The sequence below is a fragment of the Erwinia amylovora genome, from assembly GCF_017161565.1.
Taxonomy (GTDB): Bacteria; Pseudomonadota; Gammaproteobacteria; order Enterobacterales; family Enterobacteriaceae; genus Erwinia; species Erwinia amylovora.
In genome coordinates this window covers 458102-515341 of the sequence record NZ_CP066796.1, presented here as the reverse complement: position 1 = coordinate 515341, position 57240 = coordinate 458102, and the positions used below count along the sequence as shown (strand labels likewise).

Sequence of the window (57240 nt, the reverse complement as noted above, 5' to 3'; positions counted from 1 at the left end):
ATCACTTTGCAGCGCGTTGTGACGGATTTGCTCAACCACCTGCATCAGCATCCTGACATCGAACTGGCCGACGTTGCCTACACCTTGCAGCGCGGTCGGCAACACTGGCCGGTGCGTAAGGCTATCGTCGCCGGGTCTCTGGCCGACTTGATATCCGGCTTACGCCAACCGCAAGGTGTTGTACCCGGCAGCAGCAGTGCGGCGGTAGTCACCGCGCTGGCTACGTCCTGGCAGCAGGGTGACACACTGGACTGGACGAGGTTTTACCCGCAAGAGCAGCGCCGCCGGCTGGCACTGCCGTCTTACCCCCTGGCAGCAACACTGATTTGAACAGGTCATCTAATCATTCATGGAGCGAGAGATGGATAAAAGCAATTTACACGACACAGAGCAAGTTCTGACGGACTTGTTCAGCAAGGTATTCGAACTGCCACCCGAGGCGTTAGGACGAGATACCCAGCTGGCGGAACTGGGAGCGGATTCATTGCTCCTGTTTGAAGTGCTTACGCCGATTCAGAAAGCTTTTGGCGTGAAGCTATCAGTAAGACAATTCTTTTCGGAGTTACAGACGGTCGCCAAACTGGCGGCCTATATACATGCCCACAGCCAGATAAGTGAGGGACCTGCTGACGCCAGGCCCGCGCAAGGCCGGCCGTTTCAGTGGATGAACCGCAGTAACGCGCCTGTCGAGTCGGCTGCGCGCCAGCAATATCTGGACGAGTTCATTCCCCGTTACAACGCCAGAACAAAAAAGTCCAAGGCACATGCCGTGGAGGTGCGCAATCTGATTGCGGACAGTCGTTCGGGTATTGGCTTTAAACCATCAATCAAGGAGCTGCTCTATCCGCTGGTCTGTCGCGAATTCAACGGCGCGACGCTACGCGACCTGGACGGCAACGATTACATCGATATGACGATGGGGTTTGGTTCCCATCTTTTTGGTCACCTGCCCGCATTCGTGAGTAGCGCTCTTAAGGAGCAGGTTGAAGAGGGGTTTGGGCTGGGTACCCGCCACGAACTGGCTCTGGAGGTCGCCAGGCTGGTCTGTGAAATAACCGGCATGCACCGGGTCGCATTTGTTAATAGTGGTACGGAAGCGATCATGAATGCCGTTCGCGCGGCAAGAGCGGCGACAGGACGCAACCATATTGTTCTGTTTTCCAGCAGTTACCACGGCCACTGGGATGCGGTTTTGGCAACCGCCGACCGCTTTGACGCTGGGGCGAAAACCAGGCCTGTTTCGGTGGGTATCCCGGTAAATATGGTGGCAGATGTCTCGGTGTTCGAGTTTGGTTCGTCGGAAGCACTGAAATTCATTGCCAGCCATGGCAGCAAAATTGCCGCCGTTTTGATTGAGCCGGTGCCAACCCGCGATCCGGGGCTGGCCGATCCTGTCTACCTGCAGCAGCTGCGTGAGGCGACCTCCCTGGTTGGCACCCTGCTGATCTTTGACGAAATTGTAACTGGTTTTCGTGTACACCCCGCGGGGATACAGGGCCTGTACGGGATCGAGGCTGACATCGTTACCTATGGCAAAACCATCGGGGGAGGCATGCCGATGGGGCTGATAGCAGGCCGTGGGCATACGCTTGATGCCATCGATGGCGGCAACTGGAATTACGGCGATAACAGCTTTCCGGGCGTTGAGCCGACATTCTTCGGCGGCACATTTTTCCAGCACCCGCTGGCGATGAAAACCGCCCGGGCTACCTTGCTGGAAATAAAGCGGGGCGGCGTGGCATTTACACAGGCCCTGAGTCAAAAAACAGCGGCGTTTACCTCACGCCTGAACGATCTGTTTCAGTCGCGGGGTATCGATATTGAAGCGCGAGTGTTCAGCTCATTCTTTCGTCTTATTCACAAAGAAAACATGGACTTACTTTATTACAACTTGCTTATCCGCGGTGTGTATATCTGGGAGTGGCGTTGCTGGTTCCTGTCCGCAGCGCATGAAAACTCTCACCTGGATGCCGTTTTCGAGGCATTCGTCCACAGCATGGACGAATTGCAAGCGCAAGCCCTGACAGCGATACGCAAATAATCAGGCCAGTTAATGCAATTTAATCAATATCTCAGGAGTTTCACATGGCGTTGCGTAATCGAAAGATATTTATTGGTGGCCCTATTCAGTTTGCCATTGAACATGAAGTTTTTAATCAGGAACTTAAACAGACGTTAGAACTCGCCATTCAGGCGGTTATTCAACTTAATGGGCAAGTGCTTTCAGCCCATAAAACTGAGCGATTCGGTATAGATACGCCGGTGTTCACGCCGGAAATGGTGTCCAGACGTGATTTTGCCTGGATGCAGGAGTGTGATGTATTTATGCCGATATTACCCACGCTGGGGGACAAGGAGTTATTGCGTACGGATGGCACCCATATTGAGCTGGGTTGGGCGTGTGCGCTAAAGCGACCGGTGTTACTGGTGACACCACTGCCGATCGTCGAGGGTGGCAGTCATTTGCTTAAAGGCATGGAGCATGTTTGTAAATTATCCAAGCTCGACCTGCATGAATTTCGCAGAAAACCCTCACAAATATCTGAAATAATTGAAGATTTACTGATTACCTGATCGCCCGGTGCGGGGTATCAAACAGGATAATTGATGTCATCAATACATGGAGCGGGTGATGAAAAGTGAATATGAAGCAGCGGGTTATAACATGCTCGGCCTGAAGTTGAAGTCTCCTGTCATTGTGGGTTCGGGATTAATATCAGATCAGGCGAAAAACATCCGGCAGCTGTTAATGTGCGGTGCGGGAGCGGTGGTGACGAAAACCATCTATCCGCTATCTGTGAAAACTCACACCGAGCGTGTTTATCCCATCGGAACTGGACTGTTAAACAATACGCATTATTCGAAGAGGACAGTCGATAATTGGCTGGATCTGTTGGGCCAGTTTCATCAGCAACAACTTCCGATCATTGCTTCCGTACATGCGCCCTCCCCCGGTGAGACAGGATTGCTTGTGGCGGCCATTCGTCATATCAGCGACTGCCCTTTGGAGCTGGGGATATCTTGCCTGCATGCAGATGATTTTACTGAGGACAACCCTGAGCGAGTCTATGCCTATGCCAATGCAGTTCGTCAGCAGACTGACGCAAAATTTTCAGTCAAGCTATCGTTAGGCCAGTACCTTCACGAGCGAGTGCAAGCTGCCTGTGAGGGGGGCGCGAGCGCGATTACGCTCAGTGATACCATTCCCGGCATAGCCTTCGATCTGGTTGAAGGAAAAGCAGTGCTTGGCGGCGTGTGCGGATATTCCGGCCCTGGCATCAAGCCCCTTGTTCTGGCCGCTATCTGTGAGCTTCGCCAGCGGGGGGTAAGCGTTCCGATTATGGGCAGCGGAGGAGTACAAAGTGGCCAGGATGTACATGAATACATGTTGGCAGGTGCCGAAACGGTTCAGGTGTATTCCGCGCTGCATCAGGGCATGTTCACCACGCTTGAGCGTATTTTAGAACAATATCAGTCCTTCTGCGCTCGCGCGCAGCTGACGGAGGTATCGCAATGAGATCTGATAGCCTGGAATACTTCGCCGAATTTTCAAGTGAATCAATTTGTTCAAACGTAGAAGGTCGGACTTTGATCTGGGCCATTGGCGGCATAGAACAACATGGGCCTCACCTGCCATTGAATGTGGACACCCTAATTCCCGAAGCCTTCGCTAAGGCTTTAGCCCTTGACTGCCAGGGCATTATGCTGCCGGTACAACCCTTATCCGTTCGCTTTTTACCACAAAGCGGCGGCGGGCTTCAGTTTCCCGGTACGCTGTTCGTTGATGGCAGCACCTTTATCGACTATCTGGCTGATACGCTGAAAAGTCTGTGTTCATTACCCTTTCGTCAAATAGTGATCATCAACGGTCATTATGAAAATGAGGGGTTCATTTTCGAGGCACTGGACAGGGTACGCAGCACGGGGGCCTTCGCCGAACGCTCCGCCCTGGCATTCAGCTGGTGGAGCATGGTCAGCAGCAGCTGGGTTGTCGAAAACTTACCCGGTTTTCCCGGCTGGCACGCTGAGCACGCCGGCATGACCGAAACCAGTTTAATGATGTATCTCAAACCCGAACTGGTCTCTTGCGAACGCCCGGATCATGAACATCCGCCGCGTTGTGGGGTATATCAATTACCGATCACAGCTCAGGCCTCTACCCGTGGTGTATTATCAAAAACCTCTGGATCGAGTGCGCTTACAGGCAAATTGATTTTCGAACATGTACGGCAGGAAATAAAAAATATGGTTGAAGGCGTAATATAGTTCCCTGCTATTTCTCATAACGCCTTTTACAAGATATTCACGATCTCTGAATCGGGTTGAATGATTTACCGTCCTCTCGCATCGCGATAGCCCGGGCGGTATTTATCAAGGATGACATGATGAAAAATGAAAACTTAATTTGGCTGGTGAAACCGCTTGGCTACCAGTCAATAACAAAGCGCTGCCCTGCTTGCGAAATAAAAAAGCTTTTCTATCCTTCTGGTTGTTTCCGCGTTAATGCACAGAAAAAAACGCTGGACGTATGGAATATCTACAAATGTGAGAAATGTGACTACACATGGAATATAGACATATATACACGCATCAGCAATACGAAACTCCCCCCCGAAGTACTTGAATATTTCTTACAGAATAATATCGAGCAAGTCAGGCGCTATTCATATGATTACTCCGTTTTAAAGAAAAACAGCGCCAAGACTGGCCCCACCCCGGAATTTATTATTGAAGGCGCGGATCCTTGTGAACTGGACTCTACAGCCGTTGTGCAAATTCAAATATTATTTGAATTTGCCATTCCTGTACGGCTGATCCACATACTCTCGCGTAAGTTATTGCTTTCGCGCAACGACGTCATGCGGCTTATTGAGCAACAGGTAATATTAGATATCCCCCCCAGCGGACTCAACAAAAAGCTAAAACAACCGCTGGCTTTCCGCTTTGACCTGCAACGTTTTCACCAGCTTGCTCCGTCCAAAACGCCGCCAGCTGCGCAGCCTTTGGTCAATTAATGAAACCCTTAGTCTGGTTTTAATCGATAAACTGGTTTGTTACGGAAGATGCCAAAAATGCTGCTCACCACTCAACCTTCACCAGACAAGTACAATCTGATCTGTTTTCCCTATGCGGGGGGAAATTCACATTTTTACCTGCGCTGGCGTCAACTGCTGGGTCACGACATAGCGATACATCCCGTGCACCTGCCTGGACGTGGTAACTATATAAAAACGCCGTCGCTGAATGATATGGACTCTTTGGTCAATATCATGGCAAGGGAGCTGACCCTTTTTCGGGGTATGCGCTTTGCCTTTGTGGGAACCAGTATGGGAGGCTGGATTGCCTGCCATCTGACGCAAAAACTTTTGCGGCTGAACGTTAATCTGCTGCCCGAGTGTTTAGTCCTTTGTTCTACGGCTTCTCCCGAACACCGCTTTCTTCTTCCTGACCTCGATGGTGTCGATATGCGTACAGCGCTGGCGCGGATCAGAGACTTTAATCCGGCGTGCATGAGAACACTGCGTCACCCTGAACTGGCGTCACTATTTCTACCTGTCCTGCAAGCCGACTTCAAACTTTGTCGCGAGTGGCGCTTTGCAAACACGCCGCGCCTGAATTGCCCTGTTCTCGCATTCCATGGTGAACAGGACAGTCTGGTTTCTGAGGAAATGATGTACCACTGGCAAACACTGACCGATCGCTCTTTTGAGTTGATGCAGGTCAGGGGCGATCACTTTTTTAGCGAAACCCCGTCTGAGGAATTCTGCGGGATACTCAAGGATAAACTCAACAAACTCTCTGACTTAAGGCGCCCCGTGGTCAGGTAGTGATAAACACCATGCCACCGCACAGTCAGCGCCCGGACGGGCGCTGACTGTGCTTATCTGCGAAGAAGACCATCCTGTATTTATCCGCTGCCGGTTGCCGATTGATGGCCGCCGGAACGCTTATGTAACCCTGTTCAAGCCCGCTTAACCTGAACTACGGCTCTTTACTCTATATTAGCCAGGACAGCTGGTTGAACCCGGCATGAGAACAGTTTTACACCTCGATTTCGGCGCTGTCGCCTTTTTCCTGCAGCCAGTTACGACGGTCTTCGGAGCGTTTCTTCGCCAACAGCATATCCATCACTGCCAGCGTTTGATTGACATCCTCATCGCTTATCGTTAACTGCACCAGACGGCGGGTATTGGGGTCAAGCGTGGTTTCACGCAGCTGCAACGGGTTCATTTCGCCCAGCCCTTTAAAGCGCTGCACGCCTGGCTTGCCCTTTTTACGCTTCAGCTGCTCAAGAATACCGGCTTTCTCTTCCTCGTCCAGCGCGTAATAGACCTCTTTACCCAGGTCGATACGGTAGAGCGGCGGCATCGCCACATAGACGTGACCATTTTTAACCAGCGTGCGGAAATGACGCACAAACAGCGCGCACAGCAGGGTGGCGATATGCAAACCATCGGAGTCCGCATCGGCAAGAATACAGATTTTACCGTAACGCAGCTGGCTGAGATCTTCGCTGTCAGGATCGATGCCAATCGCCACCGAAATATCGTGCACTTCCTGCGAAGCCAGCACCTCATCAGAGGAGACTTCCCAGGTATTGAGAATTTTCCCCTTCAGCGGCATGATCGCCTGATATTCACGATCGCGCGCCTGCTTGGCGGAGCCGCCCGCCGAATCCCCTTCCACCAGGAACAGTTCGGTGCGACTCAAATCTTGCGCGCTACAATCAGCCAGTTTACCCGGCAGCGCCGGGCCGCTGGTGAGCTTTTTACGCACCACTTTTTTCGCCGCACGCATACGGCGCTGGGCGCTGGAGATTGCCAGCTCGGCCAGCATTTCTGCTGCCTGTACATTCTGGTTAAGCCACAGGCTGAAAGCATCTTTGACTACGCCCGACACAAAAGCGGCGCACTGGCGTGATGACAGGCGCTCTTTTGTCTGACCGGCGAACTGCGGATCCTGCATTTTTACCGACAGCACGTAAGCACAGCGATCCCAGATATCTTCCGCCGACAGCTTCACCCCGCGCGGTAGAATATTGCGGTATTCACAGAACTCGCGCATCGCATCCAGCAGCCCCTGGCGCAAGCCGTTAACATGAGTACCGCCCTGCATGGTAGGGATCAGGTTAACGTAGCTTTCGGTCAGCAGTTCGCCGCCCTCCGGCAGCCACAACAGCGCCCAGTCTACCGCTTCAACATCGCCGGAGAACGCCCCGACAAAGGGTTTTTCAGGCAGCAGCGGCAGGCCGTTAACCGCCTCCATCAGATAGTCTGTCAGCCCATCGGCGTAGCACCAGCTCTGTTCGGTTTTGTTCAGCTGGTCTTTAAAAACGATTTCCACGCCCGGACACAGCACCGCTTTGGCTTTCAGCAGGTGGCTTAAGCGCGATACCGAGAAGCGCGGGCTGTCAAAGAAGGACTCATCCGGCCAGAACTGCACGCGAGTGCCGGTGTTACGCTTAGCAACCGTCCCGGTCACCGTGAGATCCTGCACTTTGTCGCCGTTCTCAAACGCCATTTCATATACTTCGGCGTTACGACGTACGGTAACTTCTACACGTTTTGACAGAGCGTTAACCACCGAGATCCCCACGCCGTGCAAGCCGCCGGAAAATTGATAGTTTTTATTAGAGAATTTGCCTCCGGCATGCAGGCGGCAAAAAATCAGCTCGACCGCCGGTACGCCCTCTTCGGGATGGATATCCACCGGCATGCCGCGCCCGTCATCAATCACTTCCAGCGACTGATCGGGATGCAGAATCACTTCCACACGTTTCGCGTGGCCGGCCAGCGCTTCATCCACGCTGTTGTCGATCACTTCCTGGCCTAAATGGTTAGGACGCGCGGTATCGGTGTACATACCCGGGCGGCGACGCACGGGTTCAAGTCCGCTGAGAACCTCAATGGAATCAGCGTTGTAACTGGATTGAGTCATCGTAACAATCTGATTAGTGGTGGCTTAAAATGCGTGGCCATGCCCCGGCTCATCTCAATCCTTAACGTTAAGGAAGTCGAGGATGGCGGAAAAATGGCGTTCGAATCCGATAAAAGCGTGATTTCCGCCCTCTTCTACCGTCTGTCGACAGGCGCTGTAATAATCGAGAGCCTGGCGGTAGTCGAGCACTTCATCGCCCGTTTGTTGCAGTAACCAGAGCAAATCCGGCGAATCTAACGGGTCAATCTGCATCACTTTTAGATCGTAAATATGGCGTGACTCTAACACATATTGCTGGCCGGTGTACGGGTTCTCGTTTTCACCGAGGTAATCAACCAGCAGCTCAAATGGGCGCACAGCAGGATTGACAATCACCGCTGGCAGCATAAAGCACTGCGACAGCCAGGTGGCATAATAGCCGCCCAATGAAGAGCCGATTATCCCCAACGGCTCGCCGGCCGACTGCATCACGAAATCTTCCAGCAGCTGCGCGGCTTCACCGGGGTAAGCCGGCAGTTGGGGAACGCAAAGGCGAATATCAGGGTGGTACTGCGTCAGCCACTGCCTGAACTGCGTGGCCTTAGCCGACTGTGGCGAACTGTTAAAACCATGCAAATAAAGCAGCGTAGCCATCAGTCAGTATCCTTCTGAGTCGAGATCCGGATTAAACATGCGGGTGTTCAGACGCTTAACCTCTGTCTCCAGATGGCCGTCTGCTGCAAGATCCAACCAGCGCCAGCCCGGCGCTTCAGCATCAATGGTGAAATTGGTACAGTGCGGCTTGAACTGCACGCAGGTTGACGGGGTTGCCAATACGCGACGCCCATGCCAGTTAAGGTCCAGCTCCTGATGAATATGGCCGCAAAGCAGCGTTTTCGCCCGCGGGTAGCGTTGCAAGACAGCATCAAGCATATGCGGATTACGCAAGCTGTGCTGGTCAAGCCAGGAGCAGCCGGAAGGCAAAGGATGGTGATGCAATAGTATCAGCGTGTGACGCTGTGGTTCAGCGGCCATCGCACGATCCAGCCACTCCAGCTGGTACTCACTCAGTTCGCCGTGTGGCACGCCGAATACCTGGCTATCCAGCAGCATGGCTTGCCAGTGGTCTCCTATCAGCACCTGCTTTTGGTCGGCAATGCTGGATGCCCCCAGCGTGCTAAACATCGTGGGTTGATAGTCGTGATTGCCGGGTAGCCAAACGCATGGCGCAGACAAGCGAGCAATGCCCTCAGCAAAATGCTGATAGGCCTCTACCGAGTGGTCCTGTGCCAGATCGCCCGTGGCGACGATCAGATCATAGTGACGTTGTTCTGCAGCGACAGCTTCCAGCACTGCGTCAAAACTGGCCCACGTGTTCACCCCCAGCAGCGTTTCATCTTTACCTGCAAAAAGGTGCGTATCCGTTATCTGTAAAATCCTGACTCTGGACCCACTCGCCACAGGAAGTTTTAACAGGCTATCCAATCAAAGTCCTTACGGTTAGATCTGTACCAGTCATACTAAAAAGCTGCAGGTGAGTTGGCTGCAACCCGAATCATTCGATTATAAAAAGGTTTACCGCTGGCTTAACACACCGGGACGGCCATTGCGCCGTGGGACAAGCAGTAGCGCAACCAGTCAGCCAGGAATTGATTAATCTGATGCTTTTCGTCACGCTGATGCAGCTTTTTGTTTGGGTAATCATAGCGTGCTTTAAAGCGATAGATCTGCTGCGTAGAACACACTTCTGCCACCATCGCGTCGTGATACAAGCGTACCGACATGGAGGGCAAGCTCCAGTAGCTTACCGCCGGTGCAGTTTGCCTGATATCCACCAGTGTCGTATAGCGGGTCGACTCCTGAATAGAAATCTGATAACTGGCCCCGTTAACCTGATATGCCACAGATTCGCCTGCCCGGTCTTCTTTCGGCAGTAAACGGCGCAGCTGCGCAAAATTGGTTTCGCAAACGCGCATCATTTCAGGGAAGTCGGGGACATAGCGTTTCATGATTCGTTTTTCCACTCCTGGCGTAACTGTTTATGGTGCAGCTCCAGCCATTGCAAAGCAATAACGGCAGCGGCATTATCAATTCTCCCCTGTTCCACCCATTGATAAGCCTGACTGCGGCTCACCACATGCACAAGAATATCCTCATGCTCTTCCTCCAGACCGTGGTTTCCCTGCGCCACGCTGGCATCCACTTCACCGACAAACACCGCCAGCCGTTCTGTCGTTCCCCCCGCACTGGAGAGATAATTTATGATGGGTTTAATCCGTCCGGCGGTCAGTCCTGCCTCTTCTTCCGCCTCGCGGCGCGCCACGTCTTCCGGCGTTTCACCCGCTTCGATCATTCCTGCCACCAGCTCAAGCACCCAGGGGGTGGGGCTGGTATCGTAAGTAGCGATACGGATTTGCTCGATCAGCACAACTTCATCACGCCGGGGATCATAGGGTAGCAGCACTGCGGCGTGACCGCGCTCGAAAATTTCTCTGGTAATTTCACCACTCATTCCCCCGTCAAATAAACGGTGGCGAAAGCGGTAGCGTTGCAACGAAAAAAAACCTTGGTACAAGGTCTCGCGTGCAATGATTTCTACATCATTTTTGGTAAAAATTACCGGATAATTGGTCACTGCGGTCATCACTGTATCTCCTGAAATAATGGCGAAAACGTTTAGTTCAATAGTAATCAGCCGGATGTCTGGTTCTTGATGAAGTATTTAAGTAAATTAAAAGGAGGATGGCACTTTCAGCCAACTTACCTGATCCGGAGTCTCTGCTATCATCGGCGACAATTTTTGGTCTGCGTCAACGCTACCATAACAATTTTGCTGCACTACAAGGAATGCAAATGAACAAACTGCTCCCTTTACTCATCGGCCTGAGCCTGGGCGGCTTCAGTGTTGCCAGCCAGGCTGAAAACCTGCTGCAGGTATATCAGCAGGCGCGTTTATCAAATCCTGACCTTCGTAGCTCAGCAGCCGACCGCGATGCGGCATTTGAGAAAATTAATGAAGCTCGCAGCCCGCTGTTACCGCAGCTTGGCCTTGGAGCTGACTATACGTACACCAACGGCTACCGTGATAGCAGTGGCTCTAACAGCAACACTAAAAGTGCCTCACTGCAACTGACTCAGACCATTTTTGACATGTCAAAATGGCGTGCGCTTACCGTGCAGGAAAAGACCGCCGGAATTCAGGACGTCACCTGGCAAACCGCCCAGCAGACGCTGATTCTGAATACCGCTACCGCCTATTTTAATGTACTGAATGCCATCGATACCCTGTCATATACCGAGGCACAAAAACAGTCCATCTATCGCCAGCTTGATCAAACCACCCAGCGTTTCAACGTGGGCCTGGTTGCCATTACCGACGTGCAAAACGCTCGCTCGCAGTACGATACCGTGTTGGCAAGCGAAGTGGCCGCGCGTAATGCGCTAGACAATGCGGTTGAAGCCCTGCGCCAGGTAACCGGCAACTACTATTCGAGCCTGGCTTCACTCAACGTGGACACTTTCAAAACGGATAAACCGCAGCCGGTCAGCACTCTGCTAAAAGAAGCAGAAAACCGCAATCTGAGCCTGTTATCAGCACGCCTTTCTCAGGATCTGGCTCGTGAGCAAATTCGATCCTCCGAAACTGGCCATATGCCAACGCTGGATCTGACCGCGTCTACCGGTTTATCCAATAATCGTTACGGCGGTAGCCGTGCTAACCAGTCAGCCAGCAACCAGGACAATATCAGCGGCAGTAACCAGGTGGGTTTGAGCTTCAACCTGCCGCTGTACAGCGGTGGCTCAGTCAGCTCACAGGTTAAGCAGGCACAGTACGCCTTTGTTGCCGCAAGTGAACAGCTCGAAGGCGCTCACCGTTCTGCCGTCCAGACCGTGCGTTCTTCGTTTAACAACGTGAATGCCTCAATCAGTAGTATTGCTGCCTACAAACAGGCCGTGGTTTCAGCACAAAGCTCGCTGGATGCCATGGAAGCCGGTTATTCCGTGGGTACCCGCACCATTGTCGACGTGCTGGATGCCACCACTACGCTGTTTAATGCAAAACAGCAGCTGTCTAATGCGCGCTACAGCTATATGATTAATCAGCTGAATATCAAGTCTGCGTTGGGCACGCTTAACGAACAGGACCTGCAGACATTGAACGGCCAGCTTGGTAAAGATGTGGTTACCGCGCCAGATTTTGTGGCTCCGGAAAACCCGCAGCAGGTCGCCAGCGCCGATGGCGCTGCTCACGAGGTACAGAGTAGCAAAACCCCAGCGGCTAGCCGAACCAGCGGTAATCCCTTTAGTCACTGAACCGTTCTGGGGCAGCAAAAGCTGCCCCTTTTTACAGGGCTACCGGCTCCTTCACGATCTAACGTATAGTCTGGTAAAGATCTCACGCCGGCCCGGCGCCATCGCTTCATTTTTCTCCGCCGTTCCCCTATTCTGTACGCTACCTTTGGGCACAGGACAAAATTGATGAAACGGACGAAACAAATTAATCACGCCTCCTTTCGTAAAAGCTGGAGCGCCCGCCATTTAACGCCGGTAGCGCTGGCGGTGAGTGCGGTATTTATGCTGGCAGCTTGTGAACAGGCCGACGAAACCGTATCAATGTATCAAAACGCTGACGACTGTTCGGCGGCTAACCCCGGCAAAAGCGCGCAGTGCACCACGGCGTTCAACAGCGCCAAAGAAGAAGCGGCCAAAACTGCGCCGAAATACGCCAGCCGCGAAGACTGCGTGGCTGAATTTGGCGAAGGTCAGTGCCAGCAGGCACCGGCTCAGGCTGGCGTTGGCAATACCAATGCGCAATCGCAGTCCAGCGGAAGCTTCTGGATGCCACTGATGGCCGGTTATATGATGGGCCGACTGATGGGCGGCGGTATGGGCGGTCAGCAACAGCCGCTGTTCAGTTCAAAATCTCCGACCAGCCCGGCCAACGGTCAGTTTGTTGATGCCAGCGGGAAAAGTTACGGAGCCGCCACACCGGGCCGTACCATGACGGTGCCGAAAAGTGCACTGGCACCTAAGCCTGCCACCACCAGCACCGTCACGCGCGGCGGTTTTGGTGACAGCGTCGCCAAACAAAACACCATGCAGCGTAACAACAGTCCTGCCAGCACCAGCAACCACAGCATGGGGGGCTAATCGCTAATGAAGCGTATTGCCATTGCAGAACGCCCGGGCTGGCGCGAAAAAGCGACGGAATATGGTTTTCGTTTTCACACCATGCACGGCGAGCCGTACTGGTGTGAAGATGCCTACTACCAGTTCAGTTTGCAGCAAATTGAGTCGCTGGAAGACGTCACCAGCGAACTGCACCAGATGTGTCTGCAGGCGGTGGAGCTGGTTACCGGTAGCGAAGAGCTGCTGGCTAAATTCCGCATTCCAAAACATACCTGGGACTTCGTGCGCGGATCCTGGAAAAGCGGCCAGCCGTCGCTCTATTCGCGACTGGATCTCGCCTGGGATGGCCATTCGCCGGCCAAACTACTGGAAAACAATGCCGATACGCCGACTTCACTGTATGAAGCCGCCTTCTTCCAGTGGCTTTGGCTGGAAGACCAGCTGAATGCGGGCCAGCTTCCCACCGGCAGCGACCAGTTCAACAGCCTGCAGGAAAAGCTGATTGAACGCTTTAGCGAGCTGCATCAGCAGCATGGTTTCAGCTGGCTGCACCTTGCCTGCTGCCGCGATTCTGAAGAAGATCGTGGCACCGTTCAGTATTTGCAGGACTGCGCGACGGAAGCCGGGCTACCGACTGATTTCCTTTATATGGATGAAATCGGCTTGGGTGAGAAAGGGCAATTTACCGATATCCACGACCAGGTGATTGGTAACCTGTTCAAGCTCTATCCGTGGGAATTTATGCTGCGCGAAACTTTCTCCACCAAACTGGCCGATGCCGGGGTGCGCTGGCTGGAACCGGGCTGGAAGAGTGTTCTTTCTAATAAAGCACTGCTGCCGCTGCTGTGGAAAATGTTCCCTGACCATCCCAACCTGCTACCGGCTTACTTCGCAGAAGATAACGTGCCCCACATGGATAAATACGTGGTTAAGCCGTTGTTTTCCCGCGAGGGCGCGAATATCCGCATTGTGGAAAACGGCCAGGAGATTGCACGTGTCGATGGGCCATACGGTGAAGAAGGGATGATTGTGCAACAGTTCCATCCGCTACCGAAATTTGGTGACAGCTATACGCTAATTGGCAGCTGGTTGATCAACGATCGGCCGGCCGGCATCGGCCTGCGCGAAGATCGCGATCTGATCACCCAGGATCTGTCGCGCTTCTATCCGCACGCGTTTATTGAATGATCCTTCGGTAAAGGGCGAGCACTGTCTCGCCCTTGCGTGACGCGGTTACAGCAACCCGTGACCCGTTACCGTGCGACAGATGCGGCTGTTTATCTACCCTTTGAGCGAACAAGCACGTTATCCTACCTGCACGGACAGCATACTGATTGACCCCATCACTATCCCATCCACCGGGATCGACACCGCTTCGCCCGGTGCGCGTGCACCGAGCACGTACAGCAGCGGCAGATAATGCTCCGGCGTCGGGTTGGACAATGCCGCTCCCTCGTGCTGCATAACGTTCACCAGCGGATGCTGTGCAGCTTCCCCTTCCCAACCCAGATTATCGCGAACGTATTGATTAAAGGATCCAGCCCAGGGCCAGGCTTCCGCCTCATCCTGCCAACGCATCCTGCTCAGGTTGTGTACAACGTTACCGCTGGCGACGATCATAATCCCCTGTTCACGCAGCGCAGCAAGCTTACGTCCCATTGCGAAGTGACAGGCCGCGGGTTTGCTGACGTCCACGCTCAGCTGCACCAGCGGGATATCCGCCTCAGGATACATCTTAATGAGCACTCCCCACGAACCGTGGTCGAATCCCCACTCCTGGTCAAGCTCTACGGCAAACGGGGCCAACGCATCAGCCACCTGTTGTGCCAGCGCCGGGGATCCTGGAGCCGGGTAATGAGTGTCAAATAATGCCTGCGGAAAACCACCGAAATCATGGATCGTGCGCGGTTTTTCCAGCGCCGTTACCGCCGTACCGCGAGTACACCAGTGGGCGGACACCGCAATAATCGCTTTCGGCCTTGGTAGGGTATCCCCTAATTTACGCCAGGTTTGTGTGTAGATATTCTCTTCCAGAACGTTCATCGGGCTGCCGTGACCGAGGAACAGCGCGGGCATAGTTTGCTGACTCATAAAGTGACCCCAGGCAAGACGTTGCTTAATGAGTATCACATTACGCCCTTTCACTGGCGGATGAACCTGGATAACCCTGAAGAAGATATTCAGTAAATTTGAATGCCATAGCGGCATGGGGCGAAGTGTATCAGCCTGAAGTTGTTACCGTCTCAGGCTGATACCAGCGAGCCGGAGGAACCGGCCCGCAGCAGGATTAACTGGCCTGTAGCGTTTCTTGACTGTGGCGATAAGACACCAGATCTTCGATAGTGACGACCGGCATATCGTGCTGACGTGCAAACACGATAACTTCCGGCGCATGGGCCATTGAACCATCATCGTTAGTCAGTTCACAAAGAACGCCCGCCGGCTTGAAACCGGCCAGGGTGACTAAATCGATAGTGGCTTCAGTATGGCCACCACGGGTCAACACGCCACCGGCACGGGCACGCAGCGGAAATACGTGGCCAGGACGGTTTAAATCACTCGGCTTCGCCTCATCAGCAATAGCAGTACGGATGGTGGTCAGCCGGTCGGTGGCGGAAACGCCGGTCGTAACGCCCTGTGCCGCTTCGATAGTGACGGTAAAGCCGGTGCCGTAAGCGCTGGTGTTGTTCTGCACCATCATGGGCAGATCAAGCTGTTCCAGACGTTCTTCGTTCAGACACAGACAGACAATTCCGCTGCCGTGGCGGATAGTCAGCGCCATCTGCGCAACGGTCATGGTTTCGGCGGCGAAGATCATATCACCTTCGTTTTCACGATCTTCATCGTCCAACACCATCACACCGCGGCCTGCACGCAGCGCCTCGATGGCACGGGTGACACGCTGTTCAGGCGTGCCAAATTCAGAAAGTAGCGACTGATTCATGGTAAATAAACCTTAATAAATGTATGGGTTACCAGAACCAGGGCATGCTTAGGAGTGTTATGCGGTGACAACAAATAACGCGTGGCGAGCATCAGCCCGTCAAGAATCGTTACTCTCTCCCATCCGGACTTTAACCGTCGGCCCCGGAATTACACCGGATCTGCTGACCTTCAGAAGTGATCTGAAGCGCTCGCGGGCTTTCAGCGTCAGCTGATTTACCGCCGGTGGGGAATTTCGCCCCGCCCTGAGAATAAGCGAAAATATCATAGCGCTGAAAAAGTGACAGGGCAATGAACAAAACCTGCTATCAGCTATCCATTTTTTGACTAAGACATTTTAAAGTTTGTTGCTGGCGGCTTAGCGATTACACTAGATCCAAACTCGCTGCTATCAGGAAACCTGCCATGATTGATGCAAAAAAAATCGAACAACTGGCCCGTCAGGTCCATGACGCCATGCCGAAAGGTATTCGTGATTTGGGTGATGATGTGGAAAAGAAAATCCGTCAGACTCTGCAATCACAGCTTACGCGGCTGGACCTGGTTAACCGTGAAGAGTTTGACGTGCAGACTCAGGTGCTGCTGCGCACCCGCGAGAAGCTGGCCGCGCTGGAACAGCGTCTGGCCGAGCTGGAGAACCGTGCGGCGCCACAACGGCCTGCGCAAACCGCCGAAAAGCCTGCGGAGTAAGCAATGCCGGATTACGGCTGCCCGTTGCGGGCAGCCGTAATCCGTCAGTTTTGCCCGGTTCCGGAGAGGATCGTTTTGATAATATTACTGGTAGAAATGCCGTCTTCGAAATTGAGTACCCGCACGTCACCGCCGTTCTGCCAAACCTCCTTGCTCCCGGCAATATCTTCAGGTTTATAGTCACCGCCCTTCACCAGCAGGTCCGGCAGTATTTCAGCAATCACCCGCTGCGGCGTGTCTTCTTCAAAACCGATCACCCAGTCCACGGCCTCAAGCGCACCCAGCACCATCATACGATTAACCAGCGGATTGACCGGGCGTGTTTCACCTTTCAGACGCCGGGTGGAAGCATCGCTATTTACCGCCACGATCAGGCGATCTCCCAGCTTACGCGCGTTGGAGAGGTAGGAAACATGGCCGGCATGCAAAATGTCAAACACGCCGTTGGTCATCACCACTTTTTCGCCACGCTGGCGGGCTTTGTTCACTTCAGCAATCAGCTGCGCTTCATTCATCACGCCAAACCCCGACTCCGGCCTGGCGCGAATGGCATTTTCCAGTTCCACTGGCGAAACGGTTGAAGTACCGAGCATGCCGACCACCACGCCTGCCGCCACATTAGCCAGATAACAACTCTCTTCCAGCGTATTACCAGCGGCCAGAGCGGCGGCCAGCACGCCGATTACCGTATCCCCTGCACCGGTCACATCAAAGACCTCCTGCGCCTGAGTGGGCATATGGAAGGGTTCTTTGCCCGGCTGCAGCAGCGTCATACCGTGCTCGGAACGGGTGACCAGAAGCGCAGAGAGTGCATGCTGCTGCATCAATGCCGTGCCACGTTTAACAATGTCGGCCTCGCTTTTGCACTTACCGACCACCGCTTCGAATTCCGACAGGTTTGGCGTCAGAAGGGTTGCGCCGTGGTAACGAGAGAAGTCGGTTCCCTTTGGATCCACCAGCACCGGGACGCCCGCTTTTCGCGCCAGAGCGATCATGGTCTCAACGCTGGCCAGCGCACCTTTGGCATAGTCAGACAGCACCAGCGCCCCGATACCCGGCAGTGACTGCTGAATAAGCTCATGCATTGGCGCGGGATCGACGCCTTCAAATCCTTCCTCAAAATCCAGCCGGATCAGCTGCTGGTTGCGCGACAGCACCCGCAGCTTAGTGATGGTGGGATGGGTCGCCACAGGGACAAAATCGCACTGTACGTTAACCCCGGACAGGGCTGCGCCCAGCGCACGCGCCGCGTCGTCAACCCCGGTCAGGCCGATTAAACGTGACCTGGCGCCAAGTGAAGCAATATTCATGGCAACGTTGGCCGCGCCGCCTGGGCGCTCTTCCACGCTATCAACTTTTACCACCGGTACCGGGGCTTCGGGAGAGATGCGGTTGGTTGGGCCGTGCCAGTAGCGATCCAACATCACATCGCCCACTACCAGCACGCCCGCGCGGGTAAAATCGGGCAGGGTAATTTTCATTCCAGAGACTCCAGACAGCAGTAAAAATGAATGCGCGCGATGATAGCATAATTGTTTGGCTGGCTAACCATCGCGTGCAACGGAGGATTCAGGCGCCTAACCACGCCTGCCAACATCTGTTTACCTCGGCTCTCTCCCGGAGAAAGGCGTGCTCTGAGACCTGTCCCGGCAGTTCCTGCAAAGCAAGATGATGAAGCGCATCGCGCAGAGTCACATAGGCATGGGTCAATGCCTGCGCCTGAGCAGGCGCCATTTTACCGCTGCGCGCCAGTCGCTCAAGAATGCGCACGTTGTCAGACCAGCGCGTCAGTTCAGGGTATTGTGAGGCATAGCGCAAAACCAGATATTGCGTAATAAATTCAATATCGATGATGCCGCCGGCGTCGGATTTGATATCCCACCGCCCCTTGTGCTTGTGGCCGTGGTGCGCACGCATTTTCTCACGCATCTCGCGCACTTCCGTTTGCAGCGCCTGAGCCTCACGCGGTAGCGCCAGAACGCTGCGCCGGATGCGGTCGAAGCGCTGACTCAGGGCGCTGTCGCCAAACACGATACGAGCCCGAACCAGCGCCTGATGCTCCCAGGTCCAGGCTTCGTTGCGCTGATATTCATCGAAAGCAGCCAACGTGCTGACTAACATCCCCGCCGCACCGGAGGGACGTAAGCGGGCATCCACCTCGTAAAGGATGCCTGATGAAGTGCGGGTACTGAACAGATGCATTACGCGCTGCGCCAGACGCAGATAGAACTGACGACCGTCAATAACGCGTTCGCCCAGCGTCACCGCGTCGGCCGGGCAGTCGTGCAGGAACACCAGATCGAGATCGGAACTGTAGCCCAGTTCCCATCCCCCCAACTTGCCGTAACCCACCACGGCAAACCCACGTTCGTTATCATTGACCAAATGCGAAGGACGGCCATAGCGCTGAACCATCATATTCCACGCCTGCTGAACCACGGATTCAGTTATCGCCTCCGCCAGCCAGGTCAGATGATCGCTGACCTTCATTACCGGTAGGGTTTTAGCGATATCGGCAGCGGCAATGCGCAGATGCTGCGCCTGTTTGAACTGACGTAGCGCCTCCAGCTGCTGTTCCTCATCCTCTTCAGGAATACGCAGCAGGTACTGGCGCAGTTCGTCACGATAGGCATCGGTGGCGGTGGGATGATACAGCGTGGCCGGGTCGAGCAGCTCATCCAACAGCAGCGGATAACGCGCCAGCTGGCTGGCCACCATCGGCGATGCGGCACACAGGCGGATCAGATGCTGCAGCGCACCGTGGTATTCGCTCAACAGTTCCAGGTAGGTGGAACGCGTCACCACGCCCAGCAGCAGCGGCGTCAGGCGCATCAGCGCCACCGGGGCATCATTACGCGGCACCACTTCGCTCAACAGGCGCGGCATCAGCTGGTCCAGCGCCTGACGCCCGCGTGGGCCGATAGTGCGCTTATCCAGGTCCTGGCGGAAATCATTGATGGTGCGCAACAGCTGCTGACGAGCATTACTGGCAAGATGCGGCACCAGCGGTTGCAGGTCAGTTTCTTCCAGCCGATCCTGCCACAGTGCGCCATATTCCCCGGCCTCGCGGGTATCCGCGCTGTCGGCCGTATCGTCGCCGATCAGATCGTTGAAAATGGTGCGCACATCGGCCATATGCAGATCGAGCTGCGCGTGTAACGCCGCCCAGTCAGCAAAGCCCATCGCCCAGGCAAGACGTGCGCGGTCCGGTTCGCTGTCCGGCAACGTCTGTGTTTGTTCATCATTGATGCTTTGCAGCAGATTTTCCAGCCGCCTCAGGAACAGGTAGGCCACTTGCAGCTGATCCACCCGATCTGAGGGTAACAAATGCAGCTCACCGATGGCAGCCAGCGTGGGCAGCAAGGAACGCTGCTGAAGCGAGCGCTCACGCCCCCCACGGATCAGCTGGAATACCTGCACGATAAACTCCGTTTCGCGGATGCCGCCAGCGCCAAGTTTGATGTTATCCGTCAGCCCGCGCCGTCGCACTTCACGGGCGATCATGCTTTTCATATTACGCAGCGACTGGATGACGCTGAAGTCAATGTAGCGGCGGAAGACGAAAGGCCGCAGCATCTGGTACAGCTCTGCGCTCCAGCGGTCGTCGCTATCGCCCATCAGGCGCGCTTTGACCATCGCGTAGCGTTCCCAGTCTCGCCCCTGCTCCTGGTAGTAATCTTCCAGCGCGGCGAAGCTCATTACCAGCGGACCGCTGTCGCCAAAGGGGCGCAAGCGCATATCAACACGATAAACGAACCCGTCGGCGGTCGTCTGGTCGAGCACTTTGATCAAGCGCTGTCCCAGCCGGGTAAAGAACTGCGCATTATCCAACTCGCGCCGGCCACCCTGCGTGGTGCCGTTTTCCGGCCAGGTAAAAATCAGGTCAATATCAGAGGAGAAGTTCAGCTCAACGCCGCCCAGTTTCCCCATGCCGAGGATCAGCAACGGCTGTGGCTCGCCTGCCGCATTCATCGGGGTGCCCAGTTCGGCACAGCAGGCGCGCCACAACCAGTCGCGAGCGGCGACAATCAATGTTTCCGCCAGCTCACTCAGCTGGCGCAAGCTCTGTTCTGTGGTGCTTTCTGCCAGGGTTTGCATCCAGGCGATACGCGTCAGCATATGGCGGCGAAACTGGCGCAGCTCGCGCATCAGCGCATTTTCATCCTGCACATCAGCAAGCTGTGTTTGCAGCCATTGCGGGTAATATTGCCACTCATCCACCAGCGGCGGCTGCTGTTGTAGCTGCTGCCACCAGCTGGGGAAATTAATCAGGCTGGTGCGGATAAAGTCACTGAAGACCAGCACCGCCTGCTGACGGGAAGATGCACCGTTGAACAACGGGTCAAGCCGCATGACCTGGTCAGCCAACAGCGCCGGCAAGGGCTGCATTAATAATGGCACCATAAGGTGAACACTCCCGTCACAATTGAACCTTGAACAACAGGTTAAGGGCTGCCGTTTTTCCAGAATGCAGGCTGTTTCAAAGCCTGGCGAAGATAACCGTCGAGCCAGGCATCCTGCTGCCTGACAATCGCCTGCCCCAGCTGCTGCCAGCTCTGGAGCCAGGCGTTGACCGCAGCGGCGTCATAAGACCCCGCCAGCAGGTGAACAGCCAGCAGCTGTCGATGCAGACGCGTCAGTTTGTCCTGATACTCGCCTGCATGGTTAACCTGAGCAAAGGTCTCTTTCAGGTCGGCAGCAATGCGGCCCAGCATAACATCGCTAAAACGCTTATATGAGCCTTGCAGTTTAGCGTCAGCCTTGCTGTCGACGAATTCCCGCCAGCGCGCGGTGACAAGCCAGTTAGTAAGCGCTAACTGGGGTTGCAGCCAGAGCGCGCTAAAGCACAGGGTTTCCGCCACGATGTCATCGTCCAGCATCGCCTCTTCCAGCAGGCTCAGTTTCTGGCGCAAGTCGCTACTGGCCTTACGCGGCACCAGTACACCAAATAGCGAGAAAGCCTGACGCAAGGTTTCCAGCGCATCTTTCACTTCGCGCAGCGCATCCGCATTACCGCGTAACCACAACTCTTCATGATATTGCCACTGGCTAAGCGCCAGAAGGAATGCCGCCTGCATCCCCTCTGCCACCGTGGCTTTCGGCCTGACGTTGAGTAAGGGCAGCGGGCGCAGCGAACCCGGCGGATTACCCTGCGCCAGCGCATAGCCGCGTGCGGCTTTAGTCAGGCTACCAAGGCGCAACCCGTCAAGCGTTGCCAGCTCGTCAGCAAAGGCCAGCAGGTCGTCACGATGGCCGCTTTTCAACTCCAGTTCGATCTCCATTAAGGGCTGGTTCAGTGCGCCTGCACTGACTGTTCCATTATCGAAAGCAACCTCGATCTCGCTTTGCAGATAAGTCACCACCCACTTTTCCCGCACAAAGTGGGAACTGAACAAGACGTTAAGCTGCTGCTGTAAAGCGGCAACATCGGTTCCAGCAGGCCAGATTTCGCCAGGTAACCGTTGGATATCCAGCTCAGGTTGGGTGAGCGGCACATTATACTCCGGCCGCTGGTGCAGCCCGCCGACGGTTTGTCCGGCGGTTTTCAGCGTCATCTCGTAGCGGTCACCAAAACCACGAATGCGCAGCCCCATATCCCAACGCCGCAGCTGGTTGTCGTTCGTCTCGAAGTAAATATTGGTCAATTTCTGGCCCGGCGTGTGCTGATGAGGCCACGCGGCCAGTCTGGCCGCCACTTTTGTCGCTGCTTCAGGCGCAGCAATGAACTTTAATTCGATTTCAATGGTCATAATGTCTTATCTACGTCGTTAGGGGCACGGTCAGATTGTCAGATTACGCCCGCGTTTGTCTTGCGCTAAATCGGGTGTGATACTGCCGCAAAGAGTAATGCACAACAGGCGGAGCTGTCTCTGCTTAAATTACGCCTTCGCGCGCGCTCAGCAGGATGAGATCAGGACAGTTCTCATTCAGGTTTCTGCGGGGCCGCTCCAGACTGTGCCATGAATTTTTCCAGCACTGATATAAAAGAGTTCGAATGAAAAAAACTCACCTCATTAGCCTGACTTTATTCGCTTTTAGCGCAACGGCGAACCTCCATGCCGCAGAAAAACGCTATATTTCTGATGACCTTTCTACCTGGGCGCGCAGCGGTCCGGGCAACGATTATCGGCTGGTTGGCACCTTGAACGCCGGCGAAGAAGTTGAATTGTTACAGAAAAACGACAACACCAAATACGGTCAGATCCGCGATAGCGAGGGAAAAACCACCTGGATCCCTCTGGCCCAGCTCAGTGAGCAACCCAGCCTGCGCACCCGCGTACCGCAGCTGGAACAGCAGGTAAAAGAGCTGTCGGCAAAGCTGGCCAATATCGATGGCAGCTGGAATCAACGCACGGCGGACATGCAAAAAAAAGTTGCCGGCAGTGATAATGCGATTAACAGCCTGAAAGCCGAGAACCAGCAGCTGAAGAATCAGCTGTTGGTGGCAAGGAAGAAGGTCGATGCTGCCAATGTCCAGCTTGACGATAAGCAGCGCACCATCATTATGCAATGGTTTATGTATGGCGGCGGGGTCGCGGGCATTGGCCTGCTGCTGGGGCTGCTGTTGCCAAGGATGATCCCACGCCGGAAACAAAATAATCGCTGGATGAATTAAGCCTTGGCGAAAATCTTAGGGGATCTGCGGATGCCCCTTTTGCCGTGTCTGCGATTTATCATTTCATCAAGGCGAATGGTATAGTGCGACGATTCATCATCGATTCATTTGATGGCACGCTTCTGGAGATGCTCAGTGAAAACATACCTTGTCGGCGGCGCAGTACGCGACGGACTGTTAGATTTGCCGCTGAAAGACAAAGACTGGGTGGTGGTGGGAGCCTCTCCCCGGCAGATGCTGCAGCTCGGTTATCAGCAGATCGGTCGTGATTTTCCGGTGTTCCTGCACCCGGACAGCCATGAAGAGTACGCACTTGCACGCACCGAACGCAAATCAGGCCAGGGCTACACCGGGTTTGTCTGCTATTCCGCGCCGGATGTTACCCTTGAACAGGACCTGGCGCGCCGCGATCTGACCATCAATGCCATTGCCCGGGACACTGACGGCAATTACTACGATCCGTACGGCGGGCGCAGCGATTTACAGCAGCGCCTGCTGCGCCATGTTTCTGCTGCCTTTAATGAAGATCCGCTGCGTGTATTGCGTGTAGCACGCTTTGCTGCCCGTTTCGCCGATCTTAATTTTCGCATTGCCGATGAAACACTGGCGCTGATGCAAACCATGACCGACAGCGGTGAACTGCAACATTTGACGGCGGAGCGGGTATGGAAAGAGACGGAAAGCGCCCTGCAAACGCCAAACCCTCAGGTGTTCTTTCAGGTGCTGCGTGACTGTGGCGCACTGGCGGTGCTGTTCCCGGAGCTGGATAAGCTGTACGGCGTTCCCGCTCCGGCAAAATGGCACCCGGAGATCGACACCGGCGTGCACACCCTGATGACGCTGGCGATGGCTGCCCGGCTTAGTCCGGAAATTGAAATTCGCTTTGCCGCCCTGTTCCACGACGTGGGTAAAGCCCTGACGCCCCCGGAAAAGTGGCCGAGCCATCACGGCCATGGTCCGGCAGGCGTACCGCTGGTTGCCGCATTATGCGAACGTCTGCGCGTGCCAAATGCGCTGCGTGACCTGGCGCTGCTGGTGACCGAGTTTCACGATCTGGTGCACACCATTCAGCACCAGCCACCGGTTCAGCTGGTAGCGCTGTTTGACCGGGTTGATGCCTGGCGCAAACCGCACCGCGTACAGCAGCTCGCGTTAACCAGCGAAGCCGATGCCCGAGGGCGCACCGGCTTTGAAAGTAATCCTTACCCACAGGGTGATTATCTGCGCGAAGCCTGGCTAATCGTGCAAAACGTCTCGACTAAAGAGGTAGTGGATGCGGGATTCAAAGGGATGGAAGTACGCGATGAACTGACGCGCCGCAGGATTGCCGCGCTGACAGCGTGGAAAAACACTCAACAATAAAGCAGCATGGCTTCTGCTCTTTGCGCTGACCTTATGCCTGCTAACCTCTCAGGGGCGATGGCGTATACCCTTCGCCCCGGTGGCCGGTGACTTACAGCACAAACAGCGCATAGACCGCCGCCGCTACGATAAAGCGATAGATGGCAAACGGAATAAACGAAATACGTTTAATGATGTGCAGAAAGCTTTTAATCGCAATCAGCGCCACGATAAAGGCCGAGACAAAACCGACGGCAAACATCGGGAAATCGGCCATGGTCAGGAAACCCATGCTCTTGTAGAGATCCAGCCCGGTCGCACCGACCATCATCGGGACCGCGAGAAGGAATGAGAACTCAGAAGCCGCATAACGGCTGACACCCATCAGCATCCCGCCCGAAATGGTGGCACCGGAACGCGAGAATCCCGGCCACAGCGCCAGGCACTGGAAGCAGCCAATTATAAACGCCTGACGGTACGTGATATCATCCACGCCGGGTGATTTGGGCTGCCTGGGCTTCAACAGTTCTGCCGCAATCAGCAGTACGCCGCCGACCACCAGCGCATACATCACGTTGACCGGGTTGAACAACATCTTGATGCGATCGTGCAACAGCAAACCAATCACTACCGCTGGCACCATGCCCAGCATAATATGAATTAACGACAGTCTGCCCTGTCCGATCCCTTCGTGTTTGACTTCACCGCAGTGAATGCCAATCAGGCCAAACAGACGACGCCAGAACATCACCACTACGGCCAAAATTGAGCCGAGCTGGATGACCACTTCAAAGGTTTCTGCCTTATTCCCCTCGAACCCCAGCAGATGGCCGACAAGGATCATGTGCCCGGTGGAAGATACCGGGAGAAATTCCGTCAGCCCCTCCACAAGCCCAAGTATTGCTGCTACCCAAAGCTGATGCATGTCTGCCATCAAATCTACCCCTGTTAAATACATGAAAAAGGCGGTCGCTTTACGCCACCGCCAAATTTTGCCCGTTTCGCATTAACGCAACACTGGGACAGAAGATAATGTGATTTGGTTTCATTGTGATGGCAATCACATTAAATTTATTTCGGAATAGTCCCGCGTTCGATAACCACACCCACCTGGCGCGCCTGAGCCACCGCCCCAGGCTTACTGAGCTTTATCCGCACCCACGGTGAGGCGAATCGAGCCATCAGCAAGGTTGCGACCTCTTCTGCAACCCGTTCAACTAACGCAAATTTGCCCTGACCGACATGATCAATGATCGCTTCTGCCACGTCGGCATAGCTCAGGCAATCGTTTACATCGTCGCTGACAGCGGCTTTACGATTGTCCCACGCCATTTCGACATCGAACACCAGCTTCTGCTGAATAGTCTGTTCCCAGTCATAAACGCCAATGGTGGTGATAACGGACAGTTGATCGATAAATACAATATCCATGATGCGGCTCTCTGTTTTTGTTATCGCCGGATACCATCCCCGGCAGTTTATGCGTATTATCCACGGATACCGACAACAAAACGACCCCCAACAAGACGGAACGGTGTTATGAGTATATTCGCGCCTGGCATGATCCTCTTCGCGTATCTGTGTGGCTCCCTCTCCAGTGCGATCCTGGTTTGTCGGCTGTTCGGATTACCGGATCCTCGTCACCACGGCTCGGGTAATCCGGGAGCAACAAACGTACTGCGCATTGGTGGCAAAGGTGTGGCCGCAACGGTGCTGGTGTTTGATGTATTCAAGGGGATGCTACCGGTCTGGCTGGCTTATCACTTAGGGGCGACGCCTTTTTATCTGGGGCTGACCGCGATTGCGGCCTGCCTCGGTCATATCTACCCGGTGTTTTTCCGCTTCAAAGGCGGTAAAGGCGTTGCCACAGCATTGGGGGCAATTGCGCCGATTGGCTGGGATTTAACAGGTTTGATGACCGGCACCTGGTTGCTTACCGTGCTGCTAAGCGGCTACTCCTCCCTTGGGGCGATAGTGAGCGCGTTAATTGCTCCCTTTTATGTCTGGTGGTTTAAGCCGCAGTTTACCTTTCCGGTGGCGATGCTTTCATGCCTGATCCTGTTACGTCATCATGACAATATTCAGCGCCTGTGGCGTGGGCAGGAAAATAAGATTCGGAAGAAAAAGCAGCAGCAGAAAGGGCCAGGAGAAACCTGACCCGCTGATTCAGATCGCAGGCAGGTCGGCCAGAGGCCAGCGTGGACGCACGGTAACACTGAGTTCAGCGTGCGCACCGCCTTTCAACCGCACCATGCCTGCATAAGCGATCATCGCCCCGTTGTCGGTACAGAACTCAGGGCGGGCATAAAACACCTCTCCACCACGTTTCTGCATCATCTCTGCCAGTTTAGCGCGCAGCGTACCGTTAGCGCTAACGCCCCCGGCAATCACCAGCCGTTTGAAACCACTTTGATCCAGCGCCCGACGACACTTGATCGCCAGCGTATCAACCACCGCGTCTTCAAAAGCACGGGCAATATCCGCACGCGTCTGGCTGCTGTCATCATTGTCCCGAATGGTGTTGGCTGCAAAGGTTTTCAGCCCGGAGAAACTGAAGTCCAGCCCCGGACGATCGGTCATAGGCCGTGGGAAAACAAAGCGTTTTTCCACTCCTTGCTGGGCCATTTTTGACAGCATGGGGCCGCCGGGATAGTCCAGCCCGAGCAGTTTGGCCGTTTTATCGAATGCTTCACCCGCCGCGTCGTCAACTGACTCCCCCATCAGGGTATATTCACCCATGCCGGTCACGCTGATGAGCTGCGTATGGCCACCGGAAACCAGCAGCGCAACAAACGGGAAGGCCGGTGGATTATCCTCCAGCATTGGCGCCAGCAGATGCCCTTCCATATGGTGCACGGCAATCGCCGGCACGTCCCAGGCAAATGCCAGCGAACGACCGATGGTAGCGCCCACCAGCAGTGCGCCGGCCAGCCCCGGCCCGGCGGTATAGGCGACCGCATCGATATCCTGCGCCTGCAGCCCGGCTTCCTGTAGCGCCGCCTGGATCAGCGGCACGGTTTTACGCACATGATCGCGCGAGGCCAGTTCCGGCACCACGCCACCGTAATCGGCATGGAGTTTGACCTGGCTGTAGAGTTGGTTAGCGAGCAAACCGTCAACATCATCATAAATGGCAATGCCGGTTTCATCGCAGGATGTTTCAATTCCGAGAACACGCATGGTTTTTTCACCTCATTCTTGCGGCGCGCAGTGTAGCATGATGGCACCATGGCGGGCGGCAAATTTACCCGTTGCGTGGTTAAGCCTTGTACAGTAAGGCGATTTTTTTTCCACCCGAAGCGTCTGATTCGTGTATAATCAGCCCCCTGAAAAAAACCGGCAGCCGCACAGGCGCATCTGTTGGTGACATTATGCTATGGTGCTTTACAACGCAGCCTGTGTTGGAGTAAAATTCCGCACCATTTTGAAATGAGCTGGCACCGATGCCAGCAGCAAAACCGATTTTATCGAGGTGAGAGTTACATGCCGGTAATTAAAGTACGTGAAAACGAGCCATTCGACGTTGCACTGCGTCGCTTCAAGCGTTCTTGTGAGAAAGCAGGCGTTCTGGCTGAAGTTCGTCGTCGTGAGTTTTATGAAAAACCGACAACCGAACGCAAGCGCGCTAAAGCGTCTGCAGTTAAACGCCACGCGAAGAAACTGGCTCGCGAAAACGCACGCCGCACTCGTCTGTACTAATATTCGGAAGGTTCGCCTTTACGCTTCACAGACAAGTTAGTAGTTTTCAGGCCGTGCTTCCGAAAGGAATGCGCGGCTTGTTGTCGTTTATGAACTATAAACAGTTGGAAGCAACAGGATAGCGAAAGCAGCCAACACCGCCAGACGCTGAAAGATGAAGGGGTAATCCCCAATAGCTTTCAGTGACTGGCAAGGCGGCAATTGAGCGCATCCCCGGGAGCTTACAAAAGTAAGTGACCGCGGTGAGCGAAAGCAGCCAACACCGTCAGATGCTGAAAGATGAAGGGGTAATCCCCAATAGCTTTCAGTGACTGGCAAGGCGGCAATTGAGCGCATCCCCGGGAGCTTACAAAAGTAAGTGACCGCGGTGAGCGAAAGCAGCCAACACCGCCAGACGCTGAAAGATGAAGGGGATTTATGGCAGGACGCATTCCGCGTGTATTTATCAACGACTTGCTGGCACGCACGGACATCGTGGACCTTATCGATGCTCGCGTTAAGCTAAAAAAGCAGGGCAAGAACTATCACGCGTGCTGTCCTTTTCATAATGAAAAAACCCCTTCTTTCACCGTCAACGGCGAAAAGCAGTTTTACCACTGTTTTGGCTGCGGCGCGCACGGTAACGCCATCGACTTTCTGATGAATTACGATCGTCTGGAGTTTGTCGAAAGTATTGAAGAGCTGGCGACCCTGTATGGCCTTGAAGTGCCGTATGAAAGTGGCAGCGGCCCCAGCCAGCTTGAGCGTCACCAGCGCCAGAGCCTCTACCAGTTGATGACCGGTTTACGCGATTTTTTTCAGCAGTCACTGACTCAGGGCCCGTCGGCCGGCGCACGCGACTACCTGGCGCAGCGTGGGCTGAGCGATGAGGTCGTTAAGCATTTTTCTATTGGCTTTGCCCCGGCGGGCTGGGACAACGCGTTAAAGCGTTTTGGCAGCAATCCCGACGATCGCCAGTCGCTGATCGATGCCGGTATGCTGGTGACAAACGACCAGGGGCGCAGTTACGATCGTTTCCGTGAACGGGTGATGTTTCCCATTCATGACAAGCGCGGCCGCGTGATCGGTTTTGGCGGACGGGTGCTGGGCGATGGGATGCCTAAATACCTTAATTCGCCGGAAACCGAGATTTTCCATAAGGGCCGCCAGCTGTATGGCCTGTATGAAGCGCTGAAAAATTACCCAGAACCAGGCAAATTGCTGGTGGTTGAGGGCTATATGGATGTGGTGGCGCTGGCCCAGTTCGGCGTAGATTATGCCGTGGCATCTCTTGGTACCTCCACCACCGCTGAGCATATCCAGCTGCTGTTCCGCTCGACCGATACGGTAATTTGCTGTTATGACGGCGACAGAGCGGGTCGTGAAGCTGCCTGGCGCGCGCTGGAAACCGCCTTACCTTACATGAATGATGGTCGTCAGCTACGCTTTATGTTTCTGCCTGACGGCGAAGACCCGGACACGCTGGTACGCAAAGAGGGTAAAGAGGCGTTTGAAGCGCGGATGGAGCAGGCGATGCCGCTCTCCACGTTTCTGTTTGACACGCTAATGCCGCAGGTGGACTTGCGCTCACCTGACGGTCGCGCACAGCTCAGTACTTTAGCATTACCGCTTATTAGTCAGGTACCCGGTGAAACCTTGCGTATCTATTTGCGGCAGGAACTGGGCAACAAACTTGGCATCCTTGACGACAGTCAGCTGGATAAGCTGCTGCCAAGGCAGGCGGAAAGTGCGAAAGCTGTTGCGCAACCTCAGCTAAAACGCACAACTATGCGTATACTTATTGGGCTGCTTATCCAAAATCCGCAGCTGGCGACGATAGTGCCGCCACTGGATGGGTTAGAGCAGTCGGAAACGCCGGGGTTCCCCCTGTTTGTTGAGTTAGTAAGCACTTGCGTTGCTCATCCTGGCCTGACCACCGGCCAGCTACTAGAGTTATATCGCGGCACAAAATTTAGCCAGAGCCTTGAAACACTGGCAACATGGAACCACATGATCGTAGATGACGAAGTGGAAACCATGTTTCAGGATGCGTTGGCCAGCATGTACAACAACGCGCTGGAGCGCCGGCTGGAAGAGCTGATTGCTCATGACCGCACGCACGGGCTAAATGCCGAAGAGCGCCGCGAGCTGTGGACACTAAGCCAGGCTCTGAAAAACATTAAAAGGGTGAACCCTTTTTGTTATTTCCCTACTTAACCAACGGAATTAAGAAACGTTATCGACGCGGCCCGTTTGATTGCTGCCAGCGCGTAGGACCTTAGCGTACTTGAAGTACCTCAGGGATCCCAGCACGGCCAGAGGTCAAAATGGCAAGTGAGATAGCTTCAACACAGAATACAGCGGCTTAAGTGCCGAATTAGCGTCAGGTAGATCCTGACAGCCGCCACGACGGGCAGCGGCAATAATCTCAACGCCCTCACTGTTATTGTTGGCACGTTAGCCGACCGACACCAATCTAATTTAACAGAAGTGTGGACACCGTCTTATGGAGCAAAACCCGCAGTCACAGCTGAAGCTACTTGTCACCCGTGGTAAGGAGCAAGGCTATCTGACCTATGCCGAGGTCAATGACCATCTGCCGGAAGATATCGTCGACTCCGATCAGATCGAAGACATCATCCAGATGATTAACGACATGGGCATCCAGGTCGTGGAAGAAGCGCCTGATGCCGACGATCTGATGCTGAATGAAAACAGCAGCGATACTGATGAAGACGCTGCCGAAGCGGCTGCTCAGGTGCTTTCCAGCGTTGAGTCTGAAATCGGGCGTACTACCGACCCGGTGCGTATGTACATGCGTGAAATGGGTACGGTTGAACTGTTGACGCGCGAAGGCGAGATCGATATCGCTAAACGCATCGAAGACGGCATCAACCAGGTTCAGTGTTCCGTTGCTGAATACCCGGAAGCGATTACTTATCTGCTTGAACAGTATGATCGTGTTGAAGCAGGTGAAGCGCGCCTGTCCGATCTGATCACCGGCTTCGTCGATCCTAACGCTGAAGAAGATATTGCCCCGACCGCTACGCACGTAGGTTCTGAGCTGTCTGCGGAAGAGCGTGACGACGACGAAGATGAAGACGAAGAATCTGACGACGACAGCTCGGATGATGACAACAGCATAGATCCTGAGCTGGCGCGTGAAAAGTTCAACGATTTGCGCATCCAGTACGAAACCACCCGTACGGTGATTAAAGCTAAAAGCCGCAGTCACGCTGATGCCATCGCAGAGATCCAGAATCTGTCCGACGTATTTAAACAGTTCCGCCTGGTGCCGAAGCAGTTCGACTTCCTGGTGAACAGCATGCGTGTCATGATGGATCGCGTTCGTACTCAGGAACGTATCATCATGAAGCTGTGTGTTGAATTGTGCAAAATGCCGAAGAAAAACTTCATCACGCTGTTTACCGGCAATGAGACCAGTGAAACCTGGTTCAAAGCCGCGCTGGCAATGAACAAACCGTGGTCGGAGAAGCTGAACGATGTTTCAGAAGATGTGAACCGCGGCCTGCAGAAGCTGCAGCAGATTGAAGAAGAAACCGGCCTGACCATCGAACAGGTTAAAGACATCAACCGCCGTATGTCTATCGGTGAAGCGAAAGCGCGTCGGGCGAAGAAAGAGATGGTTGAGGCAAACCTGCGTCTGGTTATCTCTATCGCCAAGAAATACACCAATCGTGGTCTGCAGTTCCTCGATCTGATTCAGGAAGGTAACATCGGTTTGATGAAAGCGGTAGATAAGTTTGAATACCGCCGTGGTTATAAGTTCTCAACTTACGCCACATGGTGGATCCGTCAGGCTATCACCCGCTCCATTGCCGACCAGGCCCGAACCATCCGTATTCCGGTGCATATGATTGAGACCATCAACAAGCTCAACCGCATTTCGCGCCAGATGTTGCAGGAGATGGGGCGCGAACCGACGCCAGAAGAGTTAGCCGAACGTATGCTGATGCCGGAAGATAAAATCCGTAAGGTGCTGAAAATCGCTAAAGAGCCGATCTCCATGGAGACGCCGATTGGTGATGATGAAGACTCACATCTGGGCGACTTTATCGAAGACACCACGCTGGAGCTGCCGCTGGATTCTGCGACCTCTGAAAGCCTGCGTTCAGCGACCCATGACGTGCTGGCGGGCCTGACCGCGCGTGAAGCAAAAGTTCTGCGCATGCGTTTTGGTATTGATATGAATACCGATCATACGCTGGAAGAAGTGGGCAAACAGTTTGACGTAACGCGTGAGCGTATCCGTCAAATCGAGGCGAAGGCACTGCGCAAACTGCGTCATCCAAGCCGCTCCGAAGTGCTGCGCAGCTTTCTCGACGATTAATCGATATTCTGCGATATAAAATGGCCCCCGCTCTGCGCGAGGGGCCATTTTTTTTGCCCAATACCCTGTCGCCAGGGACTTTTACCTGTTCAACATCCTTCCTGGCTTGTCACACTTCCAATCACCGCCCCTGCTGACTGAGCGCTTCATGCAGCTGCGCATAGGCCGCTGTCATTTCCTGCTGGGAAGCGCGGTTCAGTCCGCTGGGATTGGGCAGTACCCAGATTTCCGTCCCGCCCAGGGCCAGAGGCTGCCTGCCCCACTCCACCTTACTACGGCGAAACGCCTGCTGATAAGCCTGCTTGCCCAGCACCGCCAGCGCAGCGGGCTGAAAACGTTCAATCTTATCCACCAGCGCCTGTCCGCCACTGCGTAGTTCGCGGCTGGTCAGCTCGCTGGCCAGCACCGTTGGCCGCTCGACCAGCATGGTGATGCCACAACCGGTTTCCAGCAGCTGCTGCTCCTGCTCAGGCTTGAGCTGGGTCCGGGTGAAACCCGCCTGGAAAATGGTTTTCCAAAAGCGGTTGCCGGGGTGTGCAAAATGAAAGCCGGTATGGGCAGAGGACTTGCCGGGGTTAATACCGCAGAACAGCACCCGCAAACCAGGCTGGATGATATCGATAATACCCTGTGCTGCCATAGATTCTTCTCACTAACACTGCAGCCCTCAGATGATGCAAGAGCCAGCAAATTCACAAGGGGGCGATCCGCCGCTAATGACCAACAGGTGGTTCGCCTGCGACAGCAATGTTATGAAATCAGGCCGAAAAACACCAGTTGAGAAGAAGAGGTAGTTCCCCGACGTGACGCCGGGGAACGGGGGAAGCTTAGAAGTCGTAACGCAGACGAACCAGGTTCATATCACCCAGGTTGTCGGTACTGGAAGTAAAGACATGTTCGTAGTCAACACGGAAGCCGTAATCCAGCTTGAAGGACATCCCCACGCCGTTATCAATACGCTGGTAGTCACGGCCGGTTACGTATTGCATACGATCACCCATCACGTATGGCATCACCGACTTCAGGCCGTATTGATTGACCGCCACGGTGTAGCCGGCAAGGTACTCAATACCCCAGGCATCACCAGCGAAGTAGTGATTAACATCCGCGTTTTTGCTGGGAAGGAAGTTGTCGTACCAGCCGCCGCCGACGGTAAAGGTCCAGTTGTCCGGCGTCCAGCTCAGAGAGGTACCGAAGATGTTCTGATCCCAGGTTTTATCATTACCTTTAACCGGATCGCGCATCTCCGCCCGGGTGTAATTCCACGCGGTGCCCCAGGCCAGGTCTTTAGCAATGTGGTAGTCCACGCCCAGCGACCCGCCCCCTTCGCGCTTATAGCGCGGGCCTTTACCCGTCAGATATTCGTTATCGGCGAACAGATAAGAGGCGTAAACATCGGCATCACCGAAGGTATTTTTATATTTCAGCATCTTGCGCGAACGAAATGAGCCATCGTAGTCGCCTTTAATACCATTACCCGGTGCCTGCCCCAGCATGTCGTAATCCCAGAGATCGGTTTTTGCACCAACCACATCGTAATACACGCTGTTCTGCTGACCGAATGTCAGCTGCCCCCAGGTTTTGCTTTTCAGGCCGGTGTACAGCATACGGCGCGAGGTGTCATTAGCCCCGTCAGCATAGTGATGATCCCAGTCGAACAGCGCCGGGATATCTACCCCCAGCTCGTAGTAGCTGATCCAGCTGATGTCATCGAACAGATAGTAATCAGCAGCAAAGCGCAAACGACTGCCGCCATCAAAGCCGTTACGCTTGTAGGACCCTTTGTCACCGTCGCCGGTGAAATTATTGAACTGGGGGCGGATGCTGCCGCCAACGGTGAAGTTAAGACGGCTCAACGGATCGCCTGCCTGTGGGTTCTGCTTCAGAACGGTGATTTCGGCATTCGCCGCGAAAGAAGCACAGCTAACAGCCAGCCCCAGCCCCATGGCCTGGTTTAAAATAGATTTTCTAATTAACATCTTGTAGCCCTGTGTTGTCGTAAAAAAAAGATCAGCTGGCGAATACTATCCCCATGACCGTTCTTCAATAGCGCTAACAGAGCCGTTTTCGCTGCATTGATAACTGAATAGATTGGGCAAAGGCAGAATTTAATGGATTTTTCAACATAAACAGATAGTTAGAACCTGAGTGTTTTCATAAAGGTGGGTCGCAAGTTCAGAATAATCAGCATGGCGGCTGAAGCTTTATTTCTGTGAACAATCACGCATTTCTTAATCATTTTCTCACCAGCAGAAATATCAGGTACGTTTATCCTGTTAGCGCCCGACTTCAGGCTAAGTGCCTCTTTATCGCGGCCGGTAAGCAACCCAACGGAGGCGCGCAGCATTGCCTTTACGCCAGCGCAGCCGATTAAAACCAGTGAGGGGACAATGGATGGTTTTGCTGCCCGTAAACCGGGGATTGCTCCTGTCAGCCTGCGGGCCACTCCGCCCCCCTGACAGGCTCAATTTATCATCAGGAAAGGCTTGCAGTTAAAGTCAAAAAAACTACTATGGAGCGCCCATTCATTTACTGACAGGAACGGCCGCCCGTTGAAACCATCGCTCTGTGCTTTTTTGCTGCTTCCCGTGCTGGCACTGCCGTTGGCAGGCCAGGCGCGAACGGCTCCCGACCCGCTGCTGGCAGCAAAAACGGTTGAACGCTACGCTGATAACATCTTTTACAACACCAAAGCCAGCGCAATGGCGATAGTCGCTATTGATGCCAATCAACGGGTGTTTGCCAGCCGTGGTTCGGTACGTCCCGGTAGTCAGCGGCCGCCAGAAAAAGACTCGTTGATACGCGTGGCATCACTGAGCAAGCTGATGACCAGCCAGCTAATGATCAAGCTGGCCGAAGAAGGCCGTCTGCAGCTGGACGATCCGCTCAGCAAATATGCTCCTTCAGGCAGCAGGGTACCCAGCTTTAAGGGGCAACCGATCCGCCTGATTAATCTCGCTACGCATACCAGCGCCCTGCCACGGGAGCAGCCCGGTGGTAAGGCGGTGCGTACAGTGTTTACCTGGCCTACCTACAGTCAGCGCTGGAACTGGCTTGGCGCCGCGCAGCTGAAGTGGGCGCCCGGCGAACGTGCCGCATATTCTAACCTCGCCTTTGACCTGCTAGGTGATGCGCTGGCAAAGGCGGGCGGCAAGCCTTATGCCGCACTGTTTCGCGAGAAGATCACCCGTCCACTGGGGATGAAGGACACCACCTTTACCCCCTCACCCGATCAGTGTGGTCGCCTGATCGTACCGGCCAAAAACCCCAGCCCCTGTGATAATTCGCTGGCGGCCATCGGCAGCGGCGGCGTTTACTCCACCCCCGATGATATGGGGCGCTGGATGCAACAATTCCTTTCATCTGACTTACATACCCGCAGCCCACAGGCCGATCGCCTGCAAACGATGATTTATCAACGCGGTCAGTTAAGCAAAGTTGAAGGTATGGATGTGCCTGGCCGGGCAGATGCGCTGGGGATGGGTTGGGTATATATGGCTCCGCGCGAGGGGCGTCCGGGCATTATTGAAAAAACCGGCGGCGGCGGCGGTTTTATTACCTATATGGCGATGGTGCCGCAGTACAGCGTGGGGGTGTTTATCGTGGTAGCCCGGACGGCAGAAACCCGCTTTACGCCAATGAGCGATGGGGCGAATAATCTGCTGACCGAGCTTATCGGTAATACATCCGGCAGCGCTCAGTTAGCCGCGAGCATTATGGCTAACTAAGCGACACCACCAGCGAGGTTAAGCGATGCTGTCAGGCAATATAAAGATATTCTCCTCTGTTTCTGGCGCGTCAGCCGCTGGCGGGATGGCGCGTGAACGGCGCAACCGCTGCTCACGCGCCAGCAGCAGCCCCCGGCTATCATAATAGCGGCTGGGCCAGATCGCTGACGGGTGTAACCCCAGCGCGGCGGCAATAATAAACTCCCCTTTTGGCCACGGTCTTTTCAATGCATTAGCCAGCGTGCCTGAATTCAGACCGGCCTGACGCGATAATGCCGCCAGTGAAGTTTTGCGTTTTTTGAACGCAGCCAGGATATCGGCCGGGTGCATATCTCTTCTTTTCTTCATGCCTTCCTCTGCTCCTGATTTATGTCCGGTTACTCCTGCTACCCTTAAACGTTATCACTAAGCATTACTTAGTACAATTTACATGAGCAGCTAAGAGAATCCTGTTAATTGTTCAGAAGTCAGGATCGACATGCTGCCACATCGTTTGAAAGAAGCTCGCCTGAAAAAGGGCTTATCCCAGCAAAAGCTTGGGGTTTTAGCGGGAATTGATGAAGCCACCGCCAGCGCACGGATGAATCAGTACGAGCGCGGTATCCACGTTCCTGATTTTGAACTGGTATGCCGGCTGGCGGCCGTGCTGGATGTTCCTTCCTGCTACCTCTACACACTTGAAGATGACCTTGCGGCGCTGGTGCTGCTGTGGCATGCGCAACGCCATAACCCTTAAGCCCTGTCCTGCTTCCTGTTTTCCGCTTATTAATCATGCCTTTTTATCATAAGCCGCCTTATTGACTTAGCGGCGAAATTGCGGTTATTTATCATTCAGCCAGCTGGCTGAATCTAAGGATAATTAACGTGGATCGTGCCTTAATTGCTGCGCTGCTGCTGCTGGGTTCCCTGCTAACCGGATGCGATAATAAAAACCAGGATGCCCGTCATATTAAGGTCGGTGTGATTAACGGCGCCGAACAGGATGTGGCGGAAGTGGCGAAAAAAGTCGCCAAAGAGCAATACGGGCTGAATGTGGAACTGGTCGGTTTCAGCGGTTCATTACTGCCCAATGAACCTACCGCTCACGGCGATCTTGATGCTAACGTGTTCCAGCATCGTCCGTTCCTTGAACAGGATAATAAAGCCAGCGGCAGAACGCTGGTCGCCGTCGGCAACACCTTTGTTTTCCCGATAGCCGGTTACTCTAAAAAGATTAAACGCATCTCCGAACTTAAAGACGGTGACACCGTTGCCATTCCAAACGATCCTACCAACCTCGGGCGCGCGCTATTGCTGCTACAAAAAGAGAAACTGGTTACCCTGAAGCCAAACAGCGGGCTGCTGCCAACGGCACTGGATGTGACTGCTAATCCACGGCATTTGAAGATGATCGAAACAGAAGCAGCACAGTTGCCGCGCGTGATCGACGATGCCCAGGTGACCGTAGCGATTATTAATACAACCTATATCCAGCAAACTGGCCTGAACCCGGTACGCGATAGCCTGTTTATTGAGGATAAGCAGTCGCCCTACGTCAACATCATCGTGACACGCGCAAACAACAAAGATGCGGCGAAGGTGCGTGATTTCATTCGGGCGTACCAGTCGCCAGAGGTAGCGGCAGCAGCGGATAAAATCTTCAACGGCGGTGCCGTGGTTGGCTGGTAGTCAACGGCGTGCCATCACCACGCAGCCGCGTGCGTGGCGACGATCTGGCTTAGTGCAGCTGTCTTTTCTGATGCAGACTCAGCGCTGCCGGGCGTATTGCCGCAATGCTCTGCTCATATTCATCCGGTGAGAATGTGTCCAGCTCGGCAAAATGCTCTTCCTTACCATGCAGCGCAATCGCCTGCAGGGCCGGATGCAGCGACGCATGTAGCGATGACCAGTCGCCCAGCGCTACGCCTTTCATATAACCAAAGCACCACTCTTCCACTACGGTAAATGCCTGTCCCTCCACTTCGCGGGTTCCAAACAGCGGTTCAAACTGATCGGGATAGTCATTAAGACGATCGGCAATATCATTCATATGCTGCGCGATCAGGTCCATAAACTGTTCGAACTCCTCCTCGGATCCCCAGTCAGGTTCGTGCTCTTCACCGCCCCAAATCAGCGGCAGCCACTCCTGCGGCCCAACCAGCACCGGTCCGGAAAGAATGGCGGTAAACAGCCCGTCCAGTTCAGAGACATCGAGCACTGACTCATCATTACCGTATTTGACTAAGATCTCGTCGAGCCATTCCAGCTCGACTTCCGTTAATGGTCCTTGCTGCATACTGTTGCCCTCGCTGCGCATATCGATTTTCATCCGGCGTATGCCGGCCTGAGGCTATTCTGGGTGGCGGGAAGGGAAAAATCCACCGTGGGAAATTTAATTTTTTTATGCTGGCTTGCAGAAATGCAGGTCTGGACCGGGTTCTGTCGATCTGACTGTCAATATCAGCAGTCACGAAGGATGGCAGAGGAAGCTGACGCGCAAAGGCGATAAGTGTTGCATAATGGATCCAACCCCCTGCTTCGTTACCATTGTGGTGGCGCAATAGTAAATGGTGAGTGCAGAAATGACGGCGTAACAGGGAAGAATCTCAGGGACAGATTATATTGATTGAAGTAGTCTGTATTTGATATCGATATATTCGCGAAAATAATTAAAGAGCTAATATGGCAGCTATCCCCTTACCGAACGACATTCTCAGAGCCTGGCAACGCGTTGAGTTTTTCCAGCCCTATACGCTTGAAAAAAAAGATAAAAGCTTGTTAATCCCTCTCAAAAAGCTACAGCAGTCAGGTGATAAGGTGCTGCCCTGGCTTTCGGCTGAACTACGCCAACAATACGAGATCCCACCAAAATCATCATATAATTTACATCTCGGACTATTTGAGAAAAGTATTGCCAGCACGATGAGCCTGTCTATTTTGGGCCAGAACGATGGGCATGATGTGGATGAATGTGAGCAACGCCTGAATCAGGAAGGAACAACATGTTTTGCTAAGGTTCAATTGAATGCAGAAGGTGTACCCGCACTGGATAAATTATCAGTAAGCTCGCTTCCCTGGGCATTAGGTCACCTGCAAAAGCAACAACTTCAGCAACTTGAATCGCACGTTTTCTCGGCCGCATGCAAGCGCCTTACTGATACTCTCAGTCATTTCCGTTCGACCCTCAAGCCCGCACAAGAAAAGGGTCACGGTATACTGCGAACTGTCGACATATTGACGCTATTAACAACACATTTAGTCGAATGGGCTGGATATGAACCTTCCTGGCAATACGCAATACAAATTGACTGGTTCACAGGTAACAATGGCAGCACTGAAACAGCCTGCGAAAATGAAGGTGAAATTGAAGATGTTCTGAACGAAAGTGATAAAGCCTTCACGCTCCCCATCCTGAATAGCTTTTTCTTTGAAGATATCGAAAGAGCCATTATTTCTCTGCAACAAAAAAATCGCTGTGAAACGCTCAAGGCTTATCTCTGCGAAAGCGCGCCCAGAAATGCCGATCTCTACTCTCAAGACGGGCTTGCATCCGTCATTGATCAATTGCACCCAAAGAAAATGCCTCAAGGCCGCTGGCCTGCCGAGCCAGGGCATACGATGTCGTTAATGCAGCAGTTTGCCATTAATACGGCCGTAGATGAACTTGCAGATGGGGGAATACTATCAGTTAACGGGCCGCCGGGAACGGGGAAAACGACCCTGCTACGGGATCTGGTCGCCCACAATATTGTTGAGCGGGCAAAAGTACTTTCTCGTTTTGCAGAGGTGACTGATACCCTGGATAGCGACGGCTTTATCGTGCAGGCACTCACCGGATATGAAATGGTGATGGCGTCATCTAATAATGCGGCGGTGGAAAATATTTCAAAAGAGTTGCCACAGATAAAATCACTTGCCGATGAATTTCGTTCAGTTGACTATTTAGCACCAACGGCCAATCAAATAGCGGCGGCGTCTCGCCCAAAACGTGAACATAAAAGGGATAAAAACGGCGAGGGCAAGGAACGTGATTATCATCTCTTCCGCCCGTTGGAAGAAAAGAGTCATTGCTGGGGATTAATTTCGGTAGCGCTGGGCAAAAAAGCAAACCGCACCAGGTTTGCCCAGAGATTACTGATCGATGAGCATCATTTACGTAAAACCCGGGCTGAAACATCTCGTCATGCCGATGAAAACTTTCTTAGCCTGTGGCGCTGGAAGAGTAATCATAACGCAACCCCTTTTGCTAACGCTAAAAAGCATTTTATCGCGTGTCAGAAAAAGACAGCTGAATTACAACAACAGTTAGAGATATTGGCAAACCTCCTGGCAAAACAGCCTGATGGCGCACTCAACGCCTTATCATCGAAGCTGGAGCAGACAGAACAGTCATGTGAGACGTATCGCAACAGACTGAGAAAAATCACCGAAGAACAAGACTTACTTGAGAAACAAATCCGCTATGCGGCACAGCAGCAAAAAATTATTGAAAAAGAGTCACCCGGATGGCTGGCACATCTTATAAACCGCAAACAGGTCAAGGCGTATCAGGAAGCACGATTAAAAGCGCAGCATGACTTATTAACACTGACCGGATTGCTGGTTCAGAAAACGCAACGCGCTACCGAGCTGCGAAAACAACTTGACGATATCAAGGCAAAAAAAAGCGCTCTACAACAGGATATTGAAAAAACCACCCGGCAGCAGGCTGATGACAGTGTTGCTATGATGAGGTTAAAAGAAAAGTTTCCGCACATAACATTTCCGGATGCTGATAAGCGGATAGATGACAAAGAGTTACAACGCACGGCGTTTTGGCAAGACACAGAAATAAATCGGCAGCGCTCCAGGTTATTTATCGCCGCGATGGAACTGCATCAGGCCTGGCTTTATGAGGCTCTGAGCATAAGTTCTTTCAGAAAGAATATCAGGGATCTCAGTCACTTTCTCTCCACTCCTCATACCGAATCCACCCCTTTACGCTGGTGGCAAACTCTATTTATGTTTGTACCTGTAATTTCGACCACCTTTGCTTCAGTTGGCCGTATGTTCCATGGAGTGAAAGGGGAAGAACTTGGCTGGCTGATGATCGATGAAGCCGGGCAGGCCTCGCCACAGCAGGCTGTTGGCGCTATATGGCGTGCCAGGCGGGTGCTGGTTGTTGGAGATCCCTTACAGATCGAACCAGTGTTTACCACTTCGCCAGTGCTTGTGAAACATTTGTGCCGAAACACCTTGCACCAGCATGCAGAAGACTGGGATCCGGGACGAACTTCGGTTCAACAGGTTACCGACCGCATCAATCCCTGGGGATGTAAATTAAAGGTGATGAACCACGATGTATGGATCGGCATTCCCCTGTGGGTCCACCGCCGTTGCATTGAACCGATGTTTACCCTGGCAAACAAGATGGCCTACGACAATCGGATGATCCATGGGTTTACCTCTGACAAAATAAGCAGTCAGCGGGTAAATGGAGTCGTTGATAACCACTGGCTGGCTGCAACTGGTGGACTGAAGGAAAAGCAGTATCGCGACAGCCACGGCAAAAGTTTGCTCAACTTATTGAATCGTCTGTTGTCTGAAAATGTGCCGCTGCATTCAATTTACATTATTACCCCGTTTAAAGCGGTTAAAACAGCGCTATCAGCGTTGCTGGAACAACGCGATCTCAAAGTATGGCGACAATATTCACCCTTGATAAAGCACAAAGAGATCGCTCAATGGCTTAAGAGTTGTGTCGGTACTGTCCATACTTTTCAGGGGAAAGAAAACGAAATCGTCATACTGGTACTGGGATGTGATGAGCATGATGATGGAGGCGCTAAGTGGGCCTCCAGCAAACCGAATCTGCTCAACGTAGCGCTGACCCGAGCAAAGAAACATTTCTTTGTCATTGGCGATCCAAGTGTATGGCAAAGTCTGCCCGGTTTCAGCGACGTAGCAAGAACCTTACCAATCAGAACAACGGGATCGATGGGTGAAGATATGACCAAGGATGTTAAGGGTTATTCGCATTCAAATATGGAAAATATAATGAGTGATTAAGTTCTCAATGAAACGGGACGATATTAACTCATTTGAGTTAGCAGAGAAGCGATGGTGTTAGCCCGACCCGGTCTCGCCAATCACATTAATATATACTGCGATCGGCCACGGTGCCCCTGTAAGGGCACCCGTTTAAGTTCCATGCACTTTATGAGGTTCCGGCGTTAGTCTTCGTCATTCGGTACTCTTGCTGCGCCAGGTGGTTCGGGGATTCAAACGGACGTTCACCGTTATATTCGCCCAGCCATTTCCCTGTCATTTGCCGCACATCGTTAAGCGTCCTGAACAGATATAAATTCAAGACGGCGGTTTTCATCTGCCATATCTCTCGTCTTCTTAATATCGCTGGCCCCCATACCGCCATATTTTGCTTTCCAGTTCTGTTCACTGGCCTCTGACATACCGGCTTCACGGCAAACATCCTTCACTTTTCTGCCAGCCTCGACAGACTTCAGAACGGCAATGAACTGGTGTTCGGTTAAACGGGCTTTAAGCATAGCGATTTACACTGAGACACCATCTGTATGCCGGAAAATCTCCAGCCCCCCGTTTGCGGGCTGGTTACACCATCAGTTAACACCTCCGTTGTTGGAATCAAAACCAGTCGAACAGAAGATATCACCAGTAATAGCACCATTTGTTGGTATATGTGGATAGATATGCGTGGACGTCAAGAGACACAGAACTGGGGGGAGAAACAGCGTAACTGCCGGATTTCAGGCAAAAAAAAAGACCTCAGTTGAGGTCCATTTACATACTGTTGGAAAGGCCGGACTCGCACATAAAGATTAATCCTTTGATTTAAAAGTAATAAAAAATAACATTTAGATAATGTACCAACATCGATACCAACACATTAAATCGTTGATTTTGGGACTCGAATCGGGGCAAGAGTTACCTGGAAGATGACGAACTTCAGCGATCCTCTCGGGTATGCCAAAGGTCAACAATATAGATAGTGTCGCGCTGAATTTCATAGTGAACGTCATAATCATCAAACAAGATTTTTCTCACTTCTCGTGGTTCATATCTTATCTGAGAAACACCGATTCTTGGATGGTCGGCGAGCCCTGAGGTTCCTATGAGCAAACGCTCTAATACGTTGTCAGCATGTTGCCGACTGTACTGACAGGCAAACCTATAAATACGCTCCAGGTCATCCTGGGCCTTTTGGGTCCACTGTATTTCCATGGGTTACGATTTTTTCAGTTTGTTAGCGAAGTCAACTACATCCGCATGGCTAACCACTCTTCCCGCATCGACATCAGCAAGCCCTTTCAAAATCTGCTGATGCCGCCGCTCTCTCTCTTCAATCATGGCGGTCAGCGCTTCTTTAATCACCCAGCTTTTAGATCTGTCCAGTTCAATAGCCAGGTTTTCAACCGCCGCGGCAAGCTCTGCAGGGATCTGAGCGCTGATCGTCTGTTTCGCGAGTTGTCTCATGACCGTCACCTTTTAATAAAAGTTAATAACACTTATTAAAATAGCATGTTTGTGTTCGCGTAACTACCTGTGGCGAAGACAACCTCAGTCCCCCCATCATCTCGAAGCCAGCATTCCCGGATAGTGTTTCGCAATGATGTCATTCATTCGCTCAATCAACTCCAGACGCTTGAAGGCCAAGTGCGCTGTGCCTTTTTGATAGTAACGAATGCGGAAGAACTCATCTTCGTAAACGTCCTTAGCCGGATTATCCCGGATATGCTCCATCAACCGAGTGGAGATATCACCCCGGTTGTCAGGGATGGGTTTGCCATCCAGCAGAAATAGCATTCTCTCCAGGTCAGCCAGCTGATCCCGTCGCCAACCCCAGTTAAGGCTAAAGCCCCAGCGGTTATGCGTCACCAGATTGTTAATGATGATCTTCTTACCGAAGCTGCAGGGACTGTTGGTCTTATAATCCCATGACAGTCCTTTGAAGACGTTAATGATGCCACGTTCGAAGACATCCATTTTGTTGAGATGTAACTGTTCAAAAGTACTGAGGATATTCGCCTCGCTGATAGCAGGAAGATCGCCCTCCTCGAGGTTCTTATGCCACTGGTCGCGAGCCTGTGCATCCATCAAGGCCATCATGCCGGATTTCAACATCAAATCGCGCCAGATACAGCGGTCGATATTGCGGATGATAGCAGGCAGCGCTTTATCAGCCTTTTCAGTCAGCCAGCTATTGTAGCGGTGCCCGGACTTCATCGCCCAGTCTTGCGCTGTACCACCGCCAATTTCTGAGGTTAGTCGTGAAATGGCATCAAGCTGCTGAATGAGTTGTTCGATCTGTTTGAGTGCGGTATCGCGACCAGTGACAACACGCTCAATACTGGTCGAAAGAATGAGCTCATTGTGTTCCGTCAACACGTCGGGTTCTGTTTGCATCGTTAATCGTCCATAAAAGCAAACACGCCTGCCGGGAGTGGCAGGCGCATTATGCGATGAATAAAAAAGGTTGGAAGTTCAGAGGGAAAATCAGGAATGAGGCTCGAAGAATTTAAATATTTATTAATCCGGTAGCTCGCCTTGCTCTGAGAATATCGGTGGCGGCCAGGAATGGCGTCTGCTCCTGCCATGTAAATCCTTTGCGGTCGATACGTACCAGTTCATAACGTTCCACCAGAAAATTAACAGCATCGGCGAGCGTGATTCCTGCGTCGATATGCTCCTCAATGGCCGCGTCGTCATGGAATGGCGTGTCATTTAGTGTCAAGCCGTAATGATGCTCCAGCAGATACGTTAAAAGTTGCTGCCACACCTGCACGGGAGACAGGCGTGACGAAACCGGCACCGTGGCCGGTACAGTTGAAATGTGCATGGATAGAATCCTGAGAAAAGAAGAAGAGAAAAGATTTTATGGGGTTGGATAAATAGAAATGTAAACGTAACCGCAGCTACCACGGGTATCAGCTATACAGGTTAAACTCGTAAGTTGAATGGTCACCTGATGTTGCTGATGTGGATTTAGTTCGCCAGCACGCAGCATATTTTCCAGTTGTTCTACAAACAGCGGGAAAGCCTGATCCAGTTTCTGCAGGTGTATCGGGCTAAAGCTCACCGTTAATCCAGCCCTGTCAGCCAGGTAATACAGCCGATTGCCTTCCTGAACTAATCTCGCGCCAAATCGTGGGGTGATATCGCTTTGTAGACCCCATTCATGAGGTAGTGTGATTGACATGAAAACCTCCGTTTAAAGCAAACCCTGCTCAGCAAAAGACACCACTTCGTTCCCAACAACCAAATGATCCAGCACTCGCACTTCTACCAGTGCTAACGCTTTCACTATCCGCTGAGTGATGTGTTTATCCTGCTGACTGATTTCTGTCGTACCTGACGGATGGTTATGCGCCAGAATTACCGCAGCGGCATTGTGTTTCAGAGCCAATTTAACCACTTCGCGGGGATGCACTTCGGTTTGGCTAAGTGTGCCGGTAAACAGTGTTTCGCATCCCAGCAGGCAGTGCTGATTGTCGAGATACATCACGATAAAAACTTCACGCTCCTGATGAGCCATCTGTAATTGCAGCCAGGTCTTAGTGAAGCTGGTGGAGGTAAATGGCTCACTCGGTTGACGCTGATATTTCTCCAGCAGGCGTAATGCCCGACGAATGACGCGTTGCTCGTTTGCAGGAAATACCGGGGATAAATTAAATACAGACATATTTGTTCCTTAAAACAAAAAGCCTCGCCGGTTTATTGGCAAGGCCTGAGGGAAGGGATAATAAAAAGGTTCATGAGACAAGCTGCAGCATATTCTCGGCCATCACCCACAGGGCGCGATTGAGCTTCACATCACCATCGATACCTTTTACAGCACGGGTATGTGCACGTTTGCCTTTAGTCGTTCGTCCCGACAACCAGCCTTTTATCAAGTTCTCCTGAATGCGCTGGTAAGTCGTCCACAGGTCATTGCTTTCATCCTGCCAGCGGCGCGGGGAAAGGATCTGCGATTCCGTCACCGGCTGATGCTCTTCACCAAAGCGATAGGTCAATGCTGCTTTCGCCATCGCCTGCTGTGCTGGTGGCGGTAACATCAGCGACTGCATGGCATTACGCTTCTCTTCCACTCGGTCAAATATCCCCAGTCCCGCACACGCGTCTGGCAGGCAAAGAACGGCTGGAAGCCTTCACGTTTCAGGTTATCGAGCAGGGTAATGGTAGGGATGTAGGTGTACCGGTCGCTGCGAGATTCATGTTTCTCCTCGCTGAAGACACTCGGCACATAGTGGGCCAGTTCATCGCGGGTTAGCGGGCGGTCACGGCGAACGAGGTTTACCGCGCCAAAGCGAGATACTAATCGGGTCATGGTTAATTCCTTTTTCGGAGATTAAAAACAAAAAGGCCATGCTTCCCGAAGGAGGCATGACCCGTATGATGATCGTTTGGCTCATAATCATAAACAGATGAGATACCGTTCACAGTATATCCAAAGTTGATACCATACGCGTCTTCTATTGAAGAAGTTCTTTCAAAACCATCTATTATTTTCTCAATTTCCTTAAAGGAGATATCATTAATACTTCCACTCTCTCACTTCGAATTATCTTCCGTCAATTCATGAACTGTTAATTCTGTTACGTCAATTTTAGAGACAGGAACCTTTATTATATCAGCTGGTATTTCCAGTTCATGCACCCACTGATTAGCAACTTCGTTATTTTTATGATCAAGAACAGAATTAATTTTTTCAGCAACAACTTGAGATCTATTATTTTGATATTCCAGTTTTAAAAAAAATAAAAGTGCAATGCCCTTTGATTGTTTTTCAACCAATATATTTCTTTATCAATTAGGGCTTTCTTTACCTTAAGTAGCCTCTGCATCATCTTACCTCCTCATACGCTGATACAGCACATTTAACACAGATTCATCAAAGACCGCCAGTTTAATATTGTAGATATTTTACGTAAAAAATCGCATAAAAATGAATGATTAACATAGTAAAATCAAATTAAAAACGTAGTAATTTCGTAGTAAAAAATAGAATAATAAAAAATAATATAAATAGGTTACAAGAATCACACCCTGGATTAAATAGATTCTCTTACACATGTTGTATGTTGCCCATGAGTACATCTAAAATCTCTGGAGAACCGACGATTGAAGCATCAAATGATGTCGCTGCTGTAGCTCAAAAAACTTAAACCGAACTGGCTACCGTCACACGTAAAACGTTAATTAAGGTTAATTGTTATTATAGAGTAAGCCCTTTCTACATCAATGCATACGTCAGGCATACAGCTCTCATTTATTAAATTACATAGATACCGATTACTTTTATTAACACACCAAAGGAATTCAATCATGCAAAGGTACTAACCTTACCTCAAAAGCATCACCCCTAACGACTTCTTGTTAAACATGATAAATCATCATCTCAATACACTTTTTTTCAGGCACTCTAAGCTATTAGGTTGCAGAATAGATTTTGGTTATCTGCATGAGACAAGCAGATTTAGCAGGAATTCCTTAGTTGAGATCCAAGCTGACATGAGATCTCTGACGGACAAATGATGCGTATAGAGGATTCATGTGGTTATTTCTGGGTAATCGAATGGACGTCTAGCGGAAAACTCCACTCTCATGCAGTATTTTACTTAAATGGTCAAAAAATAAAAAAGTCTTTCCCTTTTATACAACATGCAGGAAGGGTCTGGAGTGAGGTTACTAACTCGGAAGGAAAATATGAGTGGTGTAAACCTCAGGGTTATCATCGGGATAATATTCATACCGTAGTATGACCACCGAAATGTGGATGATGTACATAGTCTGAGACGAATAATAAGTTATTTAACAAAAGAGGAACAAAAAAATGGAATAATTATTTGGGGATGTAATGAAGCTGGTGAGCCTACGCGAGCAGGAAGGCCCCGGAGCATCTAATTCATATATTTTACGGTTCTAGCGATAGGTATGTCGGAGCAGCAACGGTAATAATTTAAACCAACTCCGGCTCACCTTTACCTACCGGAGAATTACGATATGACGATCAAACCTTCCCTGCTCGAAGATCAATTTATTGACATGGCATTTATCACCAACCTGCTTCAAATGACAGATAAATGGCTGTATAAGCTCATCAAAGACGGTATATTCCCGCAACCAATCAAACTGGGGCGCAGCTCTCGCTGGCTTGAAAGCGAAGTTGAAGCCTGGCTTCAGGAACGTATTAACCAGTAACGTAAATAGACCTTCCCGCTAACTAAAACCGCAGCATGAAAATAATTATCCGGCTACCTGGAGGTTTTCTGCTACTTGTCATTCATACCTAAAGGAAATATTAAGTCATGAAGAACTATAAACCTCGTTACGAAGAGCTCCACAGATATTATCTGACCTGGCTACTGGATTTTACAAAGCGGGCCGTTCGTCAGGGCATGTGTCACCAGAATATTTATTACACCCACAATCTGAAAGTCGGCTGCTTTAAGTTTCCGGGTAAAGAACCGGTTATTGCTATTTTTCCTCAATGTCTGCACCAAATCTTTTACGGTAAAACATCGGCGACACCATTATCTCTTGAGGATGATTTGAGCGTCAGTTTATGTACGCAAGATCATTTGCTCGTTCATCATCCCATGCTGGAAGGCGTCCTGCTTTCAGAGTGCGTACGTTTAAAAACAACGTTCGCTGGCTAATAAGCTCATCAGTCTGTTTCGGCAGTTCAGCGGTAATGAGCTGCGTCTGAAGCTTGTCTGGTTGTGTTGGTACGATCTGATGCTGGGGAATTGCCTTACTGACTGGACTGAGAACCTGAAGTGTAGCTCCGAGGAGGAGGTTAATATCTGGATCATTAACCGACAGGCAGAAAACTCGAGGCTTACCAGCATGATGGACGAATACCTTTGCTTCGCCTGGCGCACGAGAGCAGAACCGCTTTGACCCCTCAGGGATGCTGACGGTGCGCATAGCTGTTCCATTGCAACTATCTGTTTCATGGGACAGCTAACATCGGGGTGTACTAATCACTGAGATGTTAGCTATCGTACGCAAAAAATCACGTAAAAGACTACAAATCTAATCACGTATTACGTAAAATATGACGTAACAGAATTCACTCAATGCTTCATACGGACTACATATGGCTAATGTTGATGCAGATTATTGCTACTCGTTTCCAGCTATACGTGGCATTCAGGCTGGACGTCCTTTCTACATTGCCACATGCCCAATGCGTATCATTCCGAAAATATTCAGTTTTGATGAAAACGACGTGCCACCGGAATTACGAGCACAACGTACACTGAATAAATCACGCATACCCGAAATGGTGCGTTATCTCTTGGAAAACCCAAAAGATTATGTGTTTTCAGCACTGACAGCCTCCATTGCCGTCGATGTCCAGTTTGATGAGTTTCCCGGTTCCAATAATCTGGGGACGCTATGTGTGCCAATGGATGCTCAAATTTTAATCAATGACGGTCAGCATCGCCGTAAGGCGATTGAAGACGCTTTAGATGCTCGCCCTGAATTAGGGCAGGATAATATTCCGGTGCTATTTTTCGTCGATGAAGGTTTAAAACGTAGCCAGCAAATGTTCGCCGATCTGAACAAATACGCCATCCGCCCTAGTCCTTCATTATCGTCGCTTTACGATCATCGTGATGCAAGTTCAAATCTGGCTCGTTATTTGGCGATGTCCATTGAACCGTTCATAGGGATGACTGAGTTAGAAAAATCAGGTATCAGCCAGCGGTCAAATAAATTGTTTACCTTAAGCAGCATCAAGCAGGCAACCCGCGCTCTACTTGGAAAAGAACCCAAAGAGGACAATTTTGAAGAATGTACCCAAATAGCGGCCAGTTACTGGCTAGCTATTTTCAGTGTGATGCCGGATTGGCAACTAGCAGCTAAAAAAGAGGTCTCACCTGTCCAGCTACGGCAGGACTATGTTCACGCTCACGGCATCGGTTTACAGGCTCTCGGACAACTGGGATATGCACTACTGAGGGATTATCCTGAGCAATGGCCGGAGAAAATTGCCGCACTCAAAACATTTAACTGGCGTAGAAACAATCCGAATTTGATCAAAAGATCAATGCAACATGGCAAGCTGAGCAAAACAAGTACGGCGATTCAGCTAACCTGTAACGCACTAAAAATTGCGCTATCCCTTCCCCTCACTCCTGAAGAACAGGAGCTTGAAGCTCAAATGGTTGTCTCATGAGTAAACTGGTTCAGGCCTTCGATCTGGCCGAGTACGAAGATTTTATTAATCAGGAACAATTCGCCGGACGCCCTCTGGCGGAATATGTTACAGAAGTTCAGAGAATTTATTGTGCGGATAAACGTCCGTGGGTAATTGGCTACAGTGGCGGTAAAGATTCTTCAGCGGTTATTACTTTGGTATATCTGGCCTTACTGGGCCTGCCTCCGGAAATGCGCAATAAAGATGTTTTCTTAGTATCATCAGATACTCTGGTAGAAACGCCAGTAGTGGTTGATCTGATTAAGAAAACCATGTTGCAAATTGAGGCTGGTGCAAAACGTAATCGCCTGCCAATCACCCAGCATGCGGTGATGCCCAAAACTAATGAAACGTTCTGGGTTAACTTGCTAGGAAAAGGTTATCCGGCACCCACTCGGAGTTTCCGCTGGTGTACCGAACGAATGAAGATCAACCCGGTCAGTGATTTTATCAAAGATAAAGTCAGCCAGTTTGATGAGGTGATTGTGGTTTTAGGTTCGCGCAGTAGCGAAAGCGCTTCCCGTGCGCAGGTAATTGCAAAACACAAAATTGATGGCTCGCGCCTCGCCCGACATACCACGCTGGCAAACGCTTTTATCTATACTCCCATTGATGCTTGGGATGTGGAAGATGTCTGGAAGCTATTACGTGGTGCGTTCCGATATTCTCCTGAAGATATTGAAGAGTGGGAAAGCCCGTGGGGAGGCAACAATCGTCCGCTTTGGACACTGTATATGGATTCTTCCGCACAGGGGGAGTGTCCACTTGTAATCGACGAAAGTACCCCTTCCTGCGGAAATTCACGTTTTGGCTGCTGGACCTGCACAGTGGTTACCAAAGATAAAGCGATGGAAAGCCTGATCAAGAATGGAGAAGAGTGGATGTCTCCGTTACTGAAATATCGTGATCTTCTGGCATTTACCACCGATCCCGCTAATAAAGACACTTATCGCAACTATAAACGCCGTACCGGCAAAGTGAGCTATCAATACGCTAAGGATGGTGAGGAGCTTAGCGCAGAACGTAAACATGTTCCTGGCCCTTACTGGCTAAAATATCGTCAGGAGTGGCTAAAAGATTTACTTAAAATTGAGCGTGATTTGAATGCGCAGGGTCACACCATTACGTTAATCACCAAACTGGAATTGCACGCTATCCGTCAGGAGTGGCTGAAAGACCCCAATGAACCTGACTGGTATGACACCCTCCCAGGTATTTACCGTGAGGTGTACCAGCAGGAACTCGACTGGGTGGTTGATGATCAATCACGCTTTGATGCCAGCGATGCTGATTTGCTGATACAGATTGCCCAAGGATTTGACGTTGTACCAGAGATGGTAATGAAACTTATTGAGTTGGAAGTTTCAATGGAAGGATTAAGTCGCCGTCAGGGGATATTTGACAAGCTCGGTACAATTTTGAAGCAAGACTGGGGTAGTTTGGAAGAGATTCAGCAAAATCAGATAACACTGCAGAAACGAAACGATCGGGATATTCATCAGGAAGAAGTTGCCAGACTGGAAGCTGAGCTTCAAGTTTTACAACGTAGAATTGTCGATGCCAGTGAATCATCTGTATTTGCCGGTGAGGAAAACGAAAATGTTAATTAAGCAATTAGTATTGCGTAATTTTCGAGTATTCAGCGGTACACACACCATTGATTTAGCTCCCAGAAAGCGTCTACACGATGAAAATCCACGACCTATCGTATTGTTTGGTGGCTTAAATGGCGCAGGAAAAACCTCGATTTTATCGGCAATCCGACTGGCGTTGTATGGTCGAATGGCATTTGGCCTCGCGACGCAGCAACAAGAATATATTGAGCAGCTCAGCGCACTGATTCATAACGGTGCGTACTGTAGTGAACAGGTGGCGGAAGCATCGGTAGAACTGACGTTTACCTACAATAAAGGTGGTAATGAGGCAGAATTTACCGTCACGCGAACTTGGGAAAAAGGCAAGAAAGACCAGCTTTCTCTACAGCAGGATGGGCAACCTCTGAGTGAGTTCGATTATGAGCAATGCCAGGGATTCCTTAATGAATTGATTCCGCATGGCATCGCTGATTTGTTCTTTTTTGATGGTGAAAAAATTGCGGAACTGGCGGAAGATGAATCCGGCAATATTCTGCGTACTGCTGTACGTCGCCTGTTAGGTTTAGATCTGATATCTAAGCTACGCAATGATTTAGTGATTTTAATTAAGCGCCAGCAATCCAGCCAGTTGGAAGGTTCTCAGCAACAACATATTGCAAAGCTTGAGACGCAAAGTAGAAAATTAGCTGGTCAGACGGAAGAACTGCTGGAAAAAGCTGATTTTGCCAATACACGAATCGAGTTTCTGTCTAAAGACATCATCCGTTATGAAGGCCTATTGAATGCACAAGGCGGTGCGTTTGCTCAGACAAAGATGCAAGAAAAAAATAAGGCTGAAACTTTACTAAAAGATAGGGAACGTCTGGAGAAAGCATTACGTCAGGAATTTGATGGTGCGCTACCTTATGCGTTGGCTCCTAATACCTTGTCCCGTTTACTACAACAGATTGCGAATGAAACGGAGATCAAGCAGGCAAAAAGCTTTGAAAAAGAACTGAGTCAGTTTTTAACTCAACTCGGAAACGATATTGCATTGCGCTCCAGCACCACGAGTAAAATCGCTACTGAAGCCATTACAGATAATCTGAAAGAGTATATGGCAAACAAACCTAAAGGCGATTTGCTTTTTGATATTTCTGAACGAGAAGCGGGTATGCTTCAACATTCCATCGGGCAGGAAAGCAAGAGAGCATGGCAACACTTTGATCTTTATCGTAATCAGTTAGCTGAAGTTGAACTACAGCTTGAACAAGCCGCTGCTAACATTGCCCGTGCGCCTGAAGACGATCAGTTAATGGATCTATTCGAAAAATTACGCGATTTGGATCGGCAGCGCGAAGCTCAGCGGCAAAAATATTGTTTATTTCTAGAACAGGCTAAACACACAAAACAACAACAACTGGATTGCGTCCGCCAGATACAAAAAGCACATGATGCCGTTCGCTATCAGCACAATTACAGTAGCGCCTTTAAGAATGCTCAAGAAACAATAAATTTACTCGATCGTTACAGCGATGTTTTAACTCAAGCACGAGTAAAAACTTTGGCTACTAATTTTGAATTGGCCTACCGTAAGTTGGCTCGTAAAGAGGATTTACAACTTAGTGCACATATCAATCCTGGAACGTTTGATGTGGAATTAATTGATGAAAATGGTTCAGTGATAAACCGAAAATTACTATCTGCTGGTGAAAAGCAAATTTATGCAATTGCAATACTTGAGGCACTGGCTAAAACCTCTGGTCGTGATTTACCAGTTATCATCGATACACCGCTGGGACGTCTGGACTCGCAGCACCGAGATAAGTTGATTAACCATTACTTCCCCGAGGCCAGTCATCAAGTTGTTCTGCTGTCCACTGATACAGAAGTAGATGAACGTTACTTTGTCGATCAACTTCGTGACGACATCTCCCATGCTTATGAGATCGTCTTTAATGCACATACCAAGTCATCGATTCTAAAACCAGGCTATTTCTGGGAATTAACCAAGGAGGCAATCTGATGCTCCCAAACCGAATGCAGCTCAGTCGACAGACAGAAGAACAACTAAAAAAGCTAAAAGGATACACAGGGATCACGCCGAATGTCGCCGCACGGTTGGCGTTTTTCCGTTCGGTGGAAACCGATTTTCGTTATTTGCCTGAGCGAGATAGTATGAAGCTGGATGGTGTTTTGATACTAGATAAAATTACGTGGTTAGGGGAGACATTACAGGCCACGGATTTAATTCTTAAAATGCTGTATCCACAGATAGAGCAGAAAATGTTAATTAAAGCGTGGGCGGCACATGTTGAGGATGGGATTGCGGCATTGAGAAACTACCGTTCTCTAAAAGACCTCTCATTCGGGATATAACATCATGGAAAATAAAAATCACATTATCACTCCATATATTAAAAAGGACTATTCTAATAATTCACTAATAACGAATGTATATATTGAATCAACCAGTAATAATACCTCAAAAGGACTATTGGGGCTTCAACCAACTGAATTGTCAGCTATAACATCATTTATTACGGCTTTGGTTTCTTTGGCTATAGCATTTCATACTATCACTAAGTATCGGAAAGATAGGCAGCAACAACAACAAATAGAGTTACGAGAGAGAAAAATTACTTTCGCAAATAATGCAAAAGAAAAAATAGAAAAATTCTATGGGCCTTTTAATTCATTATTAGAAGAGTCAAGAATAATATATAGCCACTTTGCATTGAAAGAAAAAGAAAAACTTAGATCCGAAGGAAAATACTTCCGAGCCTTACGCTACTTAATACAAAGTAACAATAACAATAACAATAACAATAACAATAACAATAACAATAACAATAACAATGTGCTTGACACCCATGATAAAGAGTTGTTACAGCAAATAATTGATATTTCTGATAAAATAACACTACTGATCGAAAGTAACTCTGGATATGTAGATAACCCAGAGCTACATACACTGCTCGGAAAGCTAATAGCTCACTATCGTATATTGAAATGTGCAGCCCGTGGAGTTCTCAATAAAGATAACTCTGAGCTTGAAGATATTGTATTTCCTTTAGAGATAAATGGTGCAATTGATAGCGAAATAAGAAAACTTAAGGTCATTATAAATTTTGAATCAAAAAAGAAAACATCATAGAAACAAAAAAAAACATTTCTTTTTATGATAAAAATAGTATTGATTATTTTAGAAAAACAGCATCGATTGATATGAGCGAAATCTATAATGAAATTCGCAAGCATTTTAAACCGGGATCCTCGATATTAGACGCTGGGTGTGGTATTGGTAGAGATACTGAATATTTTATAAGGCATGGTTATAAAGTCACATCATTTGATGCATCAAAAGAAATGGTATATCTATGCAATCAATATCCCTTTGCATTTTGTGAAAAATTAGATTTCAATGAAATTGACTACCCTCCTAAATTTGACTTAATTTGGGCGTGTGCATCATTACTTCATCTTAATGAGAGCGAATTTAAAAATGCTTCATTTCGTTTATATAAAGCAACTAGAAAATCCGGAGTGATCTATTTTTCTTTGAAAAAACAACAAAATAAAAAAAACACAAAAAATGATAGCAGGATATTTTATTATTACGATTCAGAATTCATCAAAAAATTATTTGAAGATGATTTGAATATGACTTTAATTAAAGAATGGGAAACATCTTCTAATCTAAAAGATTCAAATGATATATTTGTAAATTACATATATATAAAATAAATTCACTTGAATGTTATTATATTGAGAGTGATGTCTTAAGGCATAATCCTTAAGACCTCTATTTGATATACACAATTAATAAAATGTAACACAATCATCACTAAGCTTGGAGTATTTAGTTTAAATCATCACACTATAGCCATGATGAAAAATCACTACCTGCTGATAATTTTCTAAAACGTCAGGCTATTCTTCGCATTAAGACTATATATCAAAAAAGTTCCTATCTATCTCGTAAAGATCATAAGTGCTTACTTTAGCAACCCCCATTCCATTTTGAACCAAGTATTCACATAACTGTTGTCCATCAATTAATGTAATAGTCATGCCTTGGGCCTTTTGTGCGCTATTCATTGCTTGCTCAGTGAAACATGAAGATGAAAAGAATACACCTTTGTGAGCTCCTTTTTGATTCATTGAGCCAATGAATTCTCGAATTTCACTAGGTGGGACTTTTTTACTATTATATCGTTTTGCTTGGATATATATTTTTTCCAAGCCTAATTTATCTTCATTAATAATACCATCAATTCCCTCATCCCCAGCACCACCAATAACTTTTCCCGCTTCAGACTCATGCCATCCGTACCCCATCTTTAACAATAGGGTGACTACTAGCCGCTCAAAAAAAGCTGGATCTGACGAATTAATAGCATCAAGCAATTGATTTTTAACATTTTTTATGTGTTCAATATACTTGGAATGTATAATTTCTTCCGGTAGTTGATCCTTGGTAGTTTTCTCCAGCTTCGGAGATTCAATTTTGGTCGACTGACCACGCCACAAATCATATAGAGGTTTAGATAGGTGATTTGATTTTACTTCTATGAATATCTTACGTGGTGAAGCACTAGGAAAGTCAATATCATAGCAGTGTTTTCTTATTTCCCCTCTAACGACTGAAATGGGATCCTTTGCACCAAAAGAATAATAATCATTCGCTATTATTCGATCATAGATATCATTATGTGATAACGGGTTTCCATACTCTTTCAATACTTTAATTATGGCTTCAATAATTGTCATTCTATAAGCTCCCAAAATGCTTTGTCTCGCATCTTATTAACCCGTTTATCTCCATCAATATACAAACTAAAATGCTTCTCAAGCTGCCGAATCTGCCCCATCAAAGACTCTTGTTCGCTTTTATCATCAACGTTAAATACTGCTTTGATATCCGCATTCTTAATCTCGGACACACGATGGATCACCCAAGTCAGAATATAGGAAGCGTAATTATTCTCTCCGGTCTTAAAGTGAGTAATCTCCTGTGTAGACAGGATTGCACCCACACCATATTCACGACCTTCTTTAAGGATCTT

56 protein-coding genes, 4 pseudogenes and 1 riboswitch (2 of these 61 only partly in view) are annotated in these 57240 nt (G+C 50.8%); of the genes and pseudogenes, 30 read left to right on the top strand and 30 right to left on the bottom strand.

Annotation, left to right across the window (positions count from 1 at the left end; translation table 11 throughout):
- From JGC47_RS02395 to JGC47_RS02365, 7 genes are all read left to right on the top strand, one after another.
- On the top strand, positions 1-330 hold the 3' portion of the coding sequence (locus JGC47_RS02395; protein ID WP_004155243.1) for a beta-ketoacyl synthase N-terminal-like domain-containing protein. It extends 1344 nt beyond the left edge of the window; the window shows 330 of its 1674 coding nt (coding positions 1345-1674); the start codon falls outside the window, past its left edge; the stop codon is at positions 328-330.
- Between the two features lie 31 nt (positions 331-361).
- Positions 362-2041: an aminotransferase class III-fold pyridoxal phosphate-dependent enzyme gene (locus JGC47_RS02390; RefSeq protein WP_004155242.1), complete on the top strand. Its 1680-nt coding sequence runs from the start codon at positions 362-364 to the stop codon at positions 2039-2041.
- A gap of 44 nt (positions 2042-2085) precedes the next feature.
- Positions 2086-2574 (top strand): nucleoside 2-deoxyribosyltransferase, encoded by a 489-nt coding sequence (locus JGC47_RS02385; protein WP_004155241.1) that lies wholly within the window; start codon positions 2086-2088, stop codon positions 2572-2574.
- 58 nt (positions 2575-2632) lie between these two features.
- Positions 2633-3517, top strand: coding sequence for a beta/alpha barrel domain-containing protein (locus JGC47_RS02380; protein WP_004155239.1), 885 nt, complete (start codon positions 2633-2635; stop codon positions 3515-3517).
- A complete protein-coding gene (locus JGC47_RS02375; protein ID WP_004155238.1) occupies positions 3514-4266 on the top strand; it encodes a creatininase family protein in 753 nt (250 codons plus the stop codon). The genes JGC47_RS02380 and JGC47_RS02375 overlap by 4 nt, the downstream gene beginning before the upstream one ends.
- Positions 4267-4382: 116 nt before the next feature.
- Positions 4383-5015 carry a DUF1062 domain-containing protein gene (locus tag JGC47_RS02370; protein ID WP_004155237.1) on the top strand — a complete coding sequence of 211 codons (633 nt, stop codon included), beginning with the start codon at positions 4383-4385 and terminating at the stop codon, positions 5013-5015.
- A gap of 57 nt (positions 5016-5072) precedes the next feature.
- Positions 5073-5828 carry a thioesterase II family protein gene (locus JGC47_RS02365; RefSeq protein WP_024015149.1) on the top strand — a complete coding sequence of 252 codons (756 nt, stop codon included), beginning with the start codon at positions 5073-5075 and terminating at the stop codon, positions 5826-5828.
- 214 nt (positions 5829-6042) lie between these two features.
- Here JGC47_RS02365 and parE read toward each other — a convergent pair whose 3' ends face one another.
- The 5 genes from parE to nudF all read right to left on the bottom strand — a co-directional run bounded on the left by parE (position 6043) and on the right by nudF (position 10561).
- Positions 6043-7938 (bottom strand): DNA topoisomerase IV subunit B, encoded by a 1896-nt coding sequence (parE, locus tag JGC47_RS02360; protein ID WP_004155234.1) that lies wholly within the window; start codon positions 7936-7938, stop codon positions 6043-6045.
- 54 nt (positions 7939-7992) lie between these two features.
- Positions 7993-8571, bottom strand: a complete 579-nt coding sequence (gene yqiA / locus JGC47_RS02355) for an esterase YqiA (RefSeq protein ID WP_004155233.1) — start codon at positions 8569-8571, stop codon at positions 7993-7995.
- 3 nt (positions 8572-8574) lie between these two features.
- Positions 8575-9402 carry a 3',5'-cyclic-AMP phosphodiesterase gene (gene cpdA / locus JGC47_RS02350; protein ID WP_004155232.1) on the bottom strand — a complete coding sequence of 276 codons (828 nt, stop codon included), beginning with the start codon at positions 9400-9402 and terminating at the stop codon, positions 8575-8577.
- A 101-nt stretch (positions 9403-9503) separates the two neighbouring features.
- Positions 9504-9929 carry a DUF1249 family protein gene (locus JGC47_RS02345; protein ID WP_033477018.1) on the bottom strand — a complete coding sequence of 142 codons (426 nt, stop codon included), beginning with the start codon at positions 9927-9929 and terminating at the stop codon, positions 9504-9506.
- Positions 9923-10561 carry an ADP-ribose diphosphatase gene (gene nudF, locus JGC47_RS02340; RefSeq protein ID WP_004155228.1) on the bottom strand — a complete coding sequence of 213 codons (639 nt, stop codon included), beginning with the start codon at positions 10559-10561 and terminating at the stop codon, positions 9923-9925. Before nudF ends, JGC47_RS02345 begins: the two co-directional genes overlap by 7 nt.
- A 209-nt stretch (positions 10562-10770) precedes the next feature.
- Between nudF and tolC the strand changes: the two genes are divergently transcribed.
- The 3 genes from tolC to JGC47_RS02325 all read left to right on the top strand — a co-directional run bounded on the left by tolC (position 10771) and on the right by JGC47_RS02325 (position 14235).
- Positions 10771-12231: an outer membrane channel protein TolC gene (tolC, locus tag JGC47_RS02335; RefSeq protein ID WP_004155227.1), complete on the top strand. Its 1461-nt coding sequence runs from the start codon at positions 10771-10773 to the stop codon at positions 12229-12231.
- A gap of 165 nt (positions 12232-12396) precedes the next feature.
- The gene (locus JGC47_RS02330; RefSeq protein ID WP_004155226.1) at positions 12397-13068 is read left to right on the top strand and encodes a DUF1190 family protein; all 672 of its coding nucleotides are present in this window, start codon (positions 12397-12399) and stop codon (positions 13066-13068) included.
- Between the two features lie 6 nt (positions 13069-13074).
- Complete coding sequence (locus tag JGC47_RS02325) at positions 13075-14235, top strand: glutathionylspermidine synthase family protein (protein ID WP_004155225.1); 1161 nt, start codon at positions 13075-13077, stop codon at positions 14233-14235.
- Positions 14236-14352: 117 nt separating this feature from the next.
- Here JGC47_RS02325 and ygiD read toward each other — a convergent pair whose 3' ends face one another.
- Both ygiD and ribB read right to left on the bottom strand, forming a co-directional pair.
- A complete protein-coding gene (gene ygiD, locus JGC47_RS02320) occupies positions 14353-15138 on the bottom strand; it encodes a 4,5-DOPA-extradiol-dioxygenase (RefSeq protein WP_004155224.1) in 786 nt (261 codons plus the stop codon).
- A gap of 196 nt (positions 15139-15334) precedes the next feature.
- A complete protein-coding gene (gene ribB / locus JGC47_RS02315) occupies positions 15335-15991 on the bottom strand; it encodes a 3,4-dihydroxy-2-butanone-4-phosphate synthase (RefSeq protein WP_004155223.1) in 657 nt (218 codons plus the stop codon).
- A 107-nt stretch (positions 15992-16098) separates the two neighbouring features.
- Positions 16099-16247, bottom strand: a riboswitch (FMN riboswitch).
- A 148-nt stretch (positions 16248-16395) separates the two neighbouring features.
- Between ribB and ubiK the strand changes: the two genes are divergently transcribed.
- Positions 16396-16680, top strand: coding sequence for a ubiquinone biosynthesis accessory factor UbiK (ubiK, locus tag JGC47_RS02310; RefSeq protein ID WP_004155221.1), 285 nt, complete (start codon positions 16396-16398; stop codon positions 16678-16680).
- Between the two features lie 44 nt (positions 16681-16724).
- Here ubiK and hldE read toward each other — a convergent pair whose 3' ends face one another.
- The 3 genes from hldE to JGC47_RS02295 all read right to left on the bottom strand — a co-directional run bounded on the left by hldE (position 16725) and on the right by JGC47_RS02295 (position 22430).
- On the bottom strand, positions 16725-18161 hold the full coding sequence (gene hldE / locus JGC47_RS02305) for a bifunctional D-glycero-beta-D-manno-heptose-7-phosphate kinase/D-glycero-beta-D-manno-heptose 1-phosphate adenylyltransferase HldE (RefSeq protein WP_004155219.1): 1437 nt from the start codon (positions 18159-18161) through the stop codon (positions 16725-16727).
- Positions 18162-18249: 88 nt separating this feature from the next.
- On the bottom strand, positions 18250-21084 hold the full coding sequence (gene glnE, locus JGC47_RS02300) for a bifunctional [glutamate--ammonia ligase]-adenylyl-L-tyrosine phosphorylase/[glutamate--ammonia-ligase] adenylyltransferase (RefSeq protein ID WP_004155217.1): 2835 nt from the start codon (positions 21082-21084) through the stop codon (positions 18250-18252).
- A gap of 41 nt (positions 21085-21125) precedes the next feature.
- A complete protein-coding gene (locus JGC47_RS02295) occupies positions 21126-22430 on the bottom strand; it encodes a CYTH domain-containing protein (RefSeq protein WP_004161784.1) in 1305 nt (434 codons plus the stop codon).
- A 245-nt stretch (positions 22431-22675) separates the two neighbouring features.
- Between JGC47_RS02295 and JGC47_RS02290 the strand changes: the two genes are divergently transcribed.
- Together JGC47_RS02290 and JGC47_RS02285 are read left to right on the top strand one after the other, a co-directional pair.
- On the top strand, positions 22676-23296 hold the full coding sequence (locus JGC47_RS02290) for a TIGR04211 family SH3 domain-containing protein (RefSeq protein WP_004155213.1): 621 nt from the start codon (positions 22676-22678) through the stop codon (positions 23294-23296).
- Positions 23297-23431: 135 nt separating this feature from the next.
- Complete coding sequence (locus JGC47_RS02285; RefSeq protein ID WP_004155212.1) at positions 23432-24658, top strand: multifunctional CCA addition/repair protein; 1227 nt, start codon at positions 23432-23434, stop codon at positions 24656-24658.
- A gap of 91 nt (positions 24659-24749) precedes the next feature.
- Here JGC47_RS02285 and bacA read toward each other — a convergent pair whose 3' ends face one another.
- Both bacA and folB read right to left on the bottom strand, forming a co-directional pair.
- The gene (gene bacA, locus JGC47_RS02280) at positions 24750-25571 is read right to left on the bottom strand and encodes an undecaprenyl-diphosphate phosphatase (RefSeq protein WP_004155211.1); all 822 of its coding nucleotides are present in this window, start codon (positions 25569-25571) and stop codon (positions 24750-24752) included.
- Positions 25572-25708: 137 nt separating this feature from the next.
- Positions 25709-26068 (bottom strand): bifunctional dihydroneopterin aldolase/7,8-dihydroneopterin epimerase, encoded by a 360-nt coding sequence (gene folB, locus JGC47_RS02275; RefSeq protein WP_013036260.1) that lies wholly within the window; start codon positions 26066-26068, stop codon positions 25709-25711.
- A gap of 108 nt (positions 26069-26176) precedes the next feature.
- Here folB and plsY point away from each other — a divergent pair, with 108 nt between their 5' ends.
- Entirely contained in the window at positions 26177-26794 is a 618-nt protein-coding gene (gene plsY, locus JGC47_RS02270; RefSeq protein ID WP_013034826.1) for a glycerol-3-phosphate 1-O-acyltransferase PlsY, read from the top strand.
- 9 nt (positions 26795-26803) lie between these two features.
- Here plsY and tsaD read toward each other — a convergent pair whose 3' ends face one another.
- On the bottom strand, positions 26804-27817 hold the full coding sequence (tsaD, locus tag JGC47_RS02265; protein WP_004155209.1) for a tRNA (adenosine(37)-N6)-threonylcarbamoyltransferase complex transferase subunit TsaD: 1014 nt from the start codon (positions 27815-27817) through the stop codon (positions 26804-26806).
- 303 nt (positions 27818-28120) lie between these two features.
- Here tsaD and rpsU point away from each other — a divergent pair, with 303 nt between their 5' ends.
- The 3 genes from rpsU to rpoD all read left to right on the top strand — a co-directional run bounded on the left by rpsU (position 28121) and on the right by rpoD (position 32666).
- Positions 28121-28336, top strand: coding sequence for a 30S ribosomal protein S21 (rpsU, locus tag JGC47_RS02260; protein ID WP_001144069.1), 216 nt, complete (start codon positions 28121-28123; stop codon positions 28334-28336).
- A gap of 417 nt (positions 28337-28753) precedes the next feature.
- Positions 28754-30532 carry a DNA primase gene (dnaG, locus tag JGC47_RS02255; RefSeq protein ID WP_206215643.1) on the top strand — a complete coding sequence of 593 codons (1779 nt, stop codon included), beginning with the start codon at positions 28754-28756 and terminating at the stop codon, positions 30530-30532.
- 289 nt (positions 30533-30821) lie between these two features.
- The gene (gene rpoD / locus JGC47_RS02250; RefSeq protein WP_004155205.1) at positions 30822-32666 is read left to right on the top strand and encodes an RNA polymerase sigma factor RpoD; all 1845 of its coding nucleotides are present in this window, start codon (positions 30822-30824) and stop codon (positions 32664-32666) included.
- A gap of 121 nt (positions 32667-32787) precedes the next feature.
- Here rpoD and mug read toward each other — a convergent pair whose 3' ends face one another.
- From mug to JGC47_RS02235, 3 genes are all read right to left on the bottom strand, one after another.
- Positions 32788-33306, bottom strand: a complete 519-nt coding sequence (gene mug / locus JGC47_RS02245; protein ID WP_004155204.1) for a G/U mismatch-specific DNA glycosylase — start codon at positions 33304-33306, stop codon at positions 32788-32790.
- Between the two features lie 187 nt (positions 33307-33493).
- Positions 33494-34645, bottom strand: coding sequence for a porin (locus JGC47_RS02240; protein ID WP_004155202.1), 1152 nt, complete (start codon positions 34643-34645; stop codon positions 33494-33496).
- Between the two features lie 158 nt (positions 34646-34803).
- Positions 34804-35013, bottom strand: a complete 210-nt coding sequence (locus JGC47_RS02235) for a hypothetical protein (RefSeq protein ID WP_013036261.1) — start codon at positions 35011-35013, stop codon at positions 34804-34806.
- Here JGC47_RS02235 and JGC47_RS17930 point away from each other — a divergent pair.
- Both JGC47_RS17930 and ampH read left to right on the top strand, forming a co-directional pair.
- A complete protein-coding gene (locus JGC47_RS17930) occupies positions 34922-35125 on the top strand; it encodes a DUF7024 domain-containing protein (protein ID WP_371410420.1) in 204 nt (67 codons plus the stop codon). The genes JGC47_RS02235 and JGC47_RS17930 overlap by 92 nt on opposite strands.
- A gap of 27 nt (positions 35126-35152) precedes the next feature.
- A complete protein-coding gene (gene ampH, locus JGC47_RS02230; RefSeq protein ID WP_004155199.1) occupies positions 35153-36394 on the top strand; it encodes a D-alanyl-D-alanine-carboxypeptidase/endopeptidase AmpH in 1242 nt (413 codons plus the stop codon).
- A gap of 18 nt (positions 36395-36412) precedes the next feature.
- On the opposite strand, the gene JGC47_RS02225 is transcribed toward ampH, so the two are convergent.
- Positions 36413-36742, bottom strand: coding sequence for a helix-turn-helix domain-containing protein (locus JGC47_RS02225; RefSeq protein ID WP_004155198.1), 330 nt, complete (start codon positions 36740-36742; stop codon positions 36413-36415).
- Positions 36743-36872: 130 nt separating this feature from the next.
- Here JGC47_RS02225 and JGC47_RS02220 point away from each other — a divergent pair, with 130 nt between their 5' ends.
- Positions 36873-37130 carry a helix-turn-helix transcriptional regulator gene (locus JGC47_RS02220; RefSeq protein ID WP_004155197.1) on the top strand — a complete coding sequence of 86 codons (258 nt, stop codon included), beginning with the start codon at positions 36873-36875 and terminating at the stop codon, positions 37128-37130.
- 128 nt (positions 37131-37258) lie between these two features.
- Entirely contained in the window at positions 37259-38062 is an 804-nt protein-coding gene (locus JGC47_RS02215) for a MetQ/NlpA family lipoprotein (protein WP_004155196.1), read from the top strand.
- A 49-nt stretch (positions 38063-38111) separates the two neighbouring features.
- Here the strand turns inward: JGC47_RS02215 and JGC47_RS02210 are convergent, their stop codons facing one another.
- Positions 38112-38669, bottom strand: a complete 558-nt coding sequence (locus JGC47_RS02210) for a YecA/YgfB family protein (RefSeq protein WP_004155195.1) — start codon at positions 38667-38669, stop codon at positions 38112-38114.
- A 386-nt stretch (positions 38670-39055) separates the two neighbouring features.
- Between JGC47_RS02210 and JGC47_RS02205 the strand changes: the two genes are divergently transcribed.
- Positions 39056-42421, top strand: a complete 3366-nt coding sequence (locus JGC47_RS02205) for a DEAD/DEAH box helicase (RefSeq protein ID WP_004155194.1) — start codon at positions 39056-39058, stop codon at positions 42419-42421.
- A 148-nt stretch (positions 42422-42569) separates the two neighbouring features.
- Here JGC47_RS02205 and JGC47_RS17925 read toward each other — a convergent pair whose 3' ends face one another.
- The 10 genes and pseudogenes from JGC47_RS17925 to JGC47_RS02155 form a co-directional block, all read right to left on the bottom strand.
- Positions 42570-42737 (bottom strand): integrase core domain-containing protein, encoded by a 168-nt coding sequence (locus JGC47_RS17925; protein WP_024015145.1) that lies wholly within the window; start codon positions 42735-42737, stop codon positions 42570-42572.
- Positions 42718-42918 (bottom strand): annotated as a pseudogene (locus tag JGC47_RS02195) (transposase); the annotation flags it as partial. The pseudogene JGC47_RS02195 and the gene JGC47_RS17925, both read right to left, overlap by 20 nt.
- A 418-nt stretch (positions 42919-43336) precedes the next feature.
- Positions 43337-43612: a type II toxin-antitoxin system RelE/ParE family toxin gene (locus tag JGC47_RS02190; RefSeq protein ID WP_004155192.1), complete on the bottom strand. Its 276-nt coding sequence runs from the start codon at positions 43610-43612 to the stop codon at positions 43337-43339.
- A gap of 3 nt (positions 43613-43615) precedes the next feature.
- The gene (locus JGC47_RS02185; RefSeq protein ID WP_004155191.1) at positions 43616-43864 is read right to left on the bottom strand and encodes a CopG family ribbon-helix-helix protein; all 249 of its coding nucleotides are present in this window, start codon (positions 43862-43864) and stop codon (positions 43616-43618) included.
- Positions 43865-43960: 96 nt separating this feature from the next.
- Positions 43961-44794, bottom strand: a complete 834-nt coding sequence (locus JGC47_RS02180; protein WP_004155190.1) for a DUF4942 domain-containing protein — start codon at positions 44792-44794, stop codon at positions 43961-43963.
- 112 nt (positions 44795-44906) lie between these two features.
- Positions 44907-45227 carry a TA system toxin CbtA family protein gene (locus JGC47_RS02175; RefSeq protein ID WP_004155189.1) on the bottom strand — a complete coding sequence of 107 codons (321 nt, stop codon included), beginning with the start codon at positions 45225-45227 and terminating at the stop codon, positions 44907-44909.
- A gap of 36 nt (positions 45228-45263) precedes the next feature.
- Positions 45264-45587, bottom strand: a complete 324-nt coding sequence (locus tag JGC47_RS02170; protein WP_004155188.1) for a type IV toxin-antitoxin system YeeU family antitoxin — start codon at positions 45585-45587, stop codon at positions 45264-45266.
- A gap of 12 nt (positions 45588-45599) precedes the next feature.
- On the bottom strand, positions 45600-46070 hold the full coding sequence (radC, locus tag JGC47_RS02165) for a RadC family protein (protein WP_004155187.1): 471 nt from the start codon (positions 46068-46070) through the stop codon (positions 45600-45602).
- 70 nt (positions 46071-46140) lie between these two features.
- A pseudogene (locus JGC47_RS02160) lies at positions 46141-46715 on the bottom strand (DUF932 domain-containing protein).
- A 224-nt stretch (positions 46716-46939) separates the two neighbouring features.
- On the bottom strand, positions 46940-47182 hold the full coding sequence (locus JGC47_RS02155; RefSeq protein WP_004155184.1) for a hypothetical protein: 243 nt from the start codon (positions 47180-47182) through the stop codon (positions 46940-46942).
- Positions 47183-48391: 1209 nt separating this feature from the next.
- Between JGC47_RS02155 and JGC47_RS02150 the strand changes: the two genes are divergently transcribed.
- The 8 genes and pseudogenes from JGC47_RS02150 (at position 48392) to JGC47_RS17455 (ending at position 55918) form a co-directional block, all read left to right on the top strand.
- Positions 48392-48589 (top strand): helix-turn-helix transcriptional regulator, encoded by a 198-nt coding sequence (locus JGC47_RS02150; RefSeq protein WP_004155182.1) that lies wholly within the window; start codon positions 48392-48394, stop codon positions 48587-48589.
- 107 nt (positions 48590-48696) lie between these two features.
- A pseudogene (locus tag JGC47_RS17840) lies at positions 48697-49291 on the top strand (hypothetical protein).
- Positions 49292-49490: 199 nt separating this feature from the next.
- Positions 49491-50576, top strand: a complete 1086-nt coding sequence (gene dndB / locus JGC47_RS02140; RefSeq protein ID WP_004155179.1) for a DNA sulfur modification protein DndB — start codon at positions 49491-49493, stop codon at positions 50574-50576.
- On the top strand, positions 50573-52207 hold the full coding sequence (dndC, locus tag JGC47_RS02135; protein WP_004155178.1) for a DNA phosphorothioation system sulfurtransferase DndC: 1635 nt from the start codon (positions 50573-50575) through the stop codon (positions 52205-52207). The genes dndB and dndC overlap by 4 nt, the downstream gene beginning before the upstream one ends.
- Positions 52197-54197: a DNA sulfur modification protein DndD gene (gene dndD / locus JGC47_RS02130; protein ID WP_004155177.1), complete on the top strand. Its 2001-nt coding sequence runs from the start codon at positions 52197-52199 to the stop codon at positions 54195-54197. Before dndC ends, dndD begins: the two co-directional genes overlap by 11 nt.
- On the top strand, positions 54197-54550 hold the full coding sequence (gene dndE, locus JGC47_RS02125; RefSeq protein WP_009349902.1) for a DNA sulfur modification protein DndE: 354 nt from the start codon (positions 54197-54199) through the stop codon (positions 54548-54550). Before dndD ends, dndE begins: the two co-directional genes overlap by 1 nt.
- A 4-nt stretch (positions 54551-54554) precedes the next feature.
- Positions 54555-55328, top strand: a complete 774-nt coding sequence (locus JGC47_RS17460; protein ID WP_241097888.1) for a hypothetical protein — start codon at positions 54555-54557, stop codon at positions 55326-55328.
- A 71-nt stretch (positions 55329-55399) separates the two neighbouring features.
- Complete coding sequence (locus JGC47_RS17455; RefSeq protein WP_229023876.1) at positions 55400-55918, top strand: class I SAM-dependent methyltransferase; 519 nt, start codon at positions 55400-55402, stop codon at positions 55916-55918.
- A gap of 204 nt (positions 55919-56122) precedes the next feature.
- Here the strand turns inward: JGC47_RS17455 and JGC47_RS02115 are convergent, their stop codons facing one another.
- The gene (locus tag JGC47_RS02115; RefSeq protein WP_004155174.1) at positions 56123-56944 is read right to left on the bottom strand and encodes a restriction endonuclease; all 822 of its coding nucleotides are present in this window, start codon (positions 56942-56944) and stop codon (positions 56123-56125) included.
- Positions 56941-57240 (bottom strand): annotated as a pseudogene (dptH, locus tag JGC47_RS02110) (DNA phosphorothioation-dependent restriction protein DptH); it runs 4781 nt beyond the window's last position. The gene JGC47_RS02115 and the pseudogene dptH overlap by 4 nt, the downstream one beginning before the upstream one ends.

Coding starts and splice junctions, on each gene's coding strand:
- JGC47_RS02290 (WP_004155213.1), top strand. CDS start 22,676: ATGAAAAAAACTCACCTCATTAGCCTGACTTTATTCGCTTTTAGCGCA.
- tsaD (WP_004155209.1), bottom strand. CDS start 27,817: ATGCGTGTTCTCGGAATTGAAACATCCTGCGATGAAACCGGCATTGCC.
- JGC47_RS02325 (WP_004155225.1), top strand. CDS start 13,075: ATGAAGCGTATTGCCATTGCAGAACGCCCGGGCTGGCGCGAAAAAGCG.
- JGC47_RS17925 (WP_024015145.1), bottom strand. CDS start 42,737: ATGAAAACCGCCGTCTTGAATTTATATCTGTTCAGGACGCTTAACGAT.
- JGC47_RS02370 (WP_004155237.1), top strand. CDS start 4,383: ATGATGAAAAATGAAAACTTAATTTGGCTGGTGAAACCGCTTGGCTAC.
- JGC47_RS02380 (WP_004155239.1), top strand. CDS start 2,633: ATGAAAAGTGAATATGAAGCAGCGGGTTATAACATGCTCGGCCTGAAG.
- JGC47_RS02190 (WP_004155192.1), bottom strand. CDS start 43,612: ATGGAAATACAGTGGACCCAAAAGGCCCAGGATGACCTGGAGCGTATT.
- ribB (WP_004155223.1), bottom strand. CDS start 15,991: ATGAATCAGTCGCTACTTTCTGAATTTGGCACGCCTGAACAGCGTGTC.
- JGC47_RS02330 (WP_004155226.1), top strand. CDS start 12,397: ATGAAACGGACGAAACAAATTAATCACGCCTCCTTTCGTAAAAGCTGG.
- JGC47_RS02180 (WP_004155190.1), bottom strand. CDS start 44,794: ATGCAAACAGAACCCGACGTGTTGACGGAACACAATGAGCTCATTCTT.
- JGC47_RS02175 (WP_004155189.1), bottom strand. CDS start 45,227: ATGCACATTTCAACTGTACCGGCCACGGTGCCGGTTTCGTCACGCCTG.
- ubiK (WP_004155221.1), top strand. CDS start 16,396: ATGATTGATGCAAAAAAAATCGAACAACTGGCCCGTCAGGTCCATGAC.
- ygiD (WP_004155224.1), bottom strand. CDS start 15,138: ATGAGTCAGCAAACTATGCCCGCGCTGTTCCTCGGTCACGGCAGCCCG.
- radC (WP_004155187.1), bottom strand. CDS start 46,070: ATGTCTGTATTTAATTTATCCCCGGTATTTCCTGCAAACGAGCAACGC.
- bacA (WP_004155211.1), bottom strand. CDS start 25,571: ATGGCAGACATGCATCAGCTTTGGGTAGCAGCAATACTTGGGCTTGTG.
- dnaG (WP_206215643.1), top strand. CDS start 28,754: ATGGCAGGACGCATTCCGCGTGTATTTATCAACGACTTGCTGGCACGC.
- glnE (WP_004155217.1), bottom strand. CDS start 21,084: ATGGTGCCATTATTAATGCAGCCCTTGCCGGCGCTGTTGGCTGACCAG.
- nudF (WP_004155228.1), bottom strand. CDS start 10,561: ATGACCGCAGTGACCAATTATCCGGTAATTTTTACCAAAAATGATGTA.
- JGC47_RS02235 (WP_013036261.1), bottom strand. CDS start 35,013: ATGCTGCGCGCCTCCGTTGGGTTGCTTACCGGCCGCGATAAAGAGGCA.
- plsY (WP_013034826.1), top strand. CDS start 26,177: ATGAGTATATTCGCGCCTGGCATGATCCTCTTCGCGTATCTGTGTGGC.
- dndE (WP_009349902.1), top strand. CDS start 54,197: ATGCTCCCAAACCGAATGCAGCTCAGTCGACAGACAGAAGAACAACTA.
- hldE (WP_004155219.1), bottom strand. CDS start 18,161: ATGAAAATTACCCTGCCCGATTTTACCCGCGCGGGCGTGCTGGTAGTG.
- JGC47_RS02385 (WP_004155241.1), top strand. CDS start 2,086: ATGGCGTTGCGTAATCGAAAGATATTTATTGGTGGCCCTATTCAGTTT.
- tolC (WP_004155227.1), top strand. CDS start 10,771: ATGAACAAACTGCTCCCTTTACTCATCGGCCTGAGCCTGGGCGGCTTC.
- mug (WP_004155204.1), bottom strand. CDS start 33,306: ATGGCAGCACAGGGTATTATCGATATCATCCAGCCTGGTTTGCGGGTG.
- JGC47_RS02170 (WP_004155188.1), bottom strand. CDS start 45,587: ATGTCAATCACACTACCTCATGAATGGGGTCTACAAAGCGATATCACC.
- dndD (WP_004155177.1), top strand. CDS start 52,197: ATGTTAATTAAGCAATTAGTATTGCGTAATTTTCGAGTATTCAGCGGT.
- JGC47_RS02365 (WP_024015149.1), top strand. CDS start 5,073: ATGCTGCTCACCACTCAACCTTCACCAGACAAGTACAATCTGATCTGT.
- JGC47_RS02295 (WP_004161784.1), bottom strand. CDS start 22,430: ATGACCATTGAAATCGAATTAAAGTTCATTGCTGCGCCTGAAGCAGCG.
- yqiA (WP_004155233.1), bottom strand. CDS start 8,571: ATGGCTACGCTGCTTTATTTGCATGGTTTTAACAGTTCGCCACAGTCG.
- JGC47_RS02240 (WP_004155202.1), bottom strand. CDS start 34,645: ATGTTAATTAGAAAATCTATTTTAAACCAGGCCATGGGGCTGGGGCTG.
- JGC47_RS02220 (WP_004155197.1), top strand. CDS start 36,873: ATGCTGCCACATCGTTTGAAAGAAGCTCGCCTGAAAAAGGGCTTATCC.
- parE (WP_004155234.1), bottom strand. CDS start 7,938: ATGACTCAATCCAGTTACAACGCTGATTCCATTGAGGTTCTCAGCGGA.
- dndB (WP_004155179.1), top strand. CDS start 49,491: ATGGCTAATGTTGATGCAGATTATTGCTACTCGTTTCCAGCTATACGT.
- dndC (WP_004155178.1), top strand. CDS start 50,573: ATGAGTAAACTGGTTCAGGCCTTCGATCTGGCCGAGTACGAAGATTTT.
- rpoD (WP_004155205.1), top strand. CDS start 30,822: ATGGAGCAAAACCCGCAGTCACAGCTGAAGCTACTTGTCACCCGTGGT.
- JGC47_RS02210 (WP_004155195.1), bottom strand. CDS start 38,669: ATGCAGCAAGGACCATTAACGGAAGTCGAGCTGGAATGGCTCGACGAG.
- JGC47_RS17460 (WP_241097888.1), top strand. CDS start 54,555: ATGGAAAATAAAAATCACATTATCACTCCATATATTAAAAAGGACTAT.
- JGC47_RS02150 (WP_004155182.1), top strand. CDS start 48,392: ATGACGATCAAACCTTCCCTGCTCGAAGATCAATTTATTGACATGGCA.
- JGC47_RS02185 (WP_004155191.1), bottom strand. CDS start 43,864: ATGAGACAACTCGCGAAACAGACGATCAGCGCTCAGATCCCTGCAGAG.
- JGC47_RS02205 (WP_004155194.1), top strand. CDS start 39,056: ATGGCAGCTATCCCCTTACCGAACGACATTCTCAGAGCCTGGCAACGC.
- JGC47_RS02115 (WP_004155174.1), bottom strand. CDS start 56,944: ATGACAATTATTGAAGCCATAATTAAAGTATTGAAAGAGTATGGAAAC.
- JGC47_RS02225 (WP_004155198.1), bottom strand. CDS start 36,742: ATGAAGAAAAGAAGAGATATGCACCCGGCCGATATCCTGGCTGCGTTC.
- rpsU (WP_001144069.1), top strand. CDS start 28,121: ATGCCGGTAATTAAAGTACGTGAAAACGAGCCATTCGACGTTGCACTG.
- JGC47_RS02375 (WP_004155238.1), top strand. CDS start 3,514: ATGAGATCTGATAGCCTGGAATACTTCGCCGAATTTTCAAGTGAATCA.
- folB (WP_013036260.1), bottom strand. CDS start 26,068: ATGGATATTGTATTTATCGATCAACTGTCCGTTATCACCACCATTGGC.
- JGC47_RS02390 (WP_004155242.1), top strand. CDS start 362: ATGGATAAAAGCAATTTACACGACACAGAGCAAGTTCTGACGGACTTG.
- JGC47_RS17455 (WP_229023876.1), top strand. CDS start 55,400: ATGAGCGAAATCTATAATGAAATTCGCAAGCATTTTAAACCGGGATCC.